The organism is Rhizobium giardinii bv. giardinii H152 (assembly GCF_000379605.1).
In the GTDB taxonomy this organism is placed as follows: domain Bacteria; phylum Pseudomonadota; class Alphaproteobacteria; order Rhizobiales; family Rhizobiaceae; genus Pararhizobium; species Pararhizobium giardinii.
The window spans coordinates 110838-165713 of the sequence record NZ_KB902691.1 but is presented as its reverse complement, the minus strand read 5'-3'; the positions used below and the strand labels follow the sequence as shown (position 1 = coordinate 165713).

57 protein-coding genes (2 of these 57 running past the window's edge) are annotated in these 54876 nt (G+C 61.9%); 21 read left to right on the top strand and 36 right to left on the bottom strand.

Features of this window, described 5'->3' with window-relative positions:
* The 10 genes from A3AY_RS0122410 to hmgA form a co-directional block, all read right to left on the bottom strand.
* A protein-coding gene (locus A3AY_RS0122410; RefSeq protein WP_018327925.1) for an NfeD family protein crosses the window boundary here: on the bottom strand, positions 1-402 show its 5' portion. The gene continues 54 nt to the left of window position 1, outside the view; only the first 402 of its 456 coding nucleotides appear in the window; the start codon lies at positions 400-402; its stop codon lies beyond the left edge, outside the window.
* Positions 403-405: 3 nt separating this feature from the next.
* Complete coding sequence (locus A3AY_RS0122405) at positions 406-1410, bottom strand: SPFH domain-containing protein (RefSeq protein WP_018327924.1); 1005 nt, start codon at positions 1408-1410, stop codon at positions 406-408.
* A 195-nt stretch (positions 1411-1605) separates the two neighbouring features.
* Positions 1606-2637, bottom strand: a complete 1032-nt coding sequence (gene hemH, locus A3AY_RS0122400) for a ferrochelatase (RefSeq protein WP_018327923.1) — start codon at positions 2635-2637, stop codon at positions 1606-1608.
* A gap of 131 nt (positions 2638-2768) precedes the next feature.
* Positions 2769-4634, bottom strand: coding sequence for a 5'-nucleotidase C-terminal domain-containing protein (locus A3AY_RS0122395; protein WP_018327922.1), 1866 nt, complete (start codon positions 4632-4634; stop codon positions 2769-2771).
* A gap of 214 nt (positions 4635-4848) precedes the next feature.
* Positions 4849-5214, bottom strand: a complete 366-nt coding sequence (gene omp10, locus A3AY_RS0122390) for an outer membrane lipoprotein Omp10 (RefSeq protein WP_018327921.1) — start codon at positions 5212-5214, stop codon at positions 4849-4851.
* Between the two features lie 174 nt (positions 5215-5388).
* On the bottom strand, positions 5389-6840 hold the full coding sequence (locus A3AY_RS0122385; RefSeq protein WP_018327920.1) for a homospermidine synthase: 1452 nt from the start codon (positions 6838-6840) through the stop codon (positions 5389-5391).
* 296 nt (positions 6841-7136) lie between these two features.
* On the bottom strand, positions 7137-7448 hold the full coding sequence (locus A3AY_RS0122380) for a hypothetical protein (protein ID WP_018327919.1): 312 nt from the start codon (positions 7446-7448) through the stop codon (positions 7137-7139).
* A 215-nt stretch (positions 7449-7663) separates the two neighbouring features.
* Positions 7664-8320, bottom strand: coding sequence for a maleylacetoacetate isomerase (maiA, locus tag A3AY_RS0122375; RefSeq protein WP_018327918.1), 657 nt, complete (start codon positions 8318-8320; stop codon positions 7664-7666).
* Positions 8321-8330: 10 nt separating this feature from the next.
* Positions 8331-9347 carry a fumarylacetoacetate hydrolase family protein gene (locus tag A3AY_RS0122370; RefSeq protein WP_018327917.1) on the bottom strand — a complete coding sequence of 339 codons (1017 nt, stop codon included), beginning with the start codon at positions 9345-9347 and terminating at the stop codon, positions 8331-8333.
* 198 nt (positions 9348-9545) lie between these two features.
* Positions 9546-10901: a homogentisate 1,2-dioxygenase gene (gene hmgA, locus A3AY_RS0122365; protein WP_018327916.1), complete on the bottom strand. Its 1356-nt coding sequence runs from the start codon at positions 10899-10901 to the stop codon at positions 9546-9548.
* A gap of 67 nt (positions 10902-10968) precedes the next feature.
* On the opposite strand from hmgA, the gene A3AY_RS0122360 reads away from it, so the two are divergent.
* Complete coding sequence (locus A3AY_RS0122360) at positions 10969-11412, top strand: MarR family winged helix-turn-helix transcriptional regulator (RefSeq protein WP_018327915.1); 444 nt, start codon at positions 10969-10971, stop codon at positions 11410-11412.
* Positions 11413-11419: 7 nt separating this feature from the next.
* Here the strand turns inward: A3AY_RS0122360 and A3AY_RS0122355 are convergent, their stop codons facing one another.
* On the bottom strand, positions 11420-11899 hold the full coding sequence (locus A3AY_RS0122355) for an Lrp/AsnC family transcriptional regulator (RefSeq protein WP_018327914.1): 480 nt from the start codon (positions 11897-11899) through the stop codon (positions 11420-11422).
* Between the two features lie 131 nt (positions 11900-12030).
* Between A3AY_RS0122355 and hppD the strand changes: the two genes are divergently transcribed.
* Both hppD and A3AY_RS0122340 read left to right on the top strand, forming a co-directional pair.
* Positions 12031-13143 (top strand): 4-hydroxyphenylpyruvate dioxygenase, encoded by a 1113-nt coding sequence (gene hppD, locus A3AY_RS0122350; protein WP_018327913.1) that lies wholly within the window; start codon positions 12031-12033, stop codon positions 13141-13143.
* Positions 13144-13432: 289 nt separating this feature from the next.
* Positions 13433-14341 (top strand): sensor domain-containing diguanylate cyclase, encoded by a 909-nt coding sequence (locus A3AY_RS0122340; RefSeq protein ID WP_018327911.1) that lies wholly within the window; start codon positions 13433-13435, stop codon positions 14339-14341.
* On the opposite strand, the gene A3AY_RS35860 is transcribed toward A3AY_RS0122340, so the two are convergent.
* From A3AY_RS35860 to A3AY_RS0122325, 3 genes are all read right to left on the bottom strand, one after another.
* Positions 14338-14937, bottom strand: a complete 600-nt coding sequence (locus A3AY_RS35860) for an aminotransferase class IV (protein ID WP_083926022.1) — start codon at positions 14935-14937, stop codon at positions 14338-14340. The genes A3AY_RS0122340 and A3AY_RS35860 overlap by 4 nt on opposite strands.
* 266 nt (positions 14938-15203) lie before the next feature.
* Complete coding sequence (locus tag A3AY_RS0122330; protein ID WP_026203717.1) at positions 15204-16361, bottom strand: aminodeoxychorismate synthase component I; 1158 nt, start codon at positions 16359-16361, stop codon at positions 15204-15206.
* Between the two features lie 168 nt (positions 16362-16529).
* Entirely contained in the window at positions 16530-18392 is a 1863-nt protein-coding gene (locus A3AY_RS0122325) for a M3 family oligoendopeptidase (RefSeq protein WP_018327908.1), read from the bottom strand.
* Between the two features lie 205 nt (positions 18393-18597).
* Here A3AY_RS0122325 and A3AY_RS0122320 point away from each other — a divergent pair, with 205 nt between their 5' ends.
* On the top strand, positions 18598-20148 hold the full coding sequence (locus tag A3AY_RS0122320; RefSeq protein WP_018327907.1) for a sigma-54-dependent transcriptional regulator: 1551 nt from the start codon (positions 18598-18600) through the stop codon (positions 20146-20148).
* 184 nt (positions 20149-20332) lie between these two features.
* Positions 20333-22198 carry a peptidoglycan L,D-endopeptidase MepK gene (locus tag A3AY_RS0122315; RefSeq protein ID WP_026203715.1) on the top strand — a complete coding sequence of 622 codons (1866 nt, stop codon included), beginning with the start codon at positions 20333-20335 and terminating at the stop codon, positions 22196-22198.
* 64 nt (positions 22199-22262) lie between these two features.
* Here the strand turns inward: A3AY_RS0122315 and A3AY_RS0122310 are convergent, their stop codons facing one another.
* The 3 genes from A3AY_RS0122310 to A3AY_RS0122300 form a co-directional block, all read right to left on the bottom strand.
* Positions 22263-22526: a DUF2312 domain-containing protein gene (locus tag A3AY_RS0122310; protein WP_018327905.1), complete on the bottom strand. Its 264-nt coding sequence runs from the start codon at positions 22524-22526 to the stop codon at positions 22263-22265.
* Positions 22527-22658: 132 nt separating this feature from the next.
* Entirely contained in the window at positions 22659-22964 is a 306-nt protein-coding gene (locus A3AY_RS0122305; RefSeq protein WP_018327904.1) for a DUF1244 domain-containing protein, read from the bottom strand.
* 21 nt (positions 22965-22985) lie between these two features.
* The gene (locus A3AY_RS0122300; protein ID WP_018327903.1) at positions 22986-23780 is read right to left on the bottom strand and encodes an N-formylglutamate amidohydrolase; all 795 of its coding nucleotides are present in this window, start codon (positions 23778-23780) and stop codon (positions 22986-22988) included.
* 285 nt (positions 23781-24065) lie between these two features.
* Here A3AY_RS0122300 and A3AY_RS0122295 point away from each other — a divergent pair, with 285 nt between their 5' ends.
* Positions 24066-24449: a DUF1036 domain-containing protein gene (locus A3AY_RS0122295; protein WP_083926021.1), complete on the top strand. Its 384-nt coding sequence runs from the start codon at positions 24066-24068 to the stop codon at positions 24447-24449.
* A complete protein-coding gene (gene pyk, locus A3AY_RS0122290; protein ID WP_018327901.1) occupies positions 24449-25888 on the top strand; it encodes a pyruvate kinase in 1440 nt (479 codons plus the stop codon). The genes A3AY_RS0122295 and pyk overlap by 1 nt, the downstream gene beginning before the upstream one ends.
* 55 nt (positions 25889-25943) lie before the next feature.
* On the opposite strand, the gene A3AY_RS35850 is transcribed toward pyk, so the two are convergent.
* The 6 genes from A3AY_RS35850 to A3AY_RS0122260 all read right to left on the bottom strand — a co-directional run bounded on the left by A3AY_RS35850 (position 25944) and on the right by A3AY_RS0122260 (position 29987).
* The gene (locus A3AY_RS35850) at positions 25944-26972 is read right to left on the bottom strand and encodes an alpha/beta fold hydrolase (RefSeq protein ID WP_338053486.1); all 1029 of its coding nucleotides are present in this window, start codon (positions 26970-26972) and stop codon (positions 25944-25946) included.
* 158 nt (positions 26973-27130) lie between these two features.
* The gene (locus A3AY_RS0122280; RefSeq protein WP_018327899.1) at positions 27131-27724 is read right to left on the bottom strand and encodes a tetratricopeptide repeat protein; all 594 of its coding nucleotides are present in this window, start codon (positions 27722-27724) and stop codon (positions 27131-27133) included.
* Positions 27725-27884: 160 nt separating this feature from the next.
* Positions 27885-28010: a type B 50S ribosomal protein L36 gene (ykgO, locus tag A3AY_RS0122275; protein WP_018327898.1), complete on the bottom strand. Its 126-nt coding sequence runs from the start codon at positions 28008-28010 to the stop codon at positions 27885-27887.
* A 184-nt stretch (positions 28011-28194) separates the two neighbouring features.
* Positions 28195-29244 (bottom strand): 5-(carboxyamino)imidazole ribonucleotide synthase, encoded by a 1050-nt coding sequence (locus A3AY_RS0122270; protein ID WP_018327897.1) that lies wholly within the window; start codon positions 29242-29244, stop codon positions 28195-28197.
* On the bottom strand, positions 29241-29705 hold the full coding sequence (purE, locus tag A3AY_RS0122265; protein ID WP_018327896.1) for a 5-(carboxyamino)imidazole ribonucleotide mutase: 465 nt from the start codon (positions 29703-29705) through the stop codon (positions 29241-29243). The genes A3AY_RS0122270 and purE overlap by 4 nt, the downstream gene beginning before the upstream one ends.
* A 78-nt stretch (positions 29706-29783) precedes the next feature.
* Positions 29784-29987 carry a YdcH family protein gene (locus tag A3AY_RS0122260; protein ID WP_018327895.1) on the bottom strand — a complete coding sequence of 68 codons (204 nt, stop codon included), beginning with the start codon at positions 29985-29987 and terminating at the stop codon, positions 29784-29786.
* Between the two features lie 208 nt (positions 29988-30195).
* Here A3AY_RS0122260 and A3AY_RS38115 point away from each other — a divergent pair, with 208 nt between their 5' ends.
* Positions 30196-30369, top strand: a complete 174-nt coding sequence (locus tag A3AY_RS38115) for a YdcH family protein (RefSeq protein ID WP_018327894.1) — start codon at positions 30196-30198, stop codon at positions 30367-30369.
* A 191-nt stretch (positions 30370-30560) separates the two neighbouring features.
* Here A3AY_RS38115 and A3AY_RS0122250 read toward each other — a convergent pair whose 3' ends face one another.
* Positions 30561-30821, bottom strand: a complete 261-nt coding sequence (locus tag A3AY_RS0122250) for an ArsR/SmtB family transcription factor (RefSeq protein ID WP_018327893.1) — start codon at positions 30819-30821, stop codon at positions 30561-30563.
* Positions 30822-30945: 124 nt separating this feature from the next.
* On the bottom strand, positions 30946-31725 hold the full coding sequence (locus A3AY_RS0122245; protein WP_018327892.1) for a sulfite exporter TauE/SafE family protein: 780 nt from the start codon (positions 31723-31725) through the stop codon (positions 30946-30948).
* Between the two features lie 103 nt (positions 31726-31828).
* Here A3AY_RS0122245 and A3AY_RS0122240 point away from each other — a divergent pair, with 103 nt between their 5' ends.
* The 7 genes from A3AY_RS0122240 (at position 31829) to A3AY_RS0122210 (ending at position 39406) form a co-directional block, all read left to right on the top strand.
* Positions 31829-32482, top strand: a complete 654-nt coding sequence (locus A3AY_RS0122240; protein WP_026203712.1) for a thiamine phosphate synthase — start codon at positions 31829-31831, stop codon at positions 32480-32482.
* A 9-nt stretch (positions 32483-32491) separates the two neighbouring features.
* Positions 32492-33691, top strand: a complete 1200-nt coding sequence (locus A3AY_RS0122235; RefSeq protein ID WP_018327890.1) for a tetratricopeptide repeat protein — start codon at positions 32492-32494, stop codon at positions 33689-33691.
* Between the two features lie 218 nt (positions 33692-33909).
* Positions 33910-34473 carry an elongation factor P gene (gene efp / locus A3AY_RS0122230; protein ID WP_018327889.1) on the top strand — a complete coding sequence of 188 codons (564 nt, stop codon included), beginning with the start codon at positions 33910-33912 and terminating at the stop codon, positions 34471-34473.
* Between the two features lie 70 nt (positions 34474-34543).
* Positions 34544-35344 carry an inositol monophosphatase family protein gene (locus A3AY_RS0122225; protein WP_018327888.1) on the top strand — a complete coding sequence of 267 codons (801 nt, stop codon included), beginning with the start codon at positions 34544-34546 and terminating at the stop codon, positions 35342-35344.
* A gap of 156 nt (positions 35345-35500) precedes the next feature.
* Positions 35501-36598, top strand: a complete 1098-nt coding sequence (locus tag A3AY_RS0122220; protein ID WP_018327887.1) for a MotA/TolQ/ExbB proton channel family protein — start codon at positions 35501-35503, stop codon at positions 36596-36598.
* 3 nt (positions 36599-36601) lie between these two features.
* Positions 36602-37633 carry a peptidoglycan -binding protein gene (locus A3AY_RS0122215; protein ID WP_018327886.1) on the top strand — a complete coding sequence of 344 codons (1032 nt, stop codon included), beginning with the start codon at positions 36602-36604 and terminating at the stop codon, positions 37631-37633.
* A 129-nt stretch (positions 37634-37762) separates the two neighbouring features.
* Entirely contained in the window at positions 37763-39406 is a 1644-nt protein-coding gene (locus A3AY_RS0122210) for an FAD-binding dehydrogenase (RefSeq protein ID WP_018327885.1), read from the top strand.
* Positions 39407-39456: 50 nt separating this feature from the next.
* Here the strand turns inward: A3AY_RS0122210 and A3AY_RS0122205 are convergent, their stop codons facing one another.
* Together A3AY_RS0122205 and A3AY_RS0122200 are read right to left on the bottom strand one after the other, a co-directional pair.
* Positions 39457-40446 (bottom strand): Bug family tripartite tricarboxylate transporter substrate binding protein, encoded by a 990-nt coding sequence (locus A3AY_RS0122205; protein WP_018327884.1) that lies wholly within the window; start codon positions 40444-40446, stop codon positions 39457-39459.
* 413 nt (positions 40447-40859) lie between these two features.
* Positions 40860-42665 (bottom strand): ABC transporter transmembrane domain-containing protein, encoded by a 1806-nt coding sequence (locus A3AY_RS0122200; RefSeq protein ID WP_018327883.1) that lies wholly within the window; start codon positions 42663-42665, stop codon positions 40860-40862.
* Positions 42666-42882: 217 nt separating this feature from the next.
* Here A3AY_RS0122200 and rpmE point away from each other — a divergent pair, with 217 nt between their 5' ends.
* From rpmE to A3AY_RS0122175, 5 genes are all read left to right on the top strand, one after another.
* On the top strand, positions 42883-43104 hold the full coding sequence (gene rpmE, locus A3AY_RS0122195) for a 50S ribosomal protein L31 (RefSeq protein WP_018327882.1): 222 nt from the start codon (positions 42883-42885) through the stop codon (positions 43102-43104).
* A gap of 141 nt (positions 43105-43245) precedes the next feature.
* Complete coding sequence (locus A3AY_RS0122190; protein WP_018327881.1) at positions 43246-43575, top strand: ArsR/SmtB family transcription factor; 330 nt, start codon at positions 43246-43248, stop codon at positions 43573-43575.
* Positions 43572-44054 carry an SRPBCC family protein gene (locus tag A3AY_RS0122185; protein ID WP_018327880.1) on the top strand — a complete coding sequence of 161 codons (483 nt, stop codon included), beginning with the start codon at positions 43572-43574 and terminating at the stop codon, positions 44052-44054. The genes A3AY_RS0122190 and A3AY_RS0122185 overlap by 4 nt, the downstream gene beginning before the upstream one ends.
* Positions 44055-44116: 62 nt before the next feature.
* Positions 44117-44875 carry a DUF899 domain-containing protein gene (locus A3AY_RS0122180; RefSeq protein WP_018327879.1) on the top strand — a complete coding sequence of 253 codons (759 nt, stop codon included), beginning with the start codon at positions 44117-44119 and terminating at the stop codon, positions 44873-44875.
* A gap of 196 nt (positions 44876-45071) precedes the next feature.
* Positions 45072-45488 carry a GFA family protein gene (locus tag A3AY_RS0122175; protein ID WP_018327878.1) on the top strand — a complete coding sequence of 139 codons (417 nt, stop codon included), beginning with the start codon at positions 45072-45074 and terminating at the stop codon, positions 45486-45488.
* A gap of 148 nt (positions 45489-45636) precedes the next feature.
* On the opposite strand, the gene rcdA is transcribed toward A3AY_RS0122175, so the two are convergent.
* From rcdA to A3AY_RS0122160, 3 genes are all read right to left on the bottom strand, one after another.
* Entirely contained in the window at positions 45637-46155 is a 519-nt protein-coding gene (gene rcdA / locus A3AY_RS0122170; protein WP_018327877.1) for a protease adaptor protein RcdA, read from the bottom strand.
* A 384-nt stretch (positions 46156-46539) separates the two neighbouring features.
* Positions 46540-46731: a DUF1192 domain-containing protein gene (locus A3AY_RS0122165; RefSeq protein WP_018327876.1), complete on the bottom strand. Its 192-nt coding sequence runs from the start codon at positions 46729-46731 to the stop codon at positions 46540-46542.
* On the bottom strand, positions 46728-48005 hold the full coding sequence (locus tag A3AY_RS0122160; RefSeq protein ID WP_018327875.1) for an MFS transporter: 1278 nt from the start codon (positions 48003-48005) through the stop codon (positions 46728-46730). The genes A3AY_RS0122165 and A3AY_RS0122160 overlap by 4 nt, the downstream gene beginning before the upstream one ends.
* Positions 48006-48176: 171 nt before the next feature.
* Between A3AY_RS0122160 and A3AY_RS38715 the strand changes: the two genes are divergently transcribed.
* Positions 48177-48332 carry a hypothetical protein gene (locus A3AY_RS38715; RefSeq protein WP_018327874.1) on the top strand — a complete coding sequence of 52 codons (156 nt, stop codon included), beginning with the start codon at positions 48177-48179 and terminating at the stop codon, positions 48330-48332.
* Here A3AY_RS38715 and A3AY_RS0122150 read toward each other — a convergent pair.
* The 6 genes from A3AY_RS0122150 to tkt form a co-directional block, all read right to left on the bottom strand.
* A complete protein-coding gene (locus A3AY_RS0122150; RefSeq protein WP_018327873.1) occupies positions 48329-49249 on the bottom strand; it encodes a PhzF family phenazine biosynthesis protein in 921 nt (306 codons plus the stop codon). The two genes, A3AY_RS38715 and A3AY_RS0122150, sit on opposite strands and share 4 nt — an antisense overlap.
* Positions 49250-49438: 189 nt before the next feature.
* Entirely contained in the window at positions 49439-50464 is a 1026-nt protein-coding gene (locus A3AY_RS0122145) for a class I fructose-bisphosphate aldolase (RefSeq protein WP_018327872.1), read from the bottom strand.
* 221 nt (positions 50465-50685) lie between these two features.
* The gene (locus A3AY_RS0122140) at positions 50686-51885 is read right to left on the bottom strand and encodes a phosphoglycerate kinase (RefSeq protein ID WP_018327871.1); all 1200 of its coding nucleotides are present in this window, start codon (positions 51883-51885) and stop codon (positions 50686-50688) included.
* Between the two features lie 13 nt (positions 51886-51898).
* Positions 51899-52465, bottom strand: coding sequence for a putative glycolipid-binding domain-containing protein (locus A3AY_RS0122135; RefSeq protein ID WP_018327870.1), 567 nt, complete (start codon positions 52463-52465; stop codon positions 51899-51901).
* 4 nt (positions 52466-52469) lie between these two features.
* Entirely contained in the window at positions 52470-53480 is a 1011-nt protein-coding gene (gene gap / locus A3AY_RS0122130; protein WP_018327869.1) for a type I glyceraldehyde-3-phosphate dehydrogenase, read from the bottom strand.
* 72 nt (positions 53481-53552) lie between these two features.
* On the bottom strand, positions 53553-54876 hold the 3' portion of the coding sequence (gene tkt / locus A3AY_RS0122125) for a transketolase (RefSeq protein ID WP_018327868.1). Its footprint extends 659 nt past the window's final position; the window shows 1324 of its 1983 coding nt (coding positions 660-1983); the start codon falls outside the window, past its right edge; the stop codon is at positions 53553-53555.

Here is a 54876-nt window from a genome sequence, read left to right as displayed (position 1 = left end):
CGCACCGGCAGGAAGATCCGGTCCGCTGACGGTCCATGTCGTGTCGTCGAGCCGGATCCGGCCGCGGCCCTCGGTGATCGGCTTTTCCAGTACGGCGGTACGACCGATCAGCCGGGCGCCACGCTGGTTGAGGAGCGGCTCGTCCGACGCGTCCGAGCCGGCAAGCAGGCGGCGCCCCACAAAAACCGCGACGACGGCAAGGAGGGCGAAGAAGACCAGCTGCACCTGCCAGACCCAGAAGCTGGCTTCCCAGAGCAGCAGCGAGACGGCGCCGGTCAGGATCGCCGCTATGCCGATCCAGACGAGGAACATGCCGGGCGCCACGACTTCGGCTGCCAGCAGCACCAGACCCAACGCCCACCAACCCCAGGGACCCAGTTCAAGGATGATGCGCTCGATCATGGATCAGCTTTCCTGTTGCGGTGTTGCGAAGGGATTGCGCACGGGCGTCGTGCGTGGCGTCGCTTGCCGCACGGGAGCCGGCGTACCGCCATCGCCGAACACCTCCCTGGCGATCGCGCCGATGCCGCCGAGCGAGCCGATCAGCGACGAGGCTTCCATCGGCATCAGCACGACCTTCGAATTCGGGGCGGTGCCGATCGAGGCCATCGCTTCGGTGTATTTTTGCGCGACGAAGTAGTTGATCGCCTGCACGTCGCCGGCAGCGATGGCTTCCGACACCATCCTGGTGGCCTTGGCTTCGGCTTCGGCGAGGCGCTCGCGCGCTTCGGCCTCGCGGTAGGCAGCTTCCCGCTGGCCCTCGGCCTGGAGGATCGCCGATTGTTTGGCGCCCTCGGCGCGCAGAATCTGGGCGTTGCGCGAGCCTTCGGCTTCCAGCACCTGGGCGCGCTTTTCGCGCTCGGCCTTCATCTGCCGCGCCATCGCGTCGACCAGATCCTTCGGCGGCTGGATGTCCTTGATCTCGACGCGGGTCACCTTGATGCCCCAGGGGCCGACGGCCTCATCGACGACGCGCAAGAGCTTGTCGTTGATCGTGTCGCGGTTCGACAGCAGTTCGTCGAGGTCCATCGAGCCCATGACGGAGCGGATATTGGTCATGGTGAGGTTGAGGATGGCGGTTTCGAGATTCGAGACCTGATAGGCGGCCTCGGCGGCATTCAGCACCTGGTAGAAGGCGACGGCGTCGGCCGAGACGCTCGCATTGTCGCGGGTGATGACCTCCTGCGTCGGCACGTCGAGCACCTGTTCCATCACGTTCATCCGGGCACCGATGCCGTCGATGAACGGAATGATGATATTCAGGCCGGGCTCAAGGGTTTTCGTGTATCGGCCGAAACGTTCGACGGTGTAGCGATAGCCTTGAGGGACGGTTTTTACGCCTTTGAAAATGACAAGAACGGCAAGGACCACAAGTACGATAACGGCAATATCCAGTCCGGCCAGCGGCATTGGGTGTTCTCCTGTTGGGCGCATCCTGTTGTTGATGCACTCTAGGACAAGACGTGGCAGTTGACAGGGTTATTTGCAAGGATTGGTGGAATTTCTTCGGCGCTGTTGCGGCTCTGTTTTAGGGGGCTGGCGACGAAGTCGCGGGTGGAAAGAGGGCGTCGGTGACGCCACGGTGACCCCTGCCCATGACGGTGGTCAGACCCAGCCCTGCAGCTCCCGGCGGACCACGGTCTCAAGCACCTTCATGCCGTCGGCGCCGTCGTTGAGGCAGGGGATATGGGTGAATTTCTCGCCACCGTTGTGATGGAAGCTCTCGGCCGCCTGTTCGGCGATTTCCTCCAGCGTTTCCAGGCAGTCCGAGACGAAGCCGGGATTGATGACGGCGATGCGCCTGGTGCCTTCCTGAGCCAGTTTCTCGACCGTCTTGTCGGTATAGGGCTGCAGCCATTCCTCGGGCCCGAAACGCGACTGGAAGGTGACCTGCAGCTTTTCCTTCGGCCAGCCGAGCTTTTCGCGCAAAAGCCGGGCGGTCTTCTGACACTGACAGTAATAGGGGTCGCCCTTGTCGAAATAGGATTGCGGGATGCCGTGGAATGAGGCGAGCACCACCTCCGGCTGCCAGTCGAGAGTGGCGAGGTGGGTGGTGATCGAGTTGGCCAAAGCATCGATATAGACGGGATCGTCGTGATAGGGCGCTGCCGTGCGCAGGGCTGGCTGCCAGCGCATTTTCAGGAGTGCCTTGAAGGCCTCGTCATTGACGGTCGCCGTGGTCGCCGCCGCATATTGCGGGTAGAGCGGGAAGACGAGGATCCTTTCGCAGCCGTCCTTCTGCAGTTCCTCCATCTTCGACCGGATCGACGGCTGGCCGTAGCGCATGGCCCAGTCGACACGCACATCAGGCAGATCGGCGAAGGATTTCGCCATAAGTTCTGCCTGGTTGCGAGTGTAGGTGCGCAGGTAGCTCTCGTTCAGGTCCTTGTTCCAGATCGTCTCATAGGCCTTGCCGACCTTGGCAGGACGGGTGTTGAGAACGATGCCGAAGAGGATCGGATACCAGAAGAACGGCGACCATTCGATGACGCGCCGATCCATCAGGAATTCCTTGAGGTAGCGCCGCATCGAGACCTTGTCGGTGCCGTCGGGCGTGCCGAGATTGACCAGCAAAACGCCCACTTTCCCGAATTTGACGGGCGGATGGTTCGGGGCGGTGATGTCGGTCGCGGTCATGCGGATATCCTGCGGGTAAGGTGGGCGTGCCTGCTATATGGTAAGGGCAGCCCTGCGATTCATGCCGTGCATAAAAAGAAAAACCGACCCGGGAAAGCCCGGACCGGTCTTTGGACAAGAGACATATTGTCTTACTTGGCGGGGATCTGCAGCTCCTTGCCGATTTCCAGCTTTTCCGGAACCGGATTGCCGTTGGCAGCAGCAATCGTCTTCCAGAGTTCGCCGTTGCCGTAAACGGCCTTGGCCAGGCCCCAGAGCGTATCGCCCTTGGCAATGACGTGCCTGGTTTCTGTCCCTGCCGCGGCTTCTGCTGCCGGCTTGGCTTCCGGCGTTGCGGTCTGCGCGGCGGTGTCGGTGCTTGCCTGCGCCGAGGGCGTGGTCTCGGTCGCAGCGGCGATTTCGGTGATGCGTCCTTCGGTCATCGGCCTGTAGGGGTTGTGGGCCGCCAGGTAGTCGGCGAGCACCGTCTCAAGGCCCGGACCGTAGTCATAGGCGTTCTCGGCCTTGGTCTTGAAGATGCTGTAGCCGTCGCCGCCATTGCGCATATAGTTGTTGGAGACGACATTGTAGGCCTTGGCCGGATCAAGCGCGACGAAGGCTTCGCCTTCCTTGACCTCGACGTTCGAAATACGGCTACCGACGGGCTTGGACCTGTCGAAGGCGAACTTAAGGCCGGCCACCTGCGGGAAGCGACCGCCGCCTTCCTCGATCTGGCTTACCCCGTTTTCAAGCGCTGCAACGATATCGGCGCCCTTGATTTGGAAGGTCGAGAGCGTGTTCTGGAAGGGCAGAACGGTGATCGCTTCGCCCATCGAGACGTCGCCGGCATCGATCGAGGCCCTGAGGCCGCCGCCGTTGGTGATGGCGATGGTGACGCTTTGGCCCTTGACGCGGTCAAGCATGGCGTCGGTCACGAGGTCGCCCATCTCACATTCGCGGGCGCGGCAGGATTCGCGGCTTCCATCGATCGGCGCGTCGGTCTTGCCGATGATCTTGGTCTTTAGCTCCTCGATCGGCTTGCCCAGTTCCTTGATGCGGGCGAGGACCGCTTCGTCCGGCTTGATCTTGGAATCGATCAGGATCGGATCGCCCTTGGCCGACTTGACGACGCCGCTGTCATCGAAGGTGACGACGAGGTCGCCGAGATACTTGCTGTAGGACCCGGCCTGAACGACGGGTACCTTGTAGCCGCCGGGATTGTCGACCATCGTGGGATAGGGGCCTTCCGCTTTCTCGTCGGTGTTGGACAGCAGGCTGTGCGAATGGCCGCCGACAACCACGTCGACATCCGGGATCTTCGCAATGACGGCGAGGTCGCGCGGATAGCCGACATGGGTGAGCGCGATGATCTTGTCGACGCCCTGCTTCTTCAGGTCCTGTACCGCCGTGGTGATGGTGTCGACGTCGATCCCGATCAGCACGTTGTCGCCCGGCGAGGAGATTTCGGCCGTGTCGTTGGTGACCGCGCCGACGATGCCGACCTTTTGGCCGCCGACATCGAGTACCAGCGAGGGCTTGATGCGGTCGATCAGCTTCGACTTATAGCCGGCCAGCACGTTGGAGGAGATGACCGGGAAGGTGACCTTGTCGAGGAAGGTCGCCAGGCCGTCTTCGCCTTCATCGAATTCGTGGTTGCCGATAGTCACGGCGTCGAACTTCATCAGGTTGAGGAATTCGGCTTCGGCGGCACCCTTGTAGGTCGTGAAGAACAGCGAGCCCTGGAAGTTGTCGCCGGCATTCAGAAGCAGCACGTTCTTGCCGGTCAATTCCTGGCGTTTCTGGTCGATCGCCACCTTCAGCCGGGCAGCGCCGCCGAAGCATTCGTTCTTGCCTTCTTCCTCCGCCGTGCAGGTGGAATCGAACTTGTTGATGGATTCGATGCGCGAGTGGAAATCGTTGATGTGCAGGATGTTCAATTCATAATCGGCGAAGGCGGCACTGGTTGAAAGTGCAAGGATCGAGGCCGTCATCAGTCCGGTTCGCAAATGTCTGATCATGAATATCTCCTGTTTCGACGGGTCGGTCTGCCGGCAGCGGAACAGACCAGTGCGTGTTCCGTGACAGCGGTGTCGGCAATGATGGTTTCATCAGACGCTGCAGACATCAAGCGGCAAAATCCACTCTTTGCAACCAATTCCCCGCAAGGTTAAAAACCAAGGGTTTAAACGGAAAAAGCCTCCGCAGCGGGAGGCTTTCCTGTCTTGTGCCGCCTCAGCTCTTGCGGACGAGCGAGAACTGCGCGCCTGACTCGCTTGTGCAATTTAATTGGTTTGGTGTGACTAACGCGCAATTGACCAAGGAGGTCGTTTGTTTGAGGTTGGAGTAAAGATTGATTTGGGTAACGTTACCGGTTGTAGTGTAAGTGCCTGAAGCCATTTGGGTATTTGTGTCGCTGGTGCGGGTCTGGAATTGCCCTCCCGCGAATGTCGACACGAGGCCATTCGGATCAGTCCATGCGCCTTCGACGCCAGCCGGTGCCATCTGGGCGGGCGGCTGTTGGCGCACTTCGCGCGGCCCCATGCAGGAGGCCAGCGCTGCCGCTGCGGACAAAAGGGTCAGGATGGTGATCGGCTTCATATATGTCTCCCGGATGCTGCGCGGAAAGCTGTCTTTCAGTTGAAAAAACCATGCCGTGATCAGGAGTTGAATGCAAGAGTGGGGCACGAGCACGGCGGGATTATTCGCGGGGTCAACGAAGAACGCCCGGGGATCGATCCCCGGGCGTCGAATTTTAAAGCCTAATCAGACAGTTCAGCGAAACAGGATGTTCTTGAACTGCCATGGGTCCTTGGTGTCGAGCTCTTCCGGAAACAGGCCGGGACGACCGTCGAGCGGGGTCCAGTCGGTGTAGTGGCCTTCAACCGGACCGAGATAGGGCGTCTGCACTTCGAGGCAGCGCTTGTAGTCGATCTCGTCGGCTTCGACGATGCCGGCCGTCGGATTTTCGAGCGCCCAGACCATGCCGGCGAGCACGGCGGAGGTCACCTGCAGGCCGGTCGCGTTCTGGTAGGGCGCAATGCGGCGGGTTTCTTCCAGCGACAGGCGCGATCCATACCAGTAGGCGTTCTTGGCGTGGCCGTAGAGCAGCACGCCGAGTTCGTCGATGCCGTCCTCCAGCTCGTTTTCGTCAAGCACGTGATGGATCGGCTGCGCGTTGCCGCCGTTGCCGAACATTTCGTGCAGCGACAGGACGGCGTCATTGGCCGGATGATAGGCATAGTGGCAGGTCGGGCGGTAGGCCACTTCGCCATCCTTGTCGCGGACGGTGAAGTAGTCGGCGATCGAGATGGATTCATTGTGGGTGACGAGGAAGCCGTACTGCGGACCGGGGGTCGGGCACCAGGTACGAACGCGGGTGTTGGCGCCCGGCTGCTCGAGGTAGATGGCCGCCTGGCAGCCCTTCTTGTGCTTCTTGGCGTTCTTCGGCATCCAGTTCTCATGCGTGCCCCAGCCGAGTTCGGCCGGCTGCAGACCTTCGGAGATGAAACCCTCGACCGACCAGGTGTTCCAGAAGACGTTGAGCGGCTTCGGCTTCTTGGTGAGCTGCGTATCACGTTCGGCGATGTGGATACCCTTGACGCCGACCTTCTTCATCAGCTTGGCCCAGCCTTCGCGGTCATGCTGGTCCGGCTCGTCGAACTTCACGTCGAGATCGTTGGCGAGGTTGAGCAGCGCCTGCTTGACAAACCAGGAGACCATGCCCGGATTGGCGCCGCAGGTGGAAACGGCGGTCGCCCCGCCGGGGTTCTTCGCCTTTTCCTTACGCATGGTCTCGCGCAGCGCATAGTTGGTGCGGTCGGCATTGCTCATGGTTTTGTCGAAATAGAAGCCGAGCCAGGGCTCGACGACCGTGTCGATGTAGAGAACGTCGAGCTTGCGGCAGAGCTTCATCAGGTCGACCGACCCGGTATCGACGGAAAGATTGACGCAGAAACCCTGGCCGTCGCCTTCGGTCAGAAGCGGCTTCAGGAGTTCCTTGTAGTTGTCCTTTGTGACATGCGACTTGATGTGCCTGACGCCGTGCTTTGCCATAATTTCGGTGTGGTCTGCGTCGTCGCGCGGGTCGATGACAACCATCCGGCTCTTGTCGAATTTGAAGTGGCGCTCGATCAGGGGCAGGGTGCCGCGGCCGATGGAGCCGAAGCCGATCATGACGATCGGCCCGGTGATTTCGCCGTAAACCGGGTAGGTTGTTCCTGTCATTTTGCTTTCTCTCCTGGAGACGGGTTCTTTTGACTGTTTAACGGGCGGATTTCGCCCTGTCATGCCTCGAATGGCCCTAGAGCATAGATTCCTGTCACAATAAAGAGCCGGAAAGCGCGCGCAGGGAGCTCCCGTCGCTGCCAGCAGGCGTTGCGGGGTGGCCATGCGACGCCGATCACCCTGGTGCGGGGTTTCGTCAAGCTGATGTGATGAAGGAGAAGAAAGGGCGACGCTTCGACGCGCTGCGCGTTTGGCGCCTCACCGACACGCGAAATGCTGCAGGCGCTGCTGCACGATCATGTTTTCAAGTCGGGGCCAACCGGGATCGTCTCCCAGTTCTGGCCGGCAAAGACCACACAGCTGCGACCGCTGACGTTGGTCACCAGGATGGTCCAGCTGCCGCTTTCGGAGACATAAACCTCAAGAATGGCGGCTTCGTTGATGAGGCCGACTGCCAGAAGTTTCTCGGAATAATGCGAGCCGAGGAATTCGACGATCTTGGAATGTTCGGCGCAGTTAAATATCGGTTCCGCCGCTGCGGGTTGCACCGCCAGTGCAAGCGCCAAAAGAGCGGCCCCGGTGAGGATGAGGATCAGCTTACGTGCCATAAGGCACCTCCTTTCGCCGGTAGCCTGGCGGAAAAGGAGATTGGTTTGACCCGTCCTGCCGGGGCCGGCATGGCCATGGTCGGAACCTCACGCGACACGCGCAAGCGGTGCCGCCACGCACGCATTATCGCAGAAAATTGATTATTTTTCAAAATATTATTAGGACCTTGGGGATCGATGCGGCTGCGGTGCAATTGCGCCTGGCGACGGCAATGTCACAGCGGCTTTGGCTTCGACGGCGCGACTTGATCCGGGTGAGCTCGCGCAAATGCCGGAAGTTGCTCGCATTTTCCGGCGATCACTGCGGCGCACGGGCAGGCGGAAAGATCAACGTTCCACCGGCGGGCATTATAGATCTGCGGCACGAGGCAGAGATCAGCCATCGTCGGCTGGTCGCCGTGGCAGAATTCGCCGGTTTCGGGCGTGTCCAGCATCCGCTCGAAGGCACCCAGGCCATCGCCGATGAATTTGCGCATCCATGCCGATCGCGCCGCATCCGGGTCCTGCGATTGCTGCATGACATGGAAGACGACGCCGAGATTGCAGATCGGGTGGATGTCCATGGCAATCGCATAGGACAGTGCCCGGACGCGCTGGCGCGCCACCGGGTCGGCGGGCAGGAGGCCGGGACCGGGCCGCGTCTCCGACAGATATTCGATGATCGCCAGCGACTGTGTCAGCATTTGCCCATCGATCTCAAGCGCTGGAACCAGGCCTTGCGGATTGCGGGCGAGGTGCTCCGCTTGCCTGTGTTCCCCGGCCAGAAGATCGATGGCTACGGACCGGTAGGGGATCGCCAGCATATTGAGCGCGATCCGCACCCGGTAGCTGGCCGAGGAACGCCAGTAGTCGAACAGAACCGTGTCGCTCATGACGACGCCCTCAGCGCTTCTCGTATTGCGTGACGGTCTGCTCGATCGCCCCGAAAATCGAATGTCCGGCCTTGTCCTTCATCTCGATGCGGACGGTATCGCCGAACCGCATGAACGGCGTGACGGCAGCGCCGGTCTCGATTGTTTCGATCGTGCGCAGTTCGGCGATGCAGGAATAGCCGACGCCACCTTCCGACACCGGCTTGCCCGGCTCGCCGTCGAGCTTGTTGGAAACCGTGCCCGAGCCGATGATGGTGCCGGCCGAGAGTGGCCGGGTCTTGGCGGCATGGGCGATGAGCTGGCCGAAGTCGAAGGTCATGTCGACACCGGCATCGGCGCGGCCGAAGGGCTTGCCATTCAGATCGACGAGCAGGGGCAGGTGCAGCTTGCCACTGTCCCAGGCGCTGTCCAGTTCATCCGGTGTGACGGCAACGGGCGAGAAGGCGGAAGAGGGTTTGGACTGGAAGAAGCCGAAGCCCTTGGCGAGTTCGGCGGGGATCAGCCCGCGCAGGGAGACGTCGTTGACGAGCATCACCAGCCGGATCGCCGCGCGGGCTTCGTCGATCGTCGCTCCGATCGGTACGTCGTCGACGATGACGGCGATCTCTGCCTCCATGTCGATGCCCCAGGATTCGTCGGCCATGACGATCGGATCGCGCGGACCGATAAAGCTGTCGGAGCCGCCCTGATACATCAGCGGGTCGGTCCAGAACGTCACCGGCATTTCGGCATTGCGGGCCTTGCGCACCAGCTCGACGTGATTGACATAGGCCGAGCCATCCGCCCACTGATAGGCGCGCGGCAGCGGCGAGGCGGCTTCGTGTTCATGAAACCGCATGGACGGCTGCGCGCCGGTTTCCAGCCCTTCGGCCACCGCGGCGAGACGTGGTGCCACGTGTTCCCAGTCGTCCAGCGCCGCCTGCAGCGTGCGGGCGATATGGCCGACCTCGGAGCAGCGGGTGAGATCCCGGGAGACGACGACCAGCCGGCCGTCGCGGGTGCTATCCTTGAGGGTTGCAAGTTTCATGGTTTTGAAATCCGTAATTTATCCACAGTGCATGACACGGCCTGTCTCCTTGCTGGCTTGCCTCTCACCTGGCCCCTCCCCGTCACAAGGGGAGAAGTGCCCGCCCTTCCTCTCAAACAAAGAGGGGCGGATGAGGGGCGATCGTCGTGCGCCATGGCGATTGATGATCAGGTGCAGTTTATATCCGGGAAGTCTACTTCACTTGATACCCGGCGTCCCGTCGAACTTGCGCTCCAGGCCGTCCCAGCATTCGAGATAGTTGTCCTGCAGCGTCTCGAGTTCGGCGGCGTAGCGCGTCAGCTGCTGCGGGTAGCGGGTCTCGAACATGAAGGCCATGGTGTGGTCGAGCTTGACCGGCTTCAGCTCGACATTGGACGCCTTTTCGAAGCCCATCGAATCCGGACCATGCGGCAGCATCATATTGTGCAGGCTCATTCCGCCCGGCACGAAGCCCTGTTCCTTGGCGTCGTATTGCCCATGGATCAGGCCCATGAACTCGCTCATGATGTTGCGGTGGTACCAGGGCGGGCGGAAGGTGTGTTCGGCGACCAGCCAGCGCGGCGGGAAGATGACGAAATCGACATTGGCGGTGCCCGATTCCTCCGTCGGCGCCGTCAGCACGGTGAAGATCGACGGATCGGGATGGTCGAACAGGATGGCGCCGACCGGTGAGAAAGTCCGCAGATCATATTTGAACGGCGCGTAGTTGCCGTGCCAGGCGACGACGTCGAGCGGCGAATGGCCGATCTCGGTGACATAGAACTTGCCGCACCATTTGACATGGACGCGGCACGGCGTCTCCTTATCTTCATAGCTCGCAACCGGCGTCTTGAAGTCACGCGGGTTGGCGAGGCAATTGGCACCGATCGGGCCGCGATCGGGCAGCGTGAACTTGGCACCGTAGTTCTCGCAGATATAGCCGCGCCATTCCGGCCCATCACCGAGGCGCGAGACCTTGAACATCATGCCGCGCGGGATGAGGCAGATCTCGGATGGCTCGACATCGATGATGCCCATTTCGGTGAAGACGCGGATGGCGCCAAGCTGCGGCACGACCAGCAGTTCGCCGTCGGCATTGAAGAAATAGTCGTCGATCATGTCTTCATTGAAGACGTAGGCATGCGCCGCCATGCCGACCTGGGTCATGACATCGCCCGCAGCCGTCATCGTGCGGATACCGGCGAGGAAGTCGAGCTTTTCCGTGGGCGCCGGGATCGGGTTCCAGCGGAGCTGGCCGAGCGGCAGCGAGTGGTCGTCCAGGCACGGGGCCGATTTCCAGAAGGGATACCTCGCATTGGAGAAACGGCGGGTGTGGCGCACGCTCGGGCGGATGCGGTAGAGCCAGGAGCGCTCGTTGGTGCCGCGCGGTGCGGTGAAGGGGGAACCGGAGAGCTGTTCGGCATAGAGACCATAATTGCACTTCTGCGGACTGTTCTGGCCCTGCGGCAGCGCGCCCGGCAGGGATTCGGTCTCGAAGTCGTTGCCGAAGCCCGGCATGTATTGCGGGCTGTTCGCCACGGCATCGACCGCGATCCTCTTGGCTTTCTCCAGCATGGCTTGCACCTCCTCCGTCGATATGGTTACAAACGTAACTGTCAATTTTGTAACTATCAAGGAAGCCATGGACGACTTCGATCTCGAGCAGTTCCTGCCGTTCCGCCTCAATCGCGCGGCGGAATTCATCGCCCTGCGCTTTGCCGCCGCCTACAAGGCCGAGTACGGCCTGACGCGGCCGGAGTGGAGGACGCTGGCGGCGCTCGGCAGCTCTGGGCGCATGACGGCGACCGAGGTCGGCGTTCATTCGACCATGCACAAGACCAAGGTGAGCCGCGCCGTCTTCGCGCTGGAGGAACGCCGCTGGCTGAAGCGGACGCAGCATGAGGACGACCGCCGGGTCGAACATCTGGAGCTGACGGCCGCCGGGATCAAGGCCTATCAGGAGCTGACGCGGCTTGCGCGCGCCTATTCGGCAGAGCTGGAAAAGCTGCTGGGAAGCGACGGCCTGCAGGCCCTGTCGTCCGGGCTGACCGCCGTTGAAAACGCCATGGTGAAACGGCGCCGCTGAGGCACGCTCAATGCCTGCCGCGTTGGCGGACCGGCAGTCCCTGAAAATCCTTCAGTGTCGCCAGCACGATCGATGTTTTCACATGCTGCACGCTGTCATGCGGCAAGAGCACGTCGTTGACGAAGTGCGACAGGCCGGCAAGGTCGTAGGTGACGACCTTGAGGTGATAGTCCATTTCGCCGGTCAGTGCGTAGCATTCGAGCACCTCCGGCAGATCGGCGATCAGGGCTGCGAAGCGCTTGGCATTGTCGCGATTGTGGGTGGCGAGGGTGACGGCGATCACGACCATCAGATCGAGCCCGAGCCGGCCGCGATCGAGCACGGCGCGGTAGCCGTGAATAAAGCCTTCCGCCTCCAGCCGGGCGCGGCGACGGGAACATTGCGACGGCGACAGGGCGATCAAATCCGACAGCTCATTGTTGGTCAGGCGGCCGTCTTTCTGCAGCTCGGCAAGGATCTTCAGATCATAGCCATCCATCTGTTCCATTCGTGCATACCTTCGTAAATTCTCGCACGGATCGTGCATTGATCCGGTTATAGCACGCGAGAATGCAAGCACAATGCGCAGGATTTGCGTCATGATCGCCTCAACAGTCGATGAGTTCAGAGGAGAGAACCATGGGACCCTTCCCGCATGACGCACCGCCGTCCGGCATTACCGCCGAGAACCCGGCAGGAACCGACGGCTTCGAATTTGTCGAGTTCGCCCATCCCGAGCCGGAACAGCTGAGAGAACTGTTCACGCGCATGGGCTACACCTGCGTTGCCAAGCACCGCACGAAGGCTCTCACCGTCTGGCGCCAGGGCGACATCAACTATCTCATCAATGCCGAGCCGGGCAGCCATGCCATGCGCTTCGTCGCTGATCACGGCCCCTGCGCGCCGTCCATGGCCTGGCGCGTCGTCGATGCCAGACATGCTTTCGAGCACGCCGTATCGAAGGGCGCGACGCCCTATGAAGGCAAGGACAAGGCGCTTGACGTGCCGGCCATCGTCGGCATCGGCGGCTCGCTGCTGTATTTCATCGAGACCTACGGCAAGAAGGGTTCGCCCTATGAGGCCGAATTCGAATGGCTGGGCGAGCGCGATCCGAAGCCGGAGGGCGTCGGCTTCTATTATCTCGATCACCTGACCCACAATGTCTATCGCGGCAACATGGACAAGTGGTGGGACTTCTACCGCGAGCTCTTCGGTTTCAAGCAGATCCACTTCTTCAACATCGATGGCCGCATCACGGGTCTGACGAGCCGGGCGATCACCTCGCCCTGCGGCAAGATCCGCATACCGCTGAACGAATCCAAGGACGATACCAGCCAGATCGAGGAATATCTGCGCAAGTACAAGGGCGAGGGCATCCAGCACATCGCCGTCGGCACGGAGGGCATTTACGACGCTACCGACAAACTCGCGGCCAATGGCCTGAAATTCATGCCGGGTCCGCCTGATACCTATTACGAACTGTCGCATGAGCGCGTGCACGGCCACGACGAACCGATCGAGCGGATGAAGCAACACGGTATCCTGATCGACGGCGAAGGCGTGGTGGATGGCGGCACGACCCGCATCCTCCTGCAGATCTTCTCGAAGACCGTGATTGGCCCGATCTTCTTCGAGTTCATCCAGCGCAAGGGCGATGAAGGCTTCGGCGAGGGCAATTTCCGGGCTTTGTTCGAATCAATCGAGGCCGACCAGATCCGTCGCGGCGTTCTCCATCCGGCGGCTGCCGAATAAGGGAGCCTCCACGCAGCTTGATCCCAGGCCCCGCCGTCTTCACGCCGGCGGGGCCTTTGTCTGTTCGGCGACGATCTTTCGTTCTTCGTGAAGAGGCAAGGCATTGCCGGGGCGCCTGCTGCGCATAAGCGGGCTGCCGTCGAGCCCGTGATTCTTTTGCGATGTTCCTTCTTCGGACATATTTTCGTATTTCATGAATGCGCTGCCAATCGGCGCGACTCGCCATATTTCGCGATGGTGCTGTATTGCGCCCGCCCTACAATGAATGCGGCAATACGGAATCGGTGCGATGGATGATATAGCGGCCAGCCTTGCGTCCTTAACAGACGACACCGAAGTCCTGATCGCGCTCTACGATCATGACGATCGCCTGCGCTACGCCAACCGGGCCTTCCGCTCGACCTTCCATCTTGACGACGGTGAGACACCGCTTTGGCCGGATCTGATGCGGCGCAATCAGGCGCTCGGTCGCGGCACCGTCATCAGCGTGCCCGACTTCGAGGCCTGGGTGGTCTCGGCCCAGTCGCGGCGCGGCAAGGTGCCGTTTCGGGCCTTCGAGACCGATGTCGTCGGTGGCCGCTGGCTGTGGATGACCGAGACCGTCGATCGCAACGGCTGGATGCTGTGCATTGCCAACGACATCACCCATCTGCGCGCCGATGAGCGTACGTTGCGGCAGGATCGCGACTTCGCCCTGAAAGCCTCCCAGACCGACGAACTGACCGGCATTTCCAACCGCCGCTACATGATGTCGAAGCTCGAGGAGATGGTGCAGAGACAAGCTGCGGTCGGCGCAGGGAGGGGCTGTATCTGCATTCTCGACATCGATTTTTTCAAGGGCATCAATGACCTGTACGGCCATCAGACAGGCGACGACATTCTCCTTGATTTTGCGCGCAGGGTGCATCCGGTCGTGCGGCGTCACGATTGCTTCGGGCGCGTCGGTGGCGAGGAGTTCATGCTGATCTTTCCGGACACGACATTGCCGGAAGGCCGCAAAATCGTCGATCGGGTGCTGGACAAGGTACGCACCGCGCGCCCCCTGCCGTCGGCGCCGCAGTTTTTCTATACCTGTTCCGCCGGCATTGCCGTGCTGGAGCCGGGTGATACCGCAAGGTCGCTCTATTCGCGGGCCGATGCCGCGCTTTACGAGGCCAAGCATTCCGGCCGCGACCGGATCGCGGTCAGCCTGCGCTAAATCAGCCGGGCCCGGATCAGGCCGCGCAGCGAGTTGCCCATGAACAATCTCCCGCTGCGCAGGTCCTGAAGCGTCAGGCGCTGCACGCGGGCGCGGCGGGCGCAGATCAATTCGGTCCTGAGTACGCCGGCAAGCAGCCCGCAGGAAATCGGCGGCGTTTTCAGCACGCCCGAGCCGTCGTCGAGGAAAAGCGAGGTGATCGTGCCCTCGCACGGCTCGCCCTTCTCGTTGAGCAACAGGACCTCGTCGGCAGCCGCGGGCGGATATTCGCCCCGCGCCGCCTCGTAGATCTCGCGCCGGGTGGTCTTGTGGCGCAGGAGCCTGTTGGCCGAATCGAGGCGGGCGGCGGCGACCGCGACGCGCCAGACGGTGTTTTCGGGAAGCGGCGTGAAGGGCGCGGTGGTGATCGCGATTTCGCCGGATGAGCTGAGTGTCAGGCGAACGCGCAGCGGCGACGGTTGATCCAAACTTTCGGTGGTTCCTGTTTTCAAATCGCCCCGCGCTTGCTCCCTCTTCTCCCCAGCGGGGAGAAGGTGGCCCGAAGGGCCGGATGAGGGGGGAATACTGGCGCCGAGTTCGCCGACAGACCCCCTCATCGCCTCGCTGCGCTCGGCACTTCTCCCCGCTGGGGAGAAGAGGGAGGGCGCGACGATGTCCTTGTTCATACGCTTATCTTCCAAGGACCTGTTTGGCGAAGAGGAAAGAGGGGCTCCAAACGCTTCCTCCAACGCGCTTTCAACCTGATCCGCCCCGGCAAATCCCAGTCGTCCGGCAGAGCGCTTCAGGCGGGCGAGATGCAGCCGCAGGCGGACGATGCCGGTGCCGGGCTCCCATCGCATCGTTTCGATCAGGGAAAAATCCGTCATCGCTCGATCCAGGCGTCGCCGACCGCGAAGCGCGCTTTCAGCAGGCATTCCTCATATTCCGCTTCGGCGGTCGAATCGAAGACGATGCCGCCGCCGACGTTGAAGACGGCTTCGCCATCCGGAAACAGCGACAGGGTGCGGATCGCGACGTTGAAGCGCATGGTGCCGTCCGGCGCGATGAAGCCGATCGAGCCGCAATAGGCGTCGCGCGGGCCGGCTTCCAGATCGTGAAGGATTTCCATCGCCCGCATTTTTGGCGCGCCGGTGACCGAGCCACAGGGAAACAGTGCTTCGAAGATTTGGGTGATACCGACATCGGGCAGCAGTTTTGCCCGGACGTGGCTCACCATCTGATGCACCGTCGGATAGGTCTCAACATCGAACAGGCGCGGGACTTCCAGCGTGCCGACCTCGGTGATGCGGGAGATGTCGTTGCGCAAGAGATCGACGATCATCCGGTTCTCCGCCTGGGACTTCGGATCGGCCTGCATCTCGCGGATGATCTCCTCGTCCTCCGCCAGGCTTGCGCCGCGCCGGGCGGTGCCCTTCATCGGATGGGTCTCGATCCAGCCTTGCTTGTCGACCTTGAAGAAAAGTTCCGGCGAGCGGGACAGAAGGGTCGGGCCGTCGAGGGAGACGAGCGCGCCATATTTCACCGGCTGCCGCTCGATAAGCGACCAGAAGGCGGCCAGCGGATCGCCGTTCCAGCTGGCAGTGATCGGCATGGTGAGATTGGCCTGGTAACAATCGCCCTGTCGCAGGTGCTGGTGCAGGCGGTCGAAGCGCTGCCTGTAGGCTTCGAAGTTCCAGCTTGCGCGCGGCTCGGTGATGAAGGGTTCGTTCTCGATGCGGCGTCGGGGCGCGCAAAGCGGATGTGCCTCGACCGGCCCGTCGAAGACGCCAAAGGACATCAGCGGCGTGCGGCGGTTTTCCTCGGCAAAGGGAGCAAGCTTCCTTTCGAAGAGATGGCCGGCCTCGTAGCTCATGAAGCCCGCAAGCCACTTTCCCGTCGCATGTGCGGCTTCCATGTCCGCCAGCCCGCGCCAGAACTCAGCCTTCGTCCGTGCGGTGATGACATGCGACGGCTCGGCAAAGACGGTCGTCCTGTCTTCGCTGTCGTCGCGGAAAAGGACAAAGGGGCCGGTGTCGGTCATGCTGCTCATGTCGGTATCCGCATGGGTCCCCGGGTCGAGCCCGAGGATGACGGAGAATGGGGTTGCCAAATCAATGTCGGTAGCGGTTTTTCAGTTAGCCAAGTCCCCGGGATCGTCATCCTCGGGCCTGACCCGAGGATCCATGGCGAGACGCGCTAAGCTCGCTTCCTACGCCTGTCTATCAAGCGCCTCAAGCTCGTCGATCAGCCCCTCCAGCATCGACAACCCCTGTGCCCAGAACGACGGATCGGTAGCGTCGAGGCCGAACGGGGCGAGCAGTTCGGAATGATGCTTGGTGCCGCCGGCCTTGAGCAACTCGAAGTACTTCTGCTGGAAGCCGGTTTCGGCCTTTTGGTAGACTGCGTAGAGCGAATTCACCAGGCAATCGCCAAAGGCATAGGCGTAGACATAGAAGGGCGAATGGATGAAGTGGGGGATATAGGCCCAATAGGTCTCGTAGCCCTCCGAAATCCGGATCGCCGGGCCGAGGCTTTCCGTCTGAACGGACAGCCACAGTTCGCCAATGTCGTCGGCGGTCAGTTCGCCTTGTCTGCGGGCCGTGTGGACCTTGCGCTCGAATTCGTAGAAGGCGATCTGGCGCACCACCGTATTGATCATGTCCTCGACCTTCTGGGCGAGCATGGCCTTGCGCTCGCGCTTGTCCTTCGTCTTGTCGAGAAGGGCGCGGAAGGTCAGCATCTCGCCAAAGACGGAGGCGGTCTCTGCGAGCGTCAGCGGCGTCGAGGCCATCAGCGCCCCTTGAGCGCCGGCGAGAACCTGATGCACGCCATGGCCGAGTTCATGGGCGAGCGTCATCACGTCGCGCGGCTTGCCCATGTAGTTGACGAGCACATAGGGATGTGCAGACGGCACTGTCGGATGCGCGAAGGCGCCCGGCGCCTTGCCCGGGCGGACCGGCGCGTCGATCCAGCCGCCGTCGAAGAAACGCTGAGCGATCGTTGCCATTTCGGGGTCGAAATTGCCGTAGGCTGAAAGCACGGTCTCCTTGGCCTCGCTCCAGGGAATGAGCGAGGTCGGCGTTTCCGGCAGCGGCGCGTTGCGGTCCCAGAATTCCATCTGTTCCATGCCGAGCCACTTTGCCTTCATCGCATAATAGCGGTGGGACAGGCGTGGATAGGCCTCCTTCACGGCAGCGGCAAGCGCGTCGACCACGTCGCGCTCGACCCGGTTGGCCAGATGCCGGCTGTCGGCGATGTCCTTGAAGCCGCGCCAGCGATCGGAGATTTCCTTGTCCTTGGCGAGCGTGTTGGTGATCAGGGTGAAGGTGCGGATATTGGCCTTGAAGGTCTTGGCCAGCGCCTCCGCTGCCTTTTTCCGGACGGCCGGATCGGCCTCCTGCAGCATGCTCAACGTTACTTCGAGCGGCAGCTCCTCGCCGTCGACATTGAAGGTCAGCGACGCCATCGTCTCGTCGAACAGGCGGTTGAAGGCGCTGGCACCGGTCATGGATTTTTCGAGGAAGAGCTGCTCCAGCTTGTCGTCGAGCTGGTAGGGCTTGTCCATGCGCAGATCGACGATCCATGGCTTGTAATGGCCAGCCAGCGCATCGCTTTCGAGCGCGGCATCGATGACGGCATCGTCGATCCGGTTCATTTCCAGCGAGAGGAACAACAGATGGCTCGCCATGTCCGTCAGCTTCGACTGGGCGTCGCCGTAGAGCTTGCCGTTCGCCGGATTGGTCGTGTCGGAGAAATAGGTGAGGCCGGCAAAGGAGCCGATCTTGCCCATCAGGTCTTCCAGTGCCTCGTATTCGCGCACGGCCGCGCCGATGCCCTCGTCACCGCTGAGCTTCGCAGCAGCGGCGAGCTTGCCCTTCCATTTCTCTTCGAAAGCCTTGGCTGCCGCCTCGGCCTTCGCAAGGTCGCCGAGATATTCCGGGGATGTTGCCGACGGGTAGAGATCCTCGAGTTTCCAGGACGGCAGGTCGCCGAGCGGCGCCGCTTCCGCAGCGCCTGAAGCGGTCGCATGGGCGATGCGGAAGGATGTCCGGAAAGAAGGAAGATGGCGCATGAACGTTCACTCTTTTTAACGGGCGCCGGCCCGGATTCGGGCGGCGAAGCAGAGGGCGGATATGGGGCCATGACCTAACGTCGGCAATGGTTAAAATGCAAGCATTTCTCAAAAGAGGATTTTCAGGCCTTTGTGACACGAATGCTTCCCATGATGCGGCACATGAGGTGTCGTTTTGGTTCTATGTAGAGAGCAGGAGGCCTTCATGACATCCCAAATTCTCGTCATCGATGATGATCCGGTCCAGCGCCGGCTGCTGACGAACATGATCGAGCGCCTCGGGCATATCGCCCATCTGGCCGACAACGGCCGCAGCGGCCTTGAACTGCTGGAACGCAAGCGCGGCCTGATCAGCGTCATCCTGCTCGATCTGATGATGCCGGAAATGAATGGCCACGGCTTCCTCGAAGCGATCGCCGAGCGCGGTATCGATACGCCGGTCATCGTGCAGACGGGGCAGGGCGGCATCGAGACGGTCGTTCTCGCCATGCAGGCAGGCGCCTTCGATTTCGTCGTCAAGCCGGTTTCGCCCGAACGTCTCAATGTCGCGATCACCAACGCCCTGAAGCTGGACCACCGCGAAAGCCGCGGGCGCGCGTCGAAGCGGTCGCGCAGCGGCACCGTTGCCTTCGATGACGTGGTGTCGGCGAGCCCTGCGATGATCCGCGTGCTCGATCTCGCGCGCCGCGCCGCGCAGTCGAATATTCCGATCGTGCTCGAAGGTGAATCCGGCGTCGGCAAGGAAATGGTCGCCCGCGCCATCCAGCACGCCAGCGAGCGCGCCGGCAAGCCCTTCGTCACGGTCAATTGCGGTGCGATCCCGCACAATCTGGTCGAGAGCATCCTCTTCGGCCATGAAAAGGGCGCCTTTACCGGCGCCACGGACAAGCACTCCGGCAAGTTCGCCGATGCCGATGGCGGCACATTGTTCCTAGACGAGATCGGCGACCTGCCGGTGGAAGTGCAGGTGAAGCTGTTGCGCGCGGTGCAGCAGGGCGAGATCGAGACGATTGGTGCGCGCCATCCGCAGAAGGTCAATGTGCGGCTGATTTCGGCGACCAACAAGGACCTGATCAACGAGGTGCGCGAAGGCCGCTTCCGCGAAGACCTGTACTACCGGCTGAATGTTTTCCCCATCGCCATTCCGGCGTTGCGCAAGCGCAAGGAAGACATTCCGGTCCTGGTGCGTACCTTTGTCGAACGTTTCGCCCTGGAACAGAGGCTTACGGCGCCGCTCGTCGTCTCCAGCGGAGCAATGGCATTGCTGACCGCCTATGATTGGCCGGGCAATATCCGCCAGCTGGAGAACGCCATCTTCCGGGCGGTCGTGCTTGCCGAAGGGGGGGAACTGACGGTCAAGGATTTCCCGCAGATCGCCACCCAGATCCCCGGCTATGTCGTTGCCGAGAAGTCGGGCTTCACCTGGGAAGAGACCGGGCCCGCCAAGATCCCGGTGGGCGACGCCGGTCACCTGCCGCCGGTCTATCCGCATTTCGCCCCGGCCGAAAGGGCGGAAGGGCGCAATGCCATGGTGGCGGATCATCAACCCGAAAATGCGATTGCCAGCGTCGATGACGGCGGCAACGTCCGCAAGCTGGCCGACGTTGAAGAGGAACTGATTCGCTTTGCACTCAAATTCTACCGCGGCCAGATGAGCCAGGTGGCCCGAAAACTGGGCATCGGCAGGTCGACTTTGTACCGCAAACTCAAGGATTATGGCATTAATCCCGACGATCCGTTCAGTGAAGCCGCATAAAACGAGGGATAACAAAGCATAACGATCGCCCGTATTTGGCTGTTGTCGTTTAGACCTTGTTAGTGATCCATTCACTATATTATAAGGATAACCGATGACTGTGGCATATTTGCCATGCTGTGACCGCAATTGACAGTCATCTGAGCAGCCACGGGACACATTGTCCGTCGGACGGGGATTGAGTTTGCAAAATTTGTTCGGATTCAAGAAGCCTAGCGGCTCCGTGATCACCCGCTTTTGCGCCGCGGCAGCCCGAAAGGCACCGCGCGTCCTCGCATCACTCCTGATCGCAGCCTCGATGGTCACGCCCGGCATGGCTCCTCCGGTAGAGGCAGCCGGCCAGACCCGCACGCTCAAACTCTATTTCGTCCATACCCAGGAAAAGGCGTCGATCACGTTCAAGCGCAATGGTCGCTATGATTCCAAGGGCCTGCAGCAGGTCAATCGCTTCCTGCGCGACTGGCGCCGCAACGAGCCGACAAAGATGGACCCCCGCCTTCTCGACCTCGTCTGGGAAGTCTACCAGAAGAGCGGCTCGCGCGATTATATCCATGTGGTTTCCGCTTACCGCTCGCCGGCCACCAATGGCATGCTGCGGTCGCGTTCCAAGGGTGTGGCGAAGAAGAGCCAGCACATGCTCGGCAAGGCGATGGATTTCTATCTGCCCGACGTCAAGCTGAAGACGCTGCGCGAAATCGGCATGAAGTTCCAGGTCGGCGGTGTCGGTTACTACCCGACCTCGGGCTCGCCATTCGTTCACATGGATGTCGGCGGCGTTCGCGCCTGGCCGCGCATGAGCCGCAGCGAACTCGCCCGCCTCTTCCCCGACGGCAAGACCATACATATGCCGGCCGACGGCGGTGGACCGCTGCCGGGTTACCAGCAGGCGCTCGCCGACTACAAGCGCCGTGTCGGTGCCGATGCCATCGAAGTGGCCGGCGGCGGTGCCAAGGGACCGGGCGACAAGGACACCAAACGCAAGGGCAATCTCTTCGCCATGCTGTTTGGCGGTGGTGACGAAGACGAGGAACCCAATGCCATTGCCAGCGGCGGGCAAGAGGGTGCGGATGAGCAGCCGGCTGCCAGGGCCAAGGTTACTCAAGTCGCCGTTGCCGAGGCCGAGCAGGCCCTTCCCGGTGTCGACGGCTCGCAGCAGGCCCCCGAGAAGGAAGTCGCCGCTCCCGTTCCCGGCGCTCGGCCAGCCTTCCAGGATGCTCCGGCCGACGCTGGCGTCCAGACGGCACTCGTTGCTCCGACCAAGGAGACGGCGGAGGCTGCGTGGGCTGCGGCCTTGCCTGAACAGACCGCCACCGAAGGCGAATATGCCGATCTGAGCGCCTACAAGATTCCCGTGCCGCAGATACTTGGCAAGCGCGGTCTGAACGGTGATGCCGGCAGCGACACGCTGATGGCCTCGACCGATCCGAACGCTGCGGTGCTGGGCGAGGATGTCGCAGCGCTTGGTTTTGTTCCCGTGCCGGCCATGCGCCCGGCTGACGAGGCCTCGTTGATGGCCGTCGCCGACGCCAATGTCGTCGTGCCGTCCTTTGCCGAACGGACTGAGCAACAGCCACAGGCCGTGGCCGAGGCGGAGCAGCCGGTCGAGGCGGTCGCCGAAGCACAGACGCGGGTGGCGCTCGCACAGCCGACGCCGCAGGAGCGGCCTGTCGAGCTTGCGGCCTACGTGCCGCCGTCGAGCGCCGAAGCACGCGCCGCGATCTTCGAGGATGCCTTCGATGCGAATGCAGATGCGCCCGCCAAGGGCAAGCGTCCGAACAAGCAGGAGGCTGACGCGGCCACCCGTTCGTCGGTGCGCACCGAGCCGAAGCTCACCCAGCAGATCATTTCCAACTGGGCGCTGTCGAATGGCCGCATGGCGACCTTGTCCAAGCCGGTGAAGGCGCCGCGCTTCGTCAGCAAGACGCTTAGGGCCTCGCCGACGACCGTCTATTCGGCCGGCTTCTCGAACGACGCCGTTTCGGTGGACACGGCACGGTTCAGCGGCAGTGCGGTCAATTTCCTGGAAGTGAAGAAGTTCAGCACGAACTGATCTTCCAAGCATAAGGCATAAAAAAACCCGCCGCATGGCGGGTTTTTTGTTGGGTGCGGAGCGCTTATTCGGCTTCCGGCGCGTCGATCATGCCGAGTGCGGCGAGGTAGGTGTCGAGGATGGCTTCCTGCTCCATGCGCTCGTCCTTGTCCTGCTTGCGGATGGCGATGACCTTTTTCAGGATCTTGGTGTCGAAGCCGGTTCCCTTTGCTTCGCCATACACATCCTTGATGTCGTCGGCGATGGTCTTCTTTTCTTCTTCCAGCCGCTCGATCCGCTCGATGAAAGAGCGAAGCTGATCGCGGGCGACGCCATGGGCATCCGACATGGTCTTCTCCTTGTTGGGGATTGGTTGGGGGAGTGAATTTGCGAGGCCTGTGACCTGCCGTGAAGCGCGCTGAAGGTCAAGTGACATTGCGTAACGCCGCACCGTTTTCACGGAGGAACGGGCCTTGACTGGCTATTCCCTCGGCTTGTTCGCCTCGAAGGCGGCCTGCTGCTCGCTGGAGGCTTCCTTCTGGTAAAGTGCCCGCCATTCGTCATAGGGCATGCCGTAGACGATCTCGCGCGACTGGTCCTTGTCCATCGGCACGCCGGCGGCATTGGCAGCGTCGCGATACCAGTTGGACAGGCAGTTGCGGCAGAAACCGGCGAGGTTCATCAGGTCGATGTTCTGGACATCGCTGCGCTCGCGCAGATGGGCGACGAGGCGGCGGAAGGCGGCCGCTTCGAATTCCAGTTGCTGCTGTGGCGTCAATTCGGTCATCGTCGTCTCTTTCAGCCGCTGTTAGGATGCATACGGCCCGGTGCGGGAAGGATATCGCCTGATTTCGTGCAATTCAGGGCGTTCGTTCAAGCCGGCGAGGATCGGCCCCAGCCGCTCATCCCATTCCGCCACGCCGATCTCGTCGCCGATCAGGTCCTGCCTAACCTCGATCAGCGCATGGGCGAGGCCGGCTTCCATGCAATGGCGAAACATCGTGTCGCCGCGCAGGGCGCCGTCATAGGGCTCGTTGTTACCGACGAGAACATCGCCCGAGGCCTCCAGAGCCTCGATCAGCGGGTTGACCGCGCGCGGATCGCTGTCCCAGAGGACGGCAGCATGCCAGGGACGGGGCGTGCCCTTCCAGGCCGGCGTGTAGGAATGAAGGGAAATCACCAGCGGCGCCTTGCCGCTTGCCGCACCGACCGCCGTGATGGTCTCGGCGACGGCACGGTGATAGGGCCGGTGAAAGCGGTTGAGGCGGCTTTCCCATTCTTCCGACGAGATCGGATGGTTGCCGGGAACGATGGCGCCGTCCGATATCTTCATGATCAGCGTCGGATCGTCCTCGCCCCGGTTGGGATCGATCAGCAGCCGCGAAAAGCAGCTGAGGACAGCGGGAACGCCGAGCCGGGCCGCGAGCCGCCGGGCAAGGGCTTCGACACCGATATCGTAGGCGATGTGTCTTTCGAAGGCGCTTTCGGGGAGGCCGAGCCTGCCGTATTCCGGCGGCAGCAGGTTGGTGGCATGATCCGCCAAGAGTGCCAGCCCGGCGGCACTGTTGCCCTCAATGATCTCGAACGGTGATGATTGCCGCATACAGTATCAACTCGATTCATGCTTGACGAAATTTGATGGCATGCTGCGGCGCTTATCGCAAGGCAAAGGAGAATTTGTGTCATTTCAGTCAACAAAAAGCCGAATATAATCGATTAGAGTCGCGTTGACTTTCCGGCCCCACCGTCGCAAGAAAGTGCCACGACAAATCACAATGGAGACCCATTGGAAACCGTGTCCAGATATCCTCTTTCCAGGCTGAACGTCCGGAGCTGGTCCTTGAGCGCCGGCCTTCTTTTCGTTCTGGCGGCGTTCTCGCCGGTGCTGATGGCGAGTGAAGCGCGGGCCGAGTTCCGCGTCTGCAACGGCACCCAGAATCTCGTCGGCGTGGCCATCGGCTACCGGGCCAAGGAGGGCTGGATCACCGAAGGCTGGTGGCAGGTTCCCGCGACCACCTGCGCCACCCTGATCCAGGGCGAACTTCAATCACGATACTATTACCTCTACGCTGAGGATGCGGCCCGCGGCGGCCGCTGGACGGGCGGCGTCAACATGTGCGTCGCCGAAAACGAGTTCAAGATCACCGGCGTGCAGGATTGCTTCGCCCGCGGTTTCCAGCGGATGGGGTTCAAGGAATACGACACGGGGCGTCAGGGGAGCTGGATGGTTCAGTTGTCCGATACTCCAGGGACCCAGGAAAGCCACAACTGATGAAGCGGAACAGAAAAGTCAAAATCCTCGCCACGCTTGGACCTGCGTCCAGCGAAGAAGAGATGATCCAGAAGCTGCACGAGGCGGGGGCTGATCTTTTCCGGATCAACATGAGCCATGCCAGCCACGACATGATGCGCACGCTGATCCAGCGTATCCGCAATGTCGAGCAGCGCAGCGGCCGGCCGATCGGCATTCTCGCCGACCTTCAGGGGCCGAAGCTGCGCGTCGGCAAGTTCGCGGCCGGTAAGGTCGATCTGGTTCCGGGTCAGACTTTCACGCTCGACAACAAGGACGAGCCAGGCGACAACACGCGTGTCTTCCTGCCGCACCCGGAAATCCTCGAAGCCGTCCAGCCTGGCCACCGGCTGCTGATCGACGACGGCAAGCTGCATTTGCGGGCGGACAAGACCGATGGCAAGAGCATCGTGTGCACCGTCGTCGCCGGCACCAAGATTTCCGACCGCAAGGGCGTCAGCCTGCCAGACACGCTGCTCGGCGTCGGCGCGCTGACCGAGAAGGACAGGGCCGATCTGGATGCGGTGCTTGAGACCGACGAGGTCGACTGGGTTGCCCTGTCGTTCATCCAGCGGCCGGAAGATCTGTCCGAAGTCCGCAAGGTCTCGCGCGGCCGCGTCGGCCTGATGTCGAAGATCGAGAAGCCGCAGGCAATCGAGCGCATCGACGAGATCATCGAGCTCTCCGACGCGCTGATGGTTGCTCGTGGCGACCTCGGCGTGGAAATGCCGCTTGAAGCGGTTCCGGGTCTGCAGAAGCAGTTGATCCGAGCCTGTCGCCGCGCCGGCAAGCCTGTCGTCGTCGCCACCCAGATGCTGGAATCGATGATTTCCGCGCCGGTCCCGACCCGCGCCGAGGTGTCGGATGTTGCGACCGCGGTCTTTGAAGGTGCCGACGCGATCATGCTGTCGGCGGAATCGGCCTCGGGTGAATATCCGGTCGAAGCCGTCACGACCATGGCGTCGATCGCCAGCACGGTCGAACGCGATCCGCATTATCCCGGCATCATCTATGCCCAGCGTACGCCGCCGGAAGCGACCGGCGCCGACGCGATTTCGCTGGCCGCCCACCAGATAGCCGAGACGCTGCAGCTCTCCGCCATCGTCTGCTACACCTCGTCCGGAACGACCGGCCTGCGAGCCGCGCGCGAGCGTCCGCAGGTTCCCGTCCTCGCACTTTCGCCGGTCATCCAGACGGCGCGCCGCCTTTCGGTCGTCTGGGGGCTGCACAGCGTCGTTACCAGTGACGCGACCGATCTCGACGACATGGTCAACCGCGCCTGCCGCATCGTCGCGGCGGAAGGCTTCGGCAAGCCGGGCGACCGCGTGATCATTTCGGCCGGGGTGCCGCTCGGAACACCCGGCGCCACCAATATGCTGCGCATCGCCTATATCGGTTCGGACGGCCTCAGCGGCGTCTGAATACCAGCTTTGTGATCCTGTCCAACGCCGCGCCCTCGATCGAGGCGCGGCGTTTTCATTGGGGCCTGTCGCCGGCGATACGGGCCTCCGCCCGGCGCACCACACCTTCGAGGTCGCGGGTCTTTCCCGCCAGCGTCTCGAGGGCCGCGATGACCACGTCGGTTGCGGCATAATCCGGTTTGTGGCCGAGATTGTGGATGCGCAGGAGCGTCGAACCCGCAATGTCTTCGTGCAACTGGGCAGAATGGATTTCGGGATAGACGATACGGTCGGCGTCGCCGGTGATGATGACGGCCGGTGCCTTGATCTCCCTGTAGCGCGGCGACATCCGTCTCACATGGTCCAGCAGATTGGCGACATCGATGGCGTTGTTGCGAAAGGAGCGCGGCCTGAGCGCCAGATAGGCAGCCGTCTGCTCGACGTAGTCGTCCGGGCGCGCGTTGGGTTCGAAGACGGTTTTGGTCGCCTTGTCGATCAGGGCCATGCCGACGGGTGGCGCGACGAGGGAGGAAAACAGCCAGCCGAACACCGGGGCCTTGGCAGCGTCGTAGTACCATTCGATGCCACCCGGCCAGGGATGAGTGGCGGGCGAGAGGAAGAGAAGGCCCGCGACCATGTCCTTGTGGTTCAGCGCGAAACTCGCGGCGATCGCCCCGCCGAAGGAATGGCTGACGATGATCGCCTTGCTGATGCCGCGCTTGCGCATCAGGGCCGCGATCGCATCGGCCTGGCCGTCGGGATAGGCGTTTTGCGGACCGCTGCGGTCGGAGAAGCCGAACCCCGGACGGTCGAGAAACAGCATATCGGCTCGCCCTTCGAGCCTGCTTCTGAAGGCGGTCATCTGATCACGCAGATTGGCGCTTGCGCCGTGAATGAAGACAAGGGTCGGCAAGTCGGCGGTGTTCGGGCGCGGCACGTAGACGCTGTTCATCCGATAGCCGCCAACGTCCAAGCGCTCGCCCCTGTTCGGATTGCTCTTCTCGAAACCGGTTGCCTGATAGGCGCTGAAGCCGAACCCCGTCACGAGCAGGGCGAGAAACACGGATGCGACGAACAGCATGGCTTTCCTGAAGGCTGAAGACATCAATCAATCTCTCGCGGTTTGCGCGCATGCGCAACCGACCAGATGGTTCACTGTCGTCTGATACGAAAGAGTGGCTCGCGGTTTCGCCTGATGGTGAAACGTCGATTCGGCCTGCGAACTGGATCGTCTACTCATTAAAAAATGAAAGAAGCGCAGAACTACGTGCGATTGCCGGCGAGCTTTTCTTCCAGGTCACCGAGTTGTTCCTGTGCCTGGCGATCGGCAGGGTAGATCTCGAGAAACTGTTCCCAGGCCCGCAGCGCCAGTTCATCCTTGCCAGCCGCGGTGAGGATCGCCGCCATGCCGGCGAGCGCCCCGAAATGCCGGGGCTCGATCGCCAGCACCTGGTTGATGTCCGACATCGACTTGCGATAGTTGCCCATCCTGTAGTGCAGTGTCGCGCGCTGGTTCCAACCCTCGACATATTGCGGCGAAAGATAGATCACCTGATCGAAGATATCGAGCGCGCTCGCCTTGCGATCAGCTTCGAGCGCTTTTGCTGCCCATTGCATCAAAAGATTGATGGAGGCGCTGCCGGAATCCCGCCATTCGCCGCGGATGCGATCGGAAATTTCGCGTGCCTTTTCGGGGTCGCGTTCCCGTTTCAGTTCGGAAAAGAGCGCATCGAGCCGCTGCTTCGGCGTCGCCAGTTCCGATGTCGCCGAAGCCTGTGAAGTGTCTGCTGCAAGAAGAGCGGGTGCGCCAGTGATCGACGCGGAAAGCGCAATCACGAGAATCGAAAAAGCAGACATGAGTTTAGCCATGACAGATATGGTAGTCCGCCATGGCCGAAGATCAAATCAAATTTGAGACATCAATTCGATGAACCGCATGAGCCCAACGAGGGAGCTCAAGCGCTTTCATTCCATTCGCCGACCGACCGCAACCACGATCTCCGGTCCGCAGAATGGATCAGCCCTGACGGGCCTTGAAGCGCGGGTTCAGCTTGTTGATGATGTAGATGCGGCCCTTGCGGCGCACCAGACGGTTTTCGCGATGGCGGGCCTTCAGCGACTTGAGCGAATTTTTGATCTTCATTTTTCTGATCCGCAGTTTTGGCGAATCCGAATTCGCCGGTCTTTAACAATCAAAAGCGCGCTTGCAGACCGTTCGGGCCGAGCGCGCTCTTAGGGTGGCAGGCAAATAACCCGGCATCGCAAAGGTGTCAACCACAGAGAGCCGGTTTTAACGCCGGCTTTCGGCTTTTCTGTGGGTTAAATCATCAAATCAGCCAGGTGACATGGCCCATCTTGCGGCCCGGACGGGCTTCGGACTTGCCATAGAGATGGACCAGCGCGTTCGGCTTGGCGAGCCACTCCGGAACGTCGTTGATATCGTCGCCGATCAGGTTCTGCATCACGCAGTCGGAATGTCGGGCGCCATCGGACAGCGTCAATCCGGCGATCGCGCGGATATGCTGCTCGAACTGGGAGACCACGCAGGCAGCCTCGGTCCAGTGGCCGGAATTGTGGACGCGGGGGGCGATTTCGTTGACGATCGGCGTGCCATCGGCGAGCACGAAGAATTCCACGCCGACGACCCCGACATAGCCGAGCGCTTCGAGGATGGTTCCTGCCGCAACTCGTGCCGCTTCCCTGGTCGCCTCACCGACGGAGGCCGGAACCGTGGATGTGTGAAGAATGCCGTTGCGATGGACGTTCTCGGCCGGATCGAAACAGGCGATCGCCCCATCGATGCTGCGCGCAGCAATAATGGATATCTCCCGCTCGAATGCGACGAAGCTTTCGAGGATGAGCGGCACGTTGCCAAGCGCCACGTAGGCGCCTGTGGCGCTGTCGCTCGCGCCGCGAAAGACGCGCTGGCCCTTACCGTCATAACCGAGGCGCCGGGTCTTCAAAACGCCGACGCCGGAGAAATCGGCGAGTGCCCGTTCGAGGTCATCCTGGCTGTCGATGGCGTGAAAACGCGCGGTCGCAATGCCGCAGCCGTTGAGGAACTGTTTTTCCGTCACCCGGTCCTGCGACACTTCCAGCGCCTTGGGCGGAGGGTAGACGGGGAGCGAGCGCGCAAGCAGGTCGGCTGCGGCGACCGGAACGTTCTCGAACTCGTAGGTGACGACGTCGCAGACTTCCGCGAGTTTCACCAGCGCGGTTTCATCGTCGTAATTGGCGACGATCTGGCTGCTGGCGACCTGTGCGGCCGGACAGTCGGCCTGCGGCTCGAGGATGACGGTGCGGAAATTGAGCCGGGCGGCAGCCATGGCAAGCATGCGGCCGAGCTGGCCGCCACCGATGATGCCGATCGTGTTCATGCCTGATCCACGGGATATTCGGCAACCGCGGCGCTCTGCTGTTCGCGCCAGTCGTCAAGGCGGTCAGCAAGGTCGGGATCGCTGAGCGCCAGGACGGCCGCAGCAAGAAGGGCCGCGTTGACGGCGCCGGCGCGGCCGATCGCCAGCGTACCGACCGGGATGCCGGCCGGCATCTGGACGATCGAAAGAAGGCTGTCCTGACCGGAGAGCGCCTTGGACTGAACGGGCACGCCGAATACCGGCAGTGCCGTCATTGCAGCTGTCATTCCAGGCAGGTGGGCGGCACCGCCGGCGCCGGCGATGATCACCTTGAAGCCTTCGTCGCGCGCACCCCTGGCAAAATTGATCAACCGGTCGACCGTGCGGTGGGCCGAGACGATGCGGGCATCATAGGCGATGTCGAGCGCATCGAGCGTGTCGGCGGCGTTCTTCATCGTCTCCCAGTCGGACTGGCTTCCCATGATGATGGCGACGGGAGGGGGGGATGCTTTCGTCACGTTCTTCGTTCCGATGTTGTGAGGCCGAAATCCCGAGCCGGTTCAGGCGATGATGTCGGGAATGATCTGGTCCTCGATCTTGGTGATCTTGTCCTTGATGATCAGTTTCTTCTTTTTCATCCGCTGGATGCGCAGCGCATCGCAGCCTGTCTGGATCATGGCATTGATCGCGACATCGTAATCTTCGTGTTCCTGCCGCAGCCGCGCTACGCTCAGTCTGAGTTCGGCCTGGTCCTGATCTGGCATGCAATCTTCCCCGTCGGCGCCGGCAGCATCGTCTGCTATCCGCATCAAATCGAGCGTCGCTCTAGCACAGAATTGTTGGTAACGGGAAGTTATCCTTCGCCACGATTTCGCCTTCGACAAATGAAAAATAGCATGGCACATTAACTCGGTTAACGTCGAACATCCGGCATTCCCCCGCCGGGTGCAAGCAAAAGGAAGGGACTGCCACATGACCATTGAGGCTCATCTTGCAACGCTTGAGAAAAAACATGGTGTTCTGGAGCAGGAGCTCCACACTGCTCTCCTGCAGCCCTCGGTCCAGGACCAGCACATTGCCGACATCAAGCGTCGGAAGCTGCGCTTGAAAGACGAAATCGAAAAGATTCGGTCTTCCTCTCACTGATTAGGTAAGCAATCTCATTCATCGGGAAACTTTTGTTCCAGCGCGAGAAACCCATCCGAAAGACGAAATGAATTTCGCAAATCCGGTTGCAGCGCTGTTGAGAGACGGAACGCGTTCCGCGCGGACATGACGTTCGCCAGAGTACCGTGGTACCGAGTTTCCCGATGTCTGACCTTTCGAGGTCACAACAATTACGACCAGAACTGATCCAGCCACAGATTGACCCGGTCGAAGCCGGGCTTGTTGATCGCGTAAATCCGTTTCGTGCCGCTGGCGGAAACGGAGACGAGGTTTGAGTCGAGCAGGGCCTTCAGATGCTGCGATACGGCCGGGCGGCTGATCGGCAATCCTTCAGCGAGTTCATTCACTGTCCGCGGCGCGCGCCGCAGTTCCTCCAGCAGATAGCGCCGGTTCGGATCCGAGATTGCATCAAAGGGATCAGTGTTTGACATGCGCAAAAGCTAGGAGAATTCAAACCGCTCGGCAAGCAAATTGTGCAATGCGGCATAAGAATTTTGCTTTGCGGGATGCAAGCGGGGCGTGTAACCGTAAGCCGCCGCCAAGTAAGTGCGCGCCTTACGAACCCATGGCAAGCACCACCAGGCCGTCATAAGCAAGTTTCAGGCCCGCGAGGAACGCCATCGTATACATGAACGGATAGAAGACTTGCGGCTGCATGCGCCGCACGACCCAGGCGCCGGTCATCGTTGCCAGCATAGCCAGCGGAAAAAGCGTCATCGACGTCGTCAGGTTGCTGAGATCGAGTTGTCCGAGGGCGAAATACGGGATGAGCTTGACGGCATTGAGGATGGCGAAAAAGCGCACCATGGTGCCGGTATATTCGCGTGGCTGCAGCTTCAGCGGCAGGGCGTAGATCTGGAAGGGCGGACCGCCGGCATGGGCGACGAAGCTGCCATAACCGGCAAAGGAACCGAGAAAGCTCGCCTGCAGCGACCGATGCGGCTTGGCCGGAATGACGATGCCGCGCCGGGCGCGCCACACGTTGTAAGCATAACGCAGCACGAACAGGATGGTGATGACGCCGATGATCAGCCTCAGCGCATCGCGCGGCACATAGGCCGAGGTCGCCCAGCCGACAGCGATGCCGACAAGCGCGCCGGGCAGCAGCATCGTCAGCGTCTTGGTATCGCCATGTTGGCGCCACATCCACAGCGAGACGAGGTCCATGGCGATCAGGATCGGCAACAGCAGCGCTGCCGCCTGGACCGGAGAAACGGCGAGCGACAGGAGGGGCACGCCCATCAGGGACAGCGCTTCGCCCATTCCTCCCTTGCTGAAGCCGACAAGCAGAACCGCGGGAATGGCGATGGCATAGAACTGAAAATCGGGAAGCATGGGTATCGGTTGATCCTTTTGCCTGCAGGGTCTATCGCTTTTGCGGATCGAAATCGAGTAGGGGATGGCGCGTAACGCGCATTTCACCGGGAACCAAGACACCATGAGCAATACAGACAACCGCTGCCGCCTCGTCCTCATTGCGCCTGACATCGCCGATGTCGAAAGCCGCGTGCAAATCCTCGGCGATGCGTTGCGCGGCGGTGACGTGGCCTCGGTCATCCTGCCGCAGTACGACCTCGACGATCATGCCTTCCAGAAACACGCCGAAGCGCTCGTGCCACTGATTCAGAAGGCGGGTGCGGCGGCGCTGCTGGCCGGCGATACGCGGGTTGCCGGCCGCGCCAAGGCCGATGGCCTTCATGTGACCGGCAATGCGGCGGAGCTTGCCGAGGCGGTCGAAAAATTCTCACCGAAACTCATCGTTGGCGGCGGCAATGCCACCGACCGGCACCATGCGCTGGAGATGGGCGAGATTCGCCCGGATTATGTCTTCTTCGGCAAGCTCGACGGCGACATCAAGCCGGAGGCGCATCCGAAGAACGTCGCACTCGCCGAATGGTGGGCCTCGATGATCGAGATCCCCTGCATCGTCATGGGGGGCACCGATCCGCAATCGGCGCTTACCGTTGCCGAGAGCGGCGCGGAATTCGTTGCGCTGCGTCTTGCCGTGTTTTCTCAGCCGGAACAGGCGGCCGTCATTGTTGGGCAGGTCAACGCGCTCCTTGACGAAAAAGCGCCACGGTTTGAAGATTAAGACATTTCCATGTTGATCACTCCTTTTCCATCGCGGCGCCGCCTTTCGCTTTTCCTGATGTGCGCCACGTTGCTTGGCGCGCCCGCCTGCTTGCGCGCGGAAGACGCGTTGCCCGGCGTGACCACGGCAACGCCGGCGCAGGAGGGGAGCACGCCTGCGGCGCAAGGCGAGATCGACGAGGGGACCGTTGGCAAACGCGGCCGGATCACGCCGTTCAACGGCGCCGCGCTGCCGGAAGACGAAATACCGAAGCTGCAACCTCCGGAAGATGCCGGCAAGGCCGATGCAAAAAAACGCGCGCCATCGAGCGGCGTCAACGTGCTTGATCGGATGGGCGCGGAATTGCCGGCTCTACCACAGGAAAAGGCGTTCGCCGGCAAGGCCGACGATGCCTACGGCGCGTTTCAGCGCGGCTATTATCTGACCGCGTTGGAACTGGCCTTGCCGCGGGCGCAACTCGGCGATGCGGCGGCGCAGACGCTGGTCGCGGAAATCTTCTCGCAAGGGCTCGGCGTGGCGCGCAACACCAAGGACGCAGCTTTCTGGTATGGCCAGGCGGCCAATGCGGGCGATCCTGGCGCCATGTTCAAATACGCTCTTCTGCTGATGGAAGGGCGCGATGTTCCGCGCGACAAGAAAAGGTCGGAAGAACTGATGAAGAAGGCTGCCGACCTCGGCAATTCTTCCGCCCAGTTCAACTATGGCCAATTGCTGGTCGCCGACATGCCGGGCGAAAGGGGGCTGAAGGCGGCGCTGCCCTATTATGAGAAGTCGGCCGAGCAGGGCATCGCCGATGCGCAATATGCGCTGTCGCAGATTTATTTGAACGTCGACGGCATCGACGACAACAAGCGGGCAAGGGCGCGCGAGTGGCTGTTGCGCGCAGCGCGTGCCGGCTTCGATACCGCCCAGCTCGACCTTGCCATCTGGCTGGTCGACGGCATCGGCGGCGATCGCAATCTCGACGAAGGCTTCAAATGGATGCGGCGGGCGGCCGAGGGCGGCAATGTCGTCGCACAGAACAAGCTGTCGCATCTCTATGTCAATGCGATCGGCACGCGGCCCGATCCGGTCGAGGCTGCCAAATGGTACGTGCTGTCGCGCCGGGCCGGATTGAAGGATCCTGCGCTGGAGGATTTCTATCTCGGGCTGACCGAAGCGCAGCAGAAGGCGGCGTTGAGCGCTGCCAACAAACACCGGTCGTCCTGAGCGAGTTTCCAGGGCATGATGCCGAAAAGAGCAAGCAGCTTTGGGGCGGCATCATGCTCCACTTCTTCAATTTTGAGCAGGCTCAGATTTCGGGTCGGTTCGACCAAAAATCGTCCGGCTCCAGCGCAAGACTTGAACTTTCGGGGGTTTTGTGGTCTTGAAGCGCCGGATTGGCTGGCCGGCGGGCGCGGCCCGGACTTCTTTAGGACTTGCTTCCCATGAAAATCAGCGGCAGCGAAATTCGCCCCGGCAGCGTCATCGAGCACAATGGCGGCCTCTGGGCTGCGGTCAAGAGCGTCACGGTGAAGCCGGGCAAGGGCGGCGCATTCAACCAGGTCGAACTCAAGAACCTGATCGACGGTACCAAGCTCAACGAACGCTTCCGCTCGTCCGAAACCGTCGAACTGGTGACACTCGATCTCAAGGACTTCCAGTTCCTCTATGAAGAGGGCGACGCTCTGGTATTCATGGACGTCGAGAGCTATGAACAGCTGGAACTGCAGAAGGACTTTGTCGGCGACCGCGCCACCTTCCTGAAGGACGGCATGATGGTTTCGGTCAAGCTGTATGACGAAAAGCCGATCGGTATCTCGCTGCCCGACCAGGTGGTTCTGGCAATTGCGGAGGCGGATCCGGTGGTGAAGGGGCAGACCGCCGCGTCGTCCTACAAGCCGGCGATCCTGGAAAATGGCGTGCGCGTCATGGTGCCGCCGTTCGTCGAGGCTGGTGAGCGCATTCTGGTCGATACCAATGAAATCGCCTATCTCCGCCGCGCGGACTGATCCGCAGCGGCACGTTTAAAATTCTCCGGTCGTTGCTGCGGCCGGTTTTCTGTTTCGAAGGAAAGCCAAAATGGCACGCTCAGCTCTTCTCAATGTCATGGTTCAGGCCGCTTTCAAGGCGGGCAAGTCGCTGGCGCGTGATTTTGGCGAAGTCCAGAACCTGCAGGTCTCGCTGAAGGGGCCGGGCGACTATGTCTCGCAGGCCGATCGCAAGGCGGAAAAACTGATCCGGGAAGAGCTTCTGAAGGCACGCCCCACCTATGGCTTCCTCGGCGAGGAAAGCGAAGAGATCATCGGCACGGACGGCGCCCACCGCTGGATCGTCGACCCGCTCGATGGCACGACGAACTTCCTGCACGGCATTCCGCATTTTGCGATCTCGATCGCGCTCGAGCGCCAGGGCGAGATCGTCGCTGCTGTCGTCATGAACCCGGCGACCGACGAACTGTTCACCGCCGAGCGCGGTGGTGGCGCCTTCCTCAACGACCGCCGGCTGCGCGTCGCTGCCCGCAAGAACCTGTCGGATGCCGTCATCGGCACCGGCACACCGCATCTGGGCGTTGCCAACCACGGTACCTACCTCGTCGAGTTGCGCCACGTGATGGGTGAAGTTGCCGGTGTGCGCCGCATGGGCGCTGCATCCCTCGATCTCGCCTACGTCGCGGCCGGCCGGTTTGACGGCTTCTGGGAGCGCGGCCTGCTCCCCTGGGATATTGCAGCCGGCATCCTGCTGATTCGCGAAGCTGGCGGGTGGGTCGCCGATATCGACGGCGGCAACAAGCCGATGGACGACGGCTCGATCGTTGCCGGCAATGAATACATCCGCAAGGCGCTGCACGAGGTGCTGCATCGCCCCGTGCCGGGAAAATAAGCCGGAAAGGCCTGAACGGCGGCTGTTTCATCCTGTTGATGTTGCCCGTTGTTTCCCCTTCAATTTGGCACAAACTTCCTCTAGTCTCCGGCGCAAGCATAGCTGCGTCCGCGTGTGCGGGCAGGCTGCAGCACATGAAAACCGGAGAATAACCCCATGGCGAAATTGGAACTGTCGGGATGGGATGCCGGCGGAGCTTTGAACGAGGGGTATAATCCCAACAAGCTGACGAGCCCGATGGTTTTCTTCTGGACGATGGTAATCTTCCTCATCATCGTCGGGTTCGTCGCGGCCATCCTGTTTCGACAGGCGCATGCCGCCTTTGCCAGCAATCCCGGACTGAACGGCCTTATTCTCGGCGTTCTGCTGATCGGCATCCTGCTGGTTTTCAACCATGTGCTCAGGCTGCGGCCGGAGGTTCGCTGGTTCAATTCCTTCCGTGCAGCCGGAAGTGCCGAGAAGGTTGGCCGCGACCCGGTGCTCCTGGCGCCGATGCGCGCCCTCATCGGCCAGCGCCATTCGATGGCGATCTCGACGACGGCGCTGCGGTCCATTCTCGATTCGATCGCCACACGCCTCGACGAATCGCGCGACACCTCCCGCTATCTCACCGGTCTGCTGGTCTTCCTCGGCCTGCTCGGCACCTTCTGGGGTCTGCTCGGCACGATCGGGTCGATCAATACGGTCATTCAATCGCTCGATGCCGGGACGGGAAGCACGCAGGATGTTCTGGCTGCTCTGAAGAATGGCCTGTCCGCTCCGCTGTCCGGTATGGGGACGGCGTTTTCCACGTCGCTCTTCGGTCTCTCCGGTTCGCTGATCCTCGGCTTTCTCGACCTGCAGGCCGGACGTGCCCAGAACCGCTTCTATACCGAACTCGAAAACTGGCTGTCATCCGTGACCGACGTCAGTTCGGATCTGACGATTGCCCCCGGCGCGTCGGCCGTGGCACCCGGCGACGAGCTTCGGCAACTGACCGAACAACTCGCCCGCCTCAACCACGACGGCGGCATGAACCAGCGTACGACCGCCGCCATGGCGAGCCTTGCCGAGGGCATCCAAGGGCTGGTGAAGAACATGCGCGGCGAGCAGCAGATGCTGCGTGACTGGATCGAGGCCCAGCAGGACGAAGCAAAGTCGATGCGCAAGACGCTGGACAAGCTGTCGGCGCGGATCGGACATGCGGACAAGATACCCGCGCAGCCGGAAAGACCGCACAAGCTCGCCCGCGTCGAAGACGCCGGGGGAGAGTAACCGATGTCGCTTGCGCGCAAGGGCCGGACACAGAGAACCGTCGATTACTGGCCGGGTTTCGTCGATGCCCTTTCGACGCTGCTCCTGTCCATCATGTTCCTGCTCTCCGTTTTCGTCCTGGCACAATTTCTGCTCCGCCGCGAAATCAGCGGCAAGGAGGATGTGCTCAACCGGTTGAACAGCCAGATCAACGAGCTGACCCAGCTTCTGGCGCTGGAAAAGGGCGGCAAGCAGGATCTCGAGGATTCGCTTGCCAATCTGCAGGCATCCCTGGCCTCATCGGAAGGCGAGCGCTCGCGGCTGCAGGCACTGCTCGACCAGGGCGCCGGCAGCTCCGATGCCGCCAACCAGCAGATAGGTGACCTCACGGGCAAGCTGGATGCGGAAAGACAGGTCAGCGCCCGGGCAATGAGCCAGATCGATCTGTTGAACCAGCAGATCGCTGCGCTGCGCAGCCAGATCGCTGCCATCGAGGGTGCGCTCCAGGCGTCCGAAGCCAAGGACGAGGCGTCGCAGACGAAAATCGCCGATCTTGGCCGGCGGCTGAACGTGGCGCTGGCGCAGCGTGTGCAGGAACTCAACCGCTACCGTTCCGACTTCTTCGGGCGACTGCGCGAAATCCTGTCCGATCGCGAAAATATTCGTATTGTCGGCGACCGCTTCGTCTTCCAGTCGGAAGTTCTGTTTCCGTCCGGCGGCAATGAACTGAACCCGGAAGGGCAGGCGGAAATGGCCAAGCTCGCAACGGCGGTGCTCGACCTTGCCAAGGAAATTCCCTCCGAGATCAACTGGGTGCTGCGGGTCGACGGGCATACGGACAATGTTCCGCTTTCCGGGACAGGGCGCTACATCGACAACTGGGAACTTTCGTCGGCGCGTGCGACGTCCGTCGTCAAGTTCCTGATCTCGCGTGGTGTTCCGGCGGATCGCCTCGCCGCTGCGGGCTTCGGAGAATTCCAGCCGATTGCCGAAGGGGATAGTCCGGAGGCGCGCTCGCAGAACCGCCGCATCGAACTGAAGCTGACCGAGAAATAACCGGAGCCCGCCCGGCTATCCAGCGATCGGCAATCATCACAAGCAGTGTTTTCCAGTTGCGTTTCTTCGTTGCCCTGACGTTTACGTCTGCGTAATGTCGCGGCAGGGTGGAGTTGCTGGAGGACGGGCATGGATTGTGATGTTCTTGTGATCGGGGCGGGGCTTGCTGGCCTCGTTACGGCGGTCGAGGCTGCCGACCGGGGTCTCAGGGTCATCGTGCTTGATCAGGAAGGCGAGCAGAATTTGGGCGGCCAGGCTTTCTGGTCGCTCGGCGGGTTGCTGTTTGTCGACAGTCCGGAACAGCGGCGCCTGCGCATCCGCGATACGCTCGAACTGGCGCGGCAGGACTGGATGGGCTCGGCGCAATTCGACCGGCCGGAGGACTATTGGCCAAGGCGCTGGGCGGAGGCTTATCTCGATTTTGCCGCTGGCGAAAAGCGCGCCTGGCTGTACAGCCAGGGCATGCGCTGGTTTCCCGTCGTCGGCTGGGCAGAGCGCGGAGGCGGTCTTGCACATGGCCATGGAAATTCGGTGCCACGCTTTCACGTGACATGGGGCACAGGCCCTGGCGTGCTGGCGCCGTTCATCGCGCGGGCGCGTGCAGCCGAGAGCAGGGGGCGCATCCGCTTCCGCTTTCGCCATCGGGTCGACGAACTGATCATCACCAATGGTGCCGTGACGGGCGCAAGAGGATCGGTATTGAAGAGCGACGGCGTTAAGCGCGGTCAGCGCAGTTCGCGCGAGGTTGTCGACGAGTTCTGGTTCGAGGCTGGCGCCGTCGTCGTCTCGTCCGGTGGCATCGGCGGCAATCACGACCTGGTGCGCAAGCAGTGGCCGGTCGACCGGCTCGGCCCGCCGCCGAACGTCATGGTCAGCGGCGTCCCGGACTATGTCGACGGGCGCATGGTCGCGATTGCCGAACAGGCGCGCGGCTCCGTCATCAACAAGGATCGCATGTGGCATTACACCGAAGGCCTGCGCAACTTCGATCCGATCTGGCCGAACCATGGCATCCGCATCCTGCCCGGCCCCTCTTCCTTCTGGTGCGACGCTGACGGCAACCGTTTTGCCGCGCCTGCGATGCCGGGCTTCGACACGCTCGGCACCCTGAAGGCGATCCGCAGGAGCGGTGCCGACTACAGCTGGTTCATCCTGACCAAGGCGATCATCAAACGAGAGTTCGCGCTTTCGGGGTCCGAGCAGAACCCCGACCTCACCGGCAAGGACATTCCGCTGCTTCTGAAGCGCCTGGGCAAAAATCCGCCGGGACCGGTGCAGGCCTTCATGGACAAGGGTGAGGATTTCGTCATCCGCGACCGGCTGGAAGATCTGGTCGAGGGCATGAATGCCCTCACCGGCGAGGGGCGCCTTTCGCTCGAACATCTGCGCCACCAGATCGAGGCGCGCGATCGCGAGATCGACAATGCCTTTTCGAAGGATGCGCAAGTCACCGCCATCCGCGGCGCCCGCAATTACCTGGGCGACAGGCTGATGCGGACCGCCAAGCCGCATCGGCTGCTCGATCCCAAGGCCGGGCCGCTGATTGCGGTGCGTCTCAACATCCTGACGCGAAAGACGCTGGGTGGATTGCAGACCGATCTCGACGGTTGCGTGCTGGAGCTTTCGGGCGCGCCGGTCGCAGGGCTCTATGCGGCGGGAGAGGTTGCGGGTTTTGGCGGCGGCGGCATGCACGGCTACAATGCGCTGGAGGGCACGTTCCTGGGTGGCTGCATCTTTTCTGGAAGGATCGTGGGGCGCAACATAGGCGCCTGACCTCCGGGTGGCAAAAAGGCTCTCCGGATGGCCGGAGAGCCGCGGATGCCTCAATCCATCTGAACGTTGGCTTCCTTGACGATCGGGCCCCATTTCGCAAGTTCGGCCTTCACATGCGCGCCCAGTTCGTCCGGCGTCGAGGCGACGATGGTGGCGCTGAAGCCCTTCATCTTCTCGGCCACGGCCGGATCCGCGAGCGCCTTCTTGGCGGAAGCATTGAGCCGATCAATCACGTCTTTCGGCGTACCTGCCGGGGCAAACAGGGCATTCCAGGTATAGGTCTCGTAGCCGGGAATGGTTTCGGCGATGGTCGGCACATCCGGGAAGGAGGCGGCACGCTCCTTCGTCGTCACCGCAAGCGCCTTGAGCGTGCCGGATGTGATGTGTCCCGAGGACGAGGGCAGGTTGTCGAACATGATCGGCACCTGGTTGCCGATGACATCGTTCAGCGCCGGACCTGAGCCCTTGTAGGGAACATGCTGCATGCTGACGCCTGCCATCTTCTTGAACAGTTCGCCGGAGAGATGCAGCGGCGTGCCGTTGCCGGACGATGCGTAGGCATATTGGTCCGGCGATGCCTTCAGAAGCGCCAGAAGCTCGTCGACGTTCTTTACCGGCAGTTGCGGATTGACGACGAGCACGTTCGGCACAAGCACCAGCAGCGAGACTGGCGCAAAATCCTTTTCCGGATCGTAGGGCTTTGTCTTCAGGATCAACGGATTGAGCGCGTGGGTCGCAACCGTTCCCATCAGGATCGTGTAGCCGTCGGGCTCGGCCCGCGCCACCCGGTCGGCACCGAGATTGCCGCCGGCGCCGGCAACGTTTTCCACCACCACCTGCTGTCCGAGATCATCGGACATCTTCTGGCCGATGATGCGCGCAACCACGTCGGTCGAGCCGCCGGCTGCGAAGGGCACCACCAGCGTTACAGGACGATCGGGAAACTCCTGCGCCCTTGCTTCACCGCCGAGCGCGAGCGCCGATGTCGCCATCAGGGCGAGCGCGAGTGCCGTGCGCCGTTTCCATAAGGACAATGCCATTCAATTCTCCTCCCAGGACCTAACAATCCGCAAAGCGGCCGAAAGCCGCTTCCGCCGGCAAACAATAGCGTCGATGCACCGAAGGGCAACCTTGGAGAGGGATTAATACCAAAGATCACTGATAATGACCGATGTGACCGGATCGATTTTGACTTCCGGCTAGGAGAAAACCGCAGTCGGACCAGAAGGTCCGGCGAGGATTTTTGACGACGNCCGGAAGCCAAAAGCGACCGGCCCTTCGGGTGGCCCGGAAATCGGCCACCGGAGGGCGTCGAAATCCTCGACCGATGCTCAGGCATCGCTCTGCGGTTTCTTCTACCCGGACGCCCGTTTCCGGGCCATCACATCGGTCATTATCAGTGATCTTTGGTATAAGGGTTGCACTCAATCGATTTTATTCTGGAGCGGCTGCGTCAGCCCAGCGTCACCACGTTGCTTGCTTCCGGGCTGTCATAGTCGAACTGCAGTCGCGCGAGCTTGGCGTAGAGCCCGCCCTGACGAACGAGCGACGCGTGCGTGCCTTCCTCGACGATCCGGCCCTGATCCATGACGAGGATGCGGTCGGCCTTGAGCACGGTTGCCAGCCTGTGGGCGATGACCAGCGTCGTGCGTTCGCGCATCAGGTCGTCAAGCGCCTTTTGCACCAGCGTTTCGCTCTCAGCGTCGAGCGCGGAAGTCGCCTCGTCAAGCAAGAGAACCGGGGCATCCTTCAGGATGGCGCGGGCGATGGCGATGCGCTGGCGCTGGCCGCCGGAGAGCGTGATGCCGCGTTCGCCGACCTGGGTGTCGTAACCCTGATCGAGCCTTGCGATGAATTCGTCGGCCTGGGCGGCAACGGCTGCTGCACGCACCATGTCGCGCGACGCGGTGGGCAGGCCGAAGGCGATGTTGTCGTGGATCGAGGCGGCGAAGATGGTGACGTCCTGGGGAACGATGGCGACACGGCTGCGCAGGGCTTGGGGGTCGACCGAGCGGATGTCGACGCCATCGACGCGGACCGAGCCCTTGGCCGGGTCGTAGAAGCGCAGAAGCAGCGAGAAGACGGTACTCTTGCCGGCGCCGGAGGGGCCGACGATGGCAACCGTCTCGCCCGGCTTGACGGCGAAACTCAGGCCCTTGACGCTCTTGTAGCCCGGCCGCGAGGGGTAGGCGAAGTGAACGTCGTCGTAGATCACGGCCCCCTGCGCCGGCTCCGGCATGGCGACCGGATTTTCGGGCGCCGTGATGTCCGGCTGCTCGGCCAGCAATTCGCTCAAGCGCTCTGCAGCGCCTGCCGCCTGCGAGAGTTCGCCCCAAACCTCGGAAAGTGCGCCGAGGCTGCCGGCGGCAAAGACCGAATACAGGAGAAACTGGCCGAGCGTGCCGGCCGACAGCGTGCCGGACAGGACATCCTGCGCACCGAACCACAGGACGGCGACGACGCTGCCGAAGATCATGGTGATGGCAAAGGCCGTGAGGACCGAGCGGGCCTTGATGGCGGCGCGGGCGGCCGCGTAGGCACTTTCGACGGCGCTGCCATAGCGAGCCTGTGCAACGGCCTCGCCGTTGAAGGCCTGGACGGTGCGGGAAGCTGAGATGGCTTCACCGGCGTAGGCGGAAGCCGTCGCCAGCGTATCCTGCGCCTCACGCGAACGCCGGCGCACCGAGCGGCCGAAGCCGACCAGCGGAAAGACGATGACGGGGATGGCGATGAGAACCAGGCTCGACAGTTTCGGGCTGGTATAGACCATCATGGCGATGGCCCCGAGACACAGGATGGTGTTGCGCAGAGCAACGGAGGCGGTGGCCCCGACGGCGGATTTGATCTGCGTCGTATCGGCGGTCAGCCGGGAGACGATCTCGCCGGACTGGTTGACGTCGAAGAAAGAGGGCGAGAGCCGGGTCACATGGTCGAAGACATCACGGCGAAGATCCGAGACGATCCGCTCGCCGAGCGTGATGACGAAGTAGTAGCGGGTCGCACTGGCCACTGCGAGGACGATCGCCAGAACCATCAGCATCGAGAAATAGGTGTTGATGAAGCCGGCATCGGAGGCGGAGAATCCGTGGTCGATCATCCGGCGTACAGCCATCGGCAGCGTCAGCGTCGTTACGGCTGCAACGACCAGCGAAATGCCCGCGCCGATGACAAGATTGCGGTAGCGCCGGATATACGGCAACAGCTGTGCCAGCGGGCGCACGGACCTGCGCGCCGCCGGGTGAACGACCTCATTCGACACATGACCTCCAATACCGGAAGAAGCGGCAGAACTTGCACAAGTCTTCTCCGGCGGTACTTGTTATCCAGGTGACCATCATGTATAGGCACGGCATCAAATTGGGAAGCCGTAGTCCCGCATGTGATCTGCGGCTTCATTTACGTGTTCGGTCCCCATGCCGCAATGGCCCGCAAATGGCTTGCGACAATTGGACCCTGGAACTTGCAGGAAGATTGTTATGAAGGCTGATATCCATCCCGCTTACCACATGATCAAAGTGGTCATGACCGACGGCACCGAATACGAAACCCGCTCGACCTGGGGTTCGGAGGGCCAGACCATGAACCTCGAAATCGACCCGAAGTCGCATCCGGCATGGACCGGCGGCAACCAGCAGCTCATGGATCGCGGCGGCCGCGTTTCCAAGTTCAAGAAGCGATTCGAAGGCCTCGGCCTCTAATCTCTTCCTGCTGGATTTTGAATTTAGGAAAGCCCGGTTCGCCGGGCTTTTTTGCGTTTGGACTATGGGTTTCGGATGGGCGGCGTCGGTGCGAAAAGATTAGTATTGACTCATCAATTAGTATGCGCTATTTGATTAGTCATGATCGAAGCTGCAAACGTCACCGCTGTCCTGCGTACCCTTGCCGACCCGACGCGGCGGGCCGTTTTCGAGCGGGTCGTCCGGTCCGATGAGATTACCGTGGTCGAGTTGACGCGCGGAAGCGGGGTGACGCAGGGCGCCATCTCTCAGCATCTCAAATCATTGAAGCAGGCCGGCCTGGTTGCCGAGCGCCCGGAGGGACGCAACGTCTATTATCGCGCAGAGCCCGAGGGCCTCGCCCCGCTTGTCGATTGGCTGGGCCACTACGGCGTCTTCTGGCGCGAACGCTTCGCCAATCTCAGAACCTTGCTCAAGGAGATCGATCCATGACCGACGCCGCTTTGAAGCCCGACACGCAGGACATCGTTCTTGACGAGGTCTTTCCGCATGCGCCGGAGACGATCTGGACGGCGCTGACATCCGGCGAACTGATCGCGCGCTGGATGATGGCACCGACTGGGTTCGAACCTGTGGAGGGCAAGCACTTCACGTTCCAGACGACGCCAGCCGGGGCATGGGACGGGATCATTCGCTGCCAGGTGCTGGAGGTCGTACCCTACGAGCGCTTCGCCTATGCCTGGAAAGGCGGAGATGAGGGAAACGTCGGATATGGCTCGCGGCTGGACACGGTCGTCACCTTCATCCTTTCCAGGGCTGACGGTGGTACACGCCTTCGCCTCGTCCATTCCGGTTTCGTACTGCCGAGGAACGACACTGCCTTCCGCAGCATGAGCGAAGGGTGGAAGAAGGTTGTGCGCAACCTCGATGCCGTCGCTGCGGAACAGGATGCCTCCAAGCGCCTGCACTGACACGTTCGAACGGAATTGACAGATCGCATGCAACACGCACTTCGACAAACAGGAGGTTCGTTATGCAACATCAAATCGTTTTGCGCGACGAGTGGCTGAAGGCCCGGATCGCACTGCTTGAGGAAGAAAAGGCGCTGACGCGGCGCAGCGACGAGCTCGCGCGGCGGCGACAGGACCTGCCGTGGGTCCGGATTGACAAGGCATACCATTTCGAGACCGACCAAGGGGATGCCACGCTGGCAAACCTGTTCAGGGGGCGGTCGCAGCTTCTCGTCTACCACTTCATGTTCGGCCCCGACTACAAGGCCGGATGTCCGTCCTGTTCGGCAATCGCCGACGGTTTCGACGGCTTCGTCGTCCATCTGGAAAACCACGATGTGGCGTTTACCGCCGTGTCGCGGGCGCCGCTCGGCAAGCTGCAGGCGTTCAAGCGGCGGATGGAATGGTCGTTTCCCTGGGCCTCCTCGCACGGGAGCGACTTCAATCTCGACTTCAACGTTTCGAACACCGAGAAACAACAGCGTGACGGGGCCGTCGAATACAACTACCGGCGCGAGCCTGCATTGCCCGCAGGCGAAACACCCGACGGGCCTGCAACTGCCGCTGCCATGAGCGGCACCGACGCTGCTACATTCGTGCGCGAAAGGCCGGGCATGAGCGCCTTCGTCCTCGAAGACGGTGTCGTCTACCACACCTATTCCGCCTATGCGCGCGGACTGGATGGCCTCTGGGGCATGTACCAGTGGCTCGACCGAGCGCCCAAGGGACGCAACGAAAAGGGCATGTGGTGGCGTCATCACGACGAGTATGACAACGGCTGAACGACGCCACCGCTGTCGTCGCACGTCCGCAGATGCGATGCGCCTGCTCACTTCAACGCCGGAGCGGTGGCCTGATCGCCCCTGGCGCCATCGTGCGGCATCCGATCAGATTATCAGCCTCCTTTCACTTTTGTCAGGCGGAATCCCAGTCTGGTTACCGGGTGGGCAAGCCGCGCTTTGCTACAGGAGAAACGATATGAGCAAGGTCTATACGGGCGGATGCGCCTGCGGCGCGATCCGCTATGAAATTTCTGCCGAACCGCTGGTGATGAACGACTGCCAGTGCCGAGACTGCCAGCGCAGGAGCGGCGCCGGACATGGGTCCTACCTGACCTTTACGGACAAGCGGAACGTGAAACTTAAAGGCGAAGCAAGGCATTGGGCCATCGCCGGCGACAGCGGCAATATCAAGACGCATTCGTTCTGCCCAACCTGCGGATCACCGGTCTATTTGACGTTCACGGCCATGCCGGACCTGTTTACGGTGCACGCCGCAAGCCTCGACGACCCAAGCCGATACGAGCCGCAGATGGTGACGTATGGGGTGCGCGGTTACGCATGGGACCACATCGATCCGGCCCTGCCGAAATTCGACAAGATGCCGCCGGCATGACGACCCTGACCCGGTCTCGCCTCGAGCGTATGTGAAGTGACAGGCTTGGTTGCCTGTTTGTCGCCACTGCGCCGGCTTGCATCCTCAAAACACAAAAACCCGGCACGATGGCCGGGTCCTGAGCATTCGGGTGCCTTTTCGGCCTCGATCAGTTGGTTCCAAAAGCCGTCTGCAGCAAAGTGAGCTGGGCCTTGACGCCGTTCTGGTTGTCGGGCGTGAAGTTCTGGGCTTCCTGCGGGCGGTAGATTTCGCGGTCGAGCAGGGCGACGCGGTTCTGCAGGCGCAGCGAGCGGTCGATCAGATCGCGGAAACCTTCCGGCAGGTCGTTCCAGCCGGGTGCCGTGCGATCGACGTTGAAGCTGTCGAGGCGGACCTTGTTCTTTTCCGAAAGGACCTGCTCGCGGTTCATTTCGCCATTGTTGACGGCACGCTGCAGGAGCAGCCAGGATGCCATCTGCATCAGACGGGTGGTGAGGCGCATCGATTCCGCGGCATAGAGCACCGAGGCCATGCGCGGCAGAACCTTGGAGGCGGCGCGACCGGGGCCATCGAGATAGCTTGCGGTCTCTTCAACCAGACCCATGCCTTCGGCATAGAGAGCCTTGAACTGCGCCGAAGACGCAGCGTGTCCCGCGAAGCTCACCGTATTCAATCCCCGTTCGGACATGGTCTGATTTCCCTGGTTAAACGCATCAACTCGGACAGGCAACGAACGGGTTAACAGAAAGTTTCGGGCCGCTCGTTCGATAGTTGGAACATGATCCCATAGCGCATTTCGCGCAAGCGCATTCTTAATAAAGGGTTAATCTCCACAATTCTTTGGCGATTGGGAAAAAAAGACAAAAAAAGAGCCGCAAAAGCGGCTCTCAAGGTAAAACAGGGAGAAAAATCAGACCATTCGCCAAACGGGAAATTGCCTGAGTCCAGAGCGATCTGGATGCCTCAGTAATACCTTATAAGGCTTAATGAAGCGTTTATGGCTGCCGGGCGGGCGCCATGTAATCTCTTGTTTTTTAAAGTTGGCTTTCAGTTGTGTCTGCAAAGTGCAGCGTCACGACCGAAAGAATTTCTCGGCTTGCGACTTGCTTGCCGACTTGTTTGCTCTTTCCGCTTCCAGCCGCGCGATTTCCTGTTTCAGCATGTCTATACGCAAGGAAAGCTCGTCGGCCGACAGAAGCGAGAGGTCGCAGCCGATTTCGTGGACCGGCTGTTTCTTGGGACGGTCGTCGTCAAACAGGCTCATGCGATCCTCCGTTCAGGCTCGTCGTCGCTTCTTTCCTCGAAAGGGGCTGCCCGCGGCGACAGTTGCAGGCTTTCCGGCGTCGTCAGGGTGCCGGGGTTGATGGTCGAGTAGGAGTCGCGTTCCGATGCCGGCACTGCGGCGCGCATGCGGCTGCGGAAGATCGCGTAAGCCGTGATCAGCACATGGGCGCAGGCGGTGATCATGAACAGGCCGTAAGGACCGGTGACGGTCATGATCGGGCCGCCGATGGTCGGGCCGATGATCGTGCCGATGCCGTAGAGCAAGAGCAGGCCGCCGGAAATCTTGACGAAATCCTCCGGCGTGGCGAAGTCGTTGGCATGCGAGACGGCGATGGGATAGAGCGCATTGGCGGTCGCGCCGTAGACGCCGACCAGCGCGATCAGCAGGACGACGCCGGTCGGCTCGATCAGGAAGATCAGTGCGCCGGCAATCGCGGCGACGGCCGCAAGCGCAGCCAGGACGTAGCGCCGGTCGATCATGTCCGAGAGGCGCCCGGCGGGAAACTGCATCAAGGCGCCCGCGAAGATCGTCGTACTCATCATCAGCGCGACATCGCTATCTGTCAGTCCCACCTGACGGCCGAACACCGCGCCGAGCGTCCCGTAGGCGCCATTGGCGATGCCAACGAGCAGGATGCCGAGAAAGGAGATCGGCGAGTTGCGATAGAGCGCCGGAAGGTCGAGGCTGACCTGCTTCAGCGGTTGCGGCAAGGCCGCGGTCGACAGGAGCGTCGGCAGCATGGCCAGGCAATAGACGATCCCGGCGCACATGAAGAACAGCGTCGTCGACGTATCGCCGAACGGGATCATCAACTGGCCGCCGACGACGCCCATCAGGGTGATGGCGATGTAGAGCGAGAAGATCGCGCCGCGGCTCTCATTGGTGGCGCGCTCGTTCAGCCAGCTTTCGATGATCATCGAGGTTCCGGCCGTCGAGAAGCCTGTAAAGGCGCGCAGCACCACCCACCAGATCGGATCGACGAGAATGCCGGTCAAAAGCGCGATGATCGCTAGGATGGAGGCAAAGCAGCTGAAGGCGCGCACATGGCCGGCGCGTTTGACGATGGTCGGCGCCAGCAGGCAGCCGAGCACGAAGCCGCTCGCCCAGGAGGTGCCGAGCAGGCCGAGCAGCGTCGTCGAATAGCCTTCCGTCGTGCCGCGCACCGGCAGCAACAGGCTGTGCAGTCCATTTCCAAGGAAGAGAAACAGCGTGCCGAGCAGAAGAGAGGCGACGGGAAGGAGGTTTTTTCGCATGTGAAATCCGCGGGTTCCGGGTTGTGCCGAAAGGTAGGGCGATGCCAGCACAATTGCCAGCCGGAAATTCCTATTGAGTGAGATTGGAAAAGGCGTTCTAACCCTGTTCGCGCGCAAAAGTGTGACGCCCTGACGTCCAGCCAAGTTCTTTTCCACAACAGAGAAAAATGAATGTCGAAAGCGTTAACGGTGCTCCTGCTTCTGGCCATGGTCATCCAGGTGCTGAAGCCGCTCAATCTGCCCGGACTGCGCCAGCGCCGAGACTTCTGGAAGATCGCCGTCTTTGCGATCGCCGTGATGATGCTGACGGTCTTGGTCCGGCCCTAAAGACGGATGCTGCCGCGCATGACCGCCACGCATCGCCCGGCAATCCGCACATCGCCAACCAGGCCGCCCGATTTACGCACATGCAGTTCAATCAGGCTTCGGCGGCCCATCTCGACGCCCTGCTCGATGGTAATGTGGATGTCGAGTTCGGGGTCCGGCTGCAGCGAGGCCAGAAGTGCGCCCAGCGCTCCCGAGGCGCTTCCCGTCGCCGGATCCTCGATGAGATTGTCGAGCGGGGCGAACATCCGGGTGCGAAAATGCCAAGGGCGGTCCGGCAGGCGCGTATAGAGAAAGAGTGCGAATTGCTCGTCCTCGCGCAAGAAGCGCCGGCCGGCCTCGGCAAAGGCAGCGGTGTTGGGGCAGGCGCGCGCAAGTGCTTCGAGCCCTGCCACTTCAGCAACCGCAAATGGCAGGCCGATGGAGGCAATGACCGGTGCGTGGGTTGCCATACGAACGTCGCCGGTGCCGATCGAGGCGCAGCGCGCGACGGTGTCGGCGTCGACCTGCGGTCCGAGCGACAGCGGCTGCGGCGCAAGAATGCCGGCTCCGGCCACGCGTCCACGGTCGTCGCGTATCAAAGCCGTCTCGACGAGACCAGCCCTCTCCTCGAAGCGGAGTACGTCCCCCGGTGCCTTGCCGAAAATCTCCGGCTGGCCGCCGAGCACGAAGGCGGTGCCGACATTCGGATGCCCGGCGAAGGGGATTTCCATCGTCGGCGTGAAGATCCTTACCCGCGCCGTGTTGGCGGGATCTTCTGGCGGAAGCACGAAGGTAACTTCGGAATAGCGGAATTCAGTGGCGATCTGCTGCATCTGTGCATCGGACAATCCGCGCGCATCCGGGATCACCGCAAGCTGGTTTCCGGCAAACCGTTCATCGGCGAAAACATCGACGGTGACATAGGCTACGCTGTCCATGGGCTGCTTTCTCCCGTTCCGGCCGAGACCAGTTGAAGGAGATAAAGCAGCGCGAAAATCGCGCGAAGCACATTCTTGTCACCGGGACAATTGCGCCTGGCGTTCGCGCAAATGCAGCGTCGCGATGACAACAAAGAAAACCCGGCCGCAGACGCGAACCGGGTCTTCTCCCCTCCCTGGTAACTTAAATCAGGCAGCCTTTTCGAATTCCTTCTTCCAGCCGCCCGTTGCAGCAAGGCTGCACATCTTGGCGCGGTGGGTGAAGGCGCGCTGACCGGCAGCGGCGTTTTCCGGCTTGCCGCTCCAGGCCGTCAGCGCCTCGGTTTGCAAAGCGCGACCATAGGAGAAGGTCAGGCCCCACGGCAGGTCGTAACCGGCCTTCATGGCGGAGAGATGGGCCGTTGCTTCCTCGGTGGACTGGCCGCCGGACAGGAAGGCGATGCCGGGAACGGCTGCCGGCACGGTGCGCTTCAAGACTTTCACGGTGCGCTCGGCGACCTCGGCGACCGATGCTTTGCGCGCCTTCTTGCCGTCGATGACCATGCTCGGCTTGAGGATCATGCCTTCCAGGCTGACGCGTGCGTCGCTCAGTTCTTCGAACACGATGCGTAGCGTCTCCTCGGTCACGACTTCCGCGCGGTCGATCGAATGGTCACCCGGCGTGCCATCCATCAGCACTTCCGGCTCGACGATCGGCACGATGCCGGCTTCCTGGCAGAGGGCTGCATAGCGCGCCAGCGCCTGCGCATTGGCCTTGATCGCGCCGAAGCTCGGCAGGACATCGGATACCGAGATCACGCCGCGCCATTTGGCGAAACGGGCGCCGGCGTCATAATAGGTCTTCAGGCGTCCGGCCAGGCCATCGAGGCCTTCGGTAATCGTCTCGCCCGGGAATTTTGCCATCGGCTTGGCGCCGGTATCGACCTTGATGCCGGGAACCGCGCCTGCGGCACGAATGATATCGACGAAGGGCGTGCCGTCCGCTGCCTTCTGGAACAGGGTCTCCTCATACAGGATGACGCCGGAAATATAGGTCTTCATTGCCTCGTCGGCGCGAAACAGCATCTCGCGATAGTCGCGGCGCGATGTTTCGGTCGATGCAAGGCCGATTGTGTCGAAGCGCTTGCCGATCGTCGCAGTGGATTCGTCGGCCGCCAACAGGCCCTTGCCGGTCGCCACCATGGCGGCTGCAATGTCTTCAAGTCTTTCGCTCATATGCGTTCTCCTGATTGTCCTACGGGCTCGCCGATAGCAGAAGAATAGGGCAACGCAAATGAAAGTTAAATTGTTTAAAACGATTGAAATAAATTTAATCGTTTGAAATGTCGGGATTATTTTTGTGGTTCGTTTGAAAGTTGAGGCGATGCAACGAAAAACCCCCGGCTGCGGCCGGGGGGTGACGGAAGCGGACAAGCGGTTGCAGCCGTGACGCTCTGTTACTTCTGCTGGTGCAGGATGTCGACGCCCGGCAGCGGCTTGCCTTCCATCCATTCGAGGAAGGCGCCGCCTGCCGTGGAGACGTAGCTGAGGTCATCGGCCACTTCCGCATGGTTCATTGCCGAGACGGTATCGCCGCCGCCGGCAACGGAGACGAGCGCGCCGCTCTTGGTGCGGGCAGCCGCGTGCTTGGCAACCGCGACGGTTGCCTTGTCGAAAGGTGCGATCTCGAAGGCGCCGAGCGGGCCGTTCCAGACGAGCGTTTCGGCCTTGCTCACCCAGTCGTTGACGGCAGCGATCGATTTCGGGCCGACGTCGAGCACCATGGCGTCGGCCGGGATCGCTTCGATATCGACCACCTCATTGTCGGCGCCTGCCTTGAATTCGCGGGCAACGACACCGTCGACCGGCAGAACGATGGCGCAGCCGGCGGATGCGGCTTCCGTCATGATCTGCTTGGCGGTGCCGGCCAGGTCATGCTCGCAGAGCGACTTGCCGACATTGGTGCCCCGCGCGGCGATGAACGTATTGGCCATGCCACCGCCGATGACGAGGGCGTCGACCTTTTTCACGAGATTCATCAAGAGGTCGATCTTTGTCGAGACCTTGGCACCGCCGACGATGGCGACGACCGGGCGCTTCGGATTGCCGAGGCCCTTTTCCAGCGCCTCGAGTTCGGCCTGCATGGTGCGACCGGCATAGGCGGGCAGCAGATGGGCGAGGCCCTCCGTCGAGGAATGCGCGCGGTGCGCGGCCGAGAAGGCGTCATTGACATAGATGTCGCCATTGGCGGCGAGCGCCTTGGTGAACTCCGCGTCGTTCTTTTCCTCGCCTTTGTGGAAGCGGGTGTTCTCCATGAGCAGGACATCGCCGTCGTTCATGCCGGCAACGGCGGCAGCCGCCTTCTCGCCGATGCAGTCGGCAGCGAAATGGACGCGCTGGTCGAGGATGTCTTCGACGGCGGGCGCGATCAGCGACAGCGACATGTCGGCCACCGGCTCACCCTTCGGTCGGCCGAAATGGGCAAGCAGGATGACCTTGGCGCCCTTTTCGGAGAGTTCGCGGATCGTCGGCACGACGCGTTCGATGCGGGTCGCGTCGGTCACCTTGCCGTCCTTGACCGGAACGTTGAGATCGACGCGGACAAGCACGCGCTTGCCGGCGATGTCGGTGAGGTCGTCGAGGGTCTTGAAAGTCATGATCGGTCTCCGGTCATAGTCTTAAGAAAAGGGTGGGATAATCCGTCACCAGCCCATCCTCGTCCACCGACAGTTCCGCGATGAAGGAACGGTCCTCGGCCTCGTAGCGGTAGAGCCGGTCCTGCGCGAGGCAGGTGTAGTTCTGGCCATCGGGAAAGGGCTCGAACGTGTCGAAGGGCACATAGAGCATGGTGAACTTGACGGTACCGTCCTTGGGCGTCAGGCCAAGGCGGCGAATGGGCAGCGTATTGGTAAAGGGCGTGCCGGCAAGGTCGATATCGATGCAGCCGTCGAAGGCGGTAAGGGCGGTGCCGTCCGCATCGCGCCAGTGGCCCCTTGCGTCGGAAGTGAGCGAAAGTCGCTGGCCTTCGGTCGTTTCGATGGTGAAGGCGAGGACGGTCCACTGAGGGTCACAGTCGATCACATAGCGGACGCCATAGGGGCGGCCGCCGCGCTCGCCGATCAGTACGCTCGTTGCGCGTATACCCGCGCCGTCGACCGGACTGAGCGTCAGATGTTCGAGCCCTTCCCCTTCCAGCGGACGCCAGCGTGCCGTTGTTGGGGAAAGGGCGCGGAACATGGCTTTAGATCAGCTTGCCCATTGCGACGGCCGTGTCGGCCATGCGGTTGGAGAAGCCCCATTCATTGTCGTACCACGAGAGGATACGCACGAACTTGCCTTCCAGAACCTTGGTCTGGTCGTTGGCGAAGATCGAGGAATGGCTGTCATGGTTGAAGTCACGCGAAACCAGCGGTTCGTCGGTGTAGCCAAGGATACCCTTGAGCGCGCCGTCGGAGGCTGCCTTGATCGCGCCGTTGATTTCCGCAACCGTCGTGTCGCGCTTGGCAACGAACTTGAAGTCGACGACCGAGACGTTCGGGGTCGGGACGCGGATCGAGGTGCCGTCGAGCTTGCCCTTGAGGTGCGGCAGGACCAGGCCGACGGCCTTGGCGGCACCGGTTGACGTCGGGATCATCGACAGGGCGGCTGCACGGGCGCGGTACAGATCCTTGTGCATCGTGTCGAGCGTCGGCTGGTCGCCGGTGTAGGAGTGGATCGTCGTCATGAAGCCGTGGTCGATGCCGACGACGTCGTCCAGGGTCTTGACGACCGGAACCAGGCAGTTGGTCGTGCAGGATGCGTTGGAGATGACCAGGTGTTCCTTGGTCAGTGCGTTGTGGTTGACACCGAAGACGACGGTCAGGTCAGCGCCGTCGGCCGGCGCCGAGACGATGACGCGCTTGGCGCCGGCCTGGAGATGCAGGGCAGCCTTCTCGCGGGCGGTGAAGATGCCGGTGCATTCGAGCGCGATGTCGACGCCCATTGCGCCATGCGGCAGGGTTGCCGGATCCTTGATCGCCGTGACCTTGATCGGCTTGCCACCGGCAACGATGATCGTGTCGCCTTCGACCTTCACGTCGGCCGGAAACTTGCCGTGGATCGAATCGTAACGCAGCAGGTGCGCATTGGTCTCGACCGGGCCGAGATCGTTGATCGCAACGACCTCGATGTCGGTACGGCCGGATTCGACGATGGCGCGAAGGACGTTGCGGCCGATGCGGCCAAAGCCGTTGATGGCAACTTTTACAGTCATTTCAGGTCTCTCCCTGGCTAAGGTCTCGATGTGGAAAACGGAGCGCGTTGGACCGCGCTCCGAAGGGGAAAATCAGGCGAGCTTCTTTTCGGCGGCAGCGACGATCGCGTCCGCGGTGATGCCGAAATGCTTGAACAGATCCTTGGCGGGGCCGGACGCGCCGAAGGAGTGCATGCCGACGAAATCGCCATCGCTGCCGATGAAGTAATCCCAGCCCTGGCGGACTGCGGCTTCTGCCGCGATCTTGACCGGTGCGGTGCCGATGGTGGCCTTGCGGTAGTCGTCCGGCTGTTCCTGGAAGAGTTCGAAGCACGGCACGGAGACGACGCGGGTCGCGATGCCCTTGCCGTTCAGGTCGGCGGCAGCCTTGACCGCGAGTTCGACTTCCGAGCCGGACGCGAAGATCGACACCTTGGCATTGTCGGCAGCGACGAGTTCGTAGGCACCCCTGGCGCAGAGGTTCTCAGCCTCGTATTTCAGGCGGACCGGAGAAAGGTTCTGGCGGGTCAGCGCGAGCCCCGACGGACGATGCTGTTCCTTGAGCGCCAGCTGCCAGCACTCGGCGGTTTCAACCGCGTCGGCCGGGCGGAACATCAGGAGGTTCGGGATCGCGCGCAACGCAGCCATGTGCTCGACCGGCTCGTGCGTCGGGCCGTCTTCGCCGACGCCGATGGAATCGTGCGTCAGGACGTGGATGACGCGGATGCCCATCAGGGCCGCAAGGCGGATGGACGGACGGCAGTAGTCCGAGAAGATCATGAAGCCGCCGGAGTAAGGCACGAGACCACCGTGCAGTGCGATGCCGTTCATGGCGGCAGCCATGCCGTGTTCGCGGATGCCCCAGTGCATGTAGCGGCCGGAAAAATCGGTTGGCGTGATCGACTTCATCTGGCTGGTCTTGGTGTTGTTCGACGGCGTCAGGTCGGCCGAGCCGCCGAGCGTCTCGGGCAGCGTGCCGTTGACGACTTCGAGCGCGTCTTCGGAGGCCTTGCGGGTGGCAACCGTCGGCGGTGCCTCGGCGAGCTTCTTCTTCAGGGCGTCAATCGCCGCATCGAGATTGCCCGGCAGTTCGCCGGCAAAGCGGCGGGTGAACTCGGATTTCTTGGCCCTCTCGGTCGCGTCCAGGCGGCCTTCCCATTCCTTGCGCGCGCCAACCGAACGCTTGCCGGCCTCGCGCCATGCCTCGAGAGCGTCGGCCGGGACGGTGAAAGCTTCGGCTTCCCAGTCGAGTGCCTTGCGGGTCGCGGCGATTTCCTCCGCACCGAGCGGCGAGCCGTGCACCTTGTGGGTGCCGGCCTTGTTCGGCGCGCCGAAGCCGATGGTGGTCTTGCAGGCGATGAAGGTCGGGCGATCGGATTTCTGGGCGGCCTCGATCGCGGATGCGATCTCCTGCGGA

What these genes read in the sequence shown, in the direction of transcription:
- A3AY_RS0122405 (WP_018327924.1), bottom strand. Translation starts at nt 1,410, where the DNA reads ATGCCGCTGGCCGGACTGGATATTGCCGTTATCGTACTTGTGGTCCTT.
- hemH (WP_018327923.1), bottom strand. Translation starts at nt 2,637, where the DNA reads ATGACCGCGACCGACATCACCGCCCCGAACCATCCGCCCGTCAAATTC.
- A3AY_RS0122395 (WP_018327922.1), bottom strand. Translation starts at nt 4,634, where the DNA reads ATGATCAGACATTTGCGAACCGGACTGATGACGGCCTCGATCCTTGCA.
- omp10 (WP_018327921.1), bottom strand. Translation starts at nt 5,214, where the DNA reads ATGAAGCCGATCACCATCCTGACCCTTTTGTCCGCAGCGGCAGCGCTG.
- A3AY_RS0122385 (WP_018327920.1), bottom strand. Translation starts at nt 6,840, where the DNA reads ATGACAGGAACAACCTACCCGGTTTACGGCGAAATCACCGGGCCGATC.
- A3AY_RS0122380 (WP_018327919.1), bottom strand. Translation starts at nt 7,448, where the DNA reads ATGGCACGTAAGCTGATCCTCATCCTCACCGGGGCCGCTCTTTTGGCG.
- maiA (WP_018327918.1), bottom strand. Translation starts at nt 8,320, where the DNA reads ATGAGCGACACGGTTCTGTTCGACTACTGGCGTTCCTCGGCCAGCTAC.
- A3AY_RS0122370 (WP_018327917.1), bottom strand. Translation starts at nt 9,347, where the DNA reads ATGAAACTTGCAACCCTCAAGGATAGCACCCGCGACGGCCGGCTGGTC.
- hmgA (WP_018327916.1), bottom strand. Translation starts at nt 10,901, where the DNA reads ATGCTGGAGAAAGCCAAGAGGATCGCGGTCGATGCCGTGGCGAACAGC.
- A3AY_RS0122360 (WP_018327915.1), top strand. Translation starts at nt 10,969, where the DNA reads ATGGACGACTTCGATCTCGAGCAGTTCCTGCCGTTCCGCCTCAATCGC.
- A3AY_RS0122355 (WP_018327914.1), bottom strand. Translation starts at nt 11,899, where the DNA reads ATGGAACAGATGGATGGCTATGATCTGAAGATCCTTGCCGAGCTGCAG.
- hppD (WP_018327913.1), top strand. Translation starts at nt 12,031, where the DNA reads ATGGGACCCTTCCCGCATGACGCACCGCCGTCCGGCATTACCGCCGAG.
- A3AY_RS0122340 (WP_018327911.1), top strand. Translation starts at nt 13,433, where the DNA reads ATGGATGATATAGCGGCCAGCCTTGCGTCCTTAACAGACGACACCGAA.
- A3AY_RS35860 (WP_083926022.1), bottom strand. Translation starts at nt 14,937, where the DNA reads ATGAGGGGGTCTGTCGGCGAACTCGGCGCCAGTATTCCCCCCTCATCC.
- A3AY_RS0122330 (WP_026203717.1), bottom strand. Translation starts at nt 16,361, where the DNA reads ATGACCGACACCGGCCCCTTTGTCCTTTTCCGCGACGACAGCGAAGAC.
- A3AY_RS0122325 (WP_018327908.1), bottom strand. Translation starts at nt 18,392, where the DNA reads ATGCGCCATCTTCCTTCTTTCCGGACATCCTTCCGCATCGCCCATGCG.
- A3AY_RS0122320 (WP_018327907.1), top strand. Translation starts at nt 18,598, where the DNA reads ATGACATCCCAAATTCTCGTCATCGATGATGATCCGGTCCAGCGCCGG.
- A3AY_RS0122310 (WP_018327905.1), bottom strand. Translation starts at nt 22,526, where the DNA reads ATGTCGGATGCCCATGGCGTCGCCCGCGATCAGCTTCGCTCTTTCATC.
- A3AY_RS0122305 (WP_018327904.1), bottom strand. Translation starts at nt 22,964, where the DNA reads ATGACCGAATTGACGCCACAGCAGCAACTGGAATTCGAAGCGGCCGCC.
- A3AY_RS0122300 (WP_018327903.1), bottom strand. Translation starts at nt 23,780, where the DNA reads ATGCGGCAATCATCACCGTTCGAGATCATTGAGGGCAACAGTGCCGCC.
- A3AY_RS0122295 (WP_083926021.1), top strand. Translation starts at nt 24,066, where the DNA reads ATGGCGAGTGAAGCGCGGGCCGAGTTCCGCGTCTGCAACGGCACCCAG.
- pyk (WP_018327901.1), top strand. Translation starts at nt 24,449, where the DNA reads ATGAAGCGGAACAGAAAAGTCAAAATCCTCGCCACGCTTGGACCTGCG.
- A3AY_RS35850 (WP_338053486.1), bottom strand. Translation starts at nt 26,972, where the DNA reads ATGTCTTCAGCCTTCAGGAAAGCCATGCTGTTCGTCGCATCCGTGTTT.
- A3AY_RS0122280 (WP_018327899.1), bottom strand. Translation starts at nt 27,724, where the DNA reads ATGTCTGCTTTTTCGATTCTCGTGATTGCGCTTTCCGCGTCGATCACT.
- ykgO (WP_018327898.1), bottom strand. Translation starts at nt 28,010, where the DNA reads ATGAAGATCAAAAATTCGCTCAAGTCGCTGAAGGCCCGCCATCGCGAA.
- A3AY_RS0122270 (WP_018327897.1), bottom strand. Translation starts at nt 29,244, where the DNA reads ATGAACACGATCGGCATCATCGGTGGCGGCCAGCTCGGCCGCATGCTT.
- purE (WP_018327896.1), bottom strand. Translation starts at nt 29,705, where the DNA reads ATGGGAAGCCAGTCCGACTGGGAGACGATGAAGAACGCCGCCGACACG.
- A3AY_RS0122260 (WP_018327895.1), bottom strand. Translation starts at nt 29,987, where the DNA reads ATGCCAGATCAGGACCAGGCCGAACTCAGACTGAGCGTAGCGCGGCTG.
- A3AY_RS38115 (WP_018327894.1), top strand. Translation starts at nt 30,196, where the DNA reads ATGACCATTGAGGCTCATCTTGCAACGCTTGAGAAAAAACATGGTGTT.
- A3AY_RS0122250 (WP_018327893.1), bottom strand. Translation starts at nt 30,821, where the DNA reads ATGTCAAACACTGATCCCTTTGATGCAATCTCGGATCCGAACCGGCGC.
- A3AY_RS0122245 (WP_018327892.1), bottom strand. Translation starts at nt 31,725, where the DNA reads ATGCTTCCCGATTTTCAGTTCTATGCCATCGCCATTCCCGCGGTTCTG.
- A3AY_RS0122240 (WP_026203712.1), top strand. Translation starts at nt 31,829, where the DNA reads ATGAGCAATACAGACAACCGCTGCCGCCTCGTCCTCATTGCGCCTGAC.
- A3AY_RS0122235 (WP_018327890.1), top strand. Translation starts at nt 32,492, where the DNA reads ATGTTGATCACTCCTTTTCCATCGCGGCGCCGCCTTTCGCTTTTCCTG.
- efp (WP_018327889.1), top strand. Translation starts at nt 33,910, where the DNA reads ATGAAAATCAGCGGCAGCGAAATTCGCCCCGGCAGCGTCATCGAGCAC.
- A3AY_RS0122225 (WP_018327888.1), top strand. Translation starts at nt 34,544, where the DNA reads ATGGCACGCTCAGCTCTTCTCAATGTCATGGTTCAGGCCGCTTTCAAG.
- A3AY_RS0122220 (WP_018327887.1), top strand. Translation starts at nt 35,501, where the DNA reads ATGGCGAAATTGGAACTGTCGGGATGGGATGCCGGCGGAGCTTTGAAC.
- A3AY_RS0122215 (WP_018327886.1), top strand. Translation starts at nt 36,602, where the DNA reads ATGTCGCTTGCGCGCAAGGGCCGGACACAGAGAACCGTCGATTACTGG.
- A3AY_RS0122210 (WP_018327885.1), top strand. Translation starts at nt 37,763, where the DNA reads ATGGATTGTGATGTTCTTGTGATCGGGGCGGGGCTTGCTGGCCTCGTT.
- A3AY_RS0122205 (WP_018327884.1), bottom strand. Translation starts at nt 40,446, where the DNA reads ATGGCATTGTCCTTATGGAAACGGCGCACGGCACTCGCGCTCGCCCTG.
- rpmE (WP_018327882.1), top strand. Translation starts at nt 42,883, where the DNA reads ATGAAGGCTGATATCCATCCCGCTTACCACATGATCAAAGTGGTCATG.
- A3AY_RS0122190 (WP_018327881.1), top strand. Translation starts at nt 43,246, where the DNA reads ATGATCGAAGCTGCAAACGTCACCGCTGTCCTGCGTACCCTTGCCGAC.
- A3AY_RS0122185 (WP_018327880.1), top strand. Translation starts at nt 43,572, where the DNA reads ATGACCGACGCCGCTTTGAAGCCCGACACGCAGGACATCGTTCTTGAC.
- A3AY_RS0122180 (WP_018327879.1), top strand. Translation starts at nt 44,117, where the DNA reads ATGCAACATCAAATCGTTTTGCGCGACGAGTGGCTGAAGGCCCGGATC.
- A3AY_RS0122175 (WP_018327878.1), top strand. Translation starts at nt 45,072, where the DNA reads ATGAGCAAGGTCTATACGGGCGGATGCGCCTGCGGCGCGATCCGCTAT.
- rcdA (WP_018327877.1), bottom strand. Translation starts at nt 46,155, where the DNA reads ATGTCCGAACGGGGATTGAATACGGTGAGCTTCGCGGGACACGCTGCG.
- A3AY_RS0122165 (WP_018327876.1), bottom strand. Translation starts at nt 46,731, where the DNA reads ATGAGCCTGTTTGACGACGACCGTCCCAAGAAACAGCCGGTCCACGAA.
- A3AY_RS0122160 (WP_018327875.1), bottom strand. Translation starts at nt 48,005, where the DNA reads ATGCGAAAAAACCTCCTTCCCGTCGCCTCTCTTCTGCTCGGCACGCTG.
- A3AY_RS38715 (WP_018327874.1), top strand. Translation starts at nt 48,177, where the DNA reads ATGTCGAAAGCGTTAACGGTGCTCCTGCTTCTGGCCATGGTCATCCAG.
- A3AY_RS0122150 (WP_018327873.1), bottom strand. Translation starts at nt 49,249, where the DNA reads ATGGACAGCGTAGCCTATGTCACCGTCGATGTTTTCGCCGATGAACGG.
- A3AY_RS0122145 (WP_018327872.1), bottom strand. Translation starts at nt 50,464, where the DNA reads ATGAGCGAAAGACTTGAAGACATTGCAGCCGCCATGGTGGCGACCGGC.
- A3AY_RS0122140 (WP_018327871.1), bottom strand. Translation starts at nt 51,885, where the DNA reads ATGACTTTCAAGACCCTCGACGACCTCACCGACATCGCCGGCAAGCGC.
- A3AY_RS0122135 (WP_018327870.1), bottom strand. Translation starts at nt 52,465, where the DNA reads ATGTTCCGCGCCCTTTCCCCAACAACGGCACGCTGGCGTCCGCTGGAA.
- gap (WP_018327869.1), bottom strand. Translation starts at nt 53,480, where the DNA reads ATGACTGTAAAAGTTGCCATCAACGGCTTTGGCCGCATCGGCCGCAAC.